Origin of the sequence: Streptomyces sp. NPDC017202, from assembly GCF_044331705.1 — a bacterium.
GTDB lineage: Bacteria > Actinomycetota > Actinomycetes > Streptomycetales > Streptomycetaceae > Streptomyces.
Window position 1 is genome coordinate 242462 of sequence record NZ_JBIRNP010000008.1, and the last position, 56569, is coordinate 299030.

The following is a 56569-nucleotide window of genomic DNA, read 5'->3' on the forward strand; positions in this document are numbered from 1 at the left end:
CGCGCCGTGCGAGGCCGCCCCCACCCCGCCCGCGGGCCGGGGGCCCCCCGGCGGGCCCCCCCCCCCCGCCCCGCCCCCCCCCCCGCGGGCCGGCCCGCCCCCCCCCCGGGGGGGGGGGCGCCGGCCGTCCCTCTCGCCTCAGTCCTCGTCGCCCGACTGGACCACCACGAGGAAGGCGTCCGACTTCAGGTCCATCACCACGGTGGCGGGCTCCCCCTCGGCCCGCCGCCTGGCCGCGGACTCCTCCGCCGGCCACGATCCGCGCGGGGCTCCCGCGGGGAAACGCTCCAACACCTTCGCGCCCATAGCGGCAGACACCTCCCGATTCGATACGAACACGTCCGTCACCTACGCCTGCCCGCTGCCGGCCGAAGCATGTTCAGGACGCATCCACCCGGGCGACATCCGGGCGGTCGAGATCACGGTCGCGGTCTCCGTCGCGGCCGAGCCGTCCCGGCCACCAGGCGCGGGCGCCGAGGTCCCGCACCAGAGCGGGCACCAGCAGCGAACGCACCACGAGCGTGTCGAGCAGCACGCCGAAAGCGACGATGAAGGCGATCTGCACGAGGAAGGCCAGCGGGATCACGCCGAGCGCGGCGAAGGTGGCGGCCAGCACCACCCCGGCGGAGGTGATGACACCGCCGGTGCTGATCACGCCTCGCAGCACGCCCTCGCGGACCCCGTGCCGCAGGGACTCCTCGCGCACCCGGGACATGAGGAAGATGTTGTAGTCGACGCCCAGGGCCACGAGGAAGACGAATCCGTACAGCGGAACGGACGGATCCGTGCCGGTGAAGCCGAACACGTGCTCGAAGACGAGGCTGGAGACCCCCAGGGTGGCGAGGAAGTTCAGCCCCACGGTGGCCACCAGCAGGGCGGGCGTGAGCAGGGAGCGCAGCAGCACGGTCAGGATGACGAAGATGATGGCGAGGACCACCGGCACGATCAGGGTGCGGTCGCGCTCGGCGGTGCGCAGGGTGTCGTACTGCTGGGCCGTGTAGCCGCCCACCAGGGCGTCCGCGCCGGGAACGGCGTGCAGCGCGGTGCGCAGCCGCGCCACCGTGTCCTTGGCCGCATCGCTGTCCGCCGCCGCCTTCAGGGTGACGTCGACGCGGGCCCGTCCGCCGACGACGAGCGCTTCCCCGCCGGGTGCTCCGGACGCGCTCACCGCCGCGGCCGAGGCCACGCCGTCGGTCGTACGGGACGTCTCGACCACCTTCGTCAGCCGGTCGGCGTCGGCGATGACCACCACCGGGTTGCCCGCGCCGCCGGGGAAGTGCCGGGCGAGCGTCTGCTGGGCCGCCACGGACGGGGCGTCGTTGACGAAGGTCTCGTCCAGCGGGACGCCCTTGGAGGTGAGGGTGGGGGCGAACGCGGCGCAGACGAGCAGGCCGGCCAGCGACACCGCCCACACCTTGCGGGGGGCCCGGTCCACCAGGGCCGCGACCCGGTGCCAGATCCGGCCGCCGGCCCCCTGGTCGTCGGCGGTCCGGGGCTTGGCGGGCCAGTAGGCGGCACGGCCGAGCAGCACCAGGACGGCGGGCAGGAACGTCAGCGTGCTCACCACGGCGGCGATGATGCCGATGGCCCCGACGGGCCCCAGGGCCCGGTTGTTGGTGAGGTCGCTGAGCAACAGGGCGAGCAGACCGAGGGCGACGGTCGCGGCACTGGCCACCACCGTGCTCCAGGACCGGCCCAGCGCGGCCCGCATGGCCGCGAACCGGTCCGCGCGGGAGGCGAGTTCCTCGCGGTAGCGGGCGGTCAGGAGCAGGGCGTAGTCGGTGGCCGCGCCGATGACGAGGATCGACAGGATGCCCTGGACCTGCCCGTCCACGCGTACCACGTCGTGGTCGGCGAGCACGTAGACGACGGCGCAGGCGAGGCCGAGCGCGAGGACGGCGCCGACGATGATCACCAGGGGGAGCAGCACACTGCGGTAGACGAGCAGCAGGATCACCAGGACGGTCACCAGCGCGACGGCGAGGAGCAGGCCGTCGATGCCGGCGAACGCGTCGGAGAGGTCGGCCTGGGTCGCGGCCGGTCCGGCCAGCTGGACGGTGGTGCCGGGGACCCGCTCGGCCGCGGCACGGATCCGCTCCAGGGCCGGGGCCAGCTCCTCCCCCAGGTCGGGGCGCAGCGGTACCACGCCCTCCAGGGCCTTGCCGTCCTCGGAGAGCAGCGCGGGCGAGACCCGGCCCGCCACTCCCGGGGCGTCGGCGAGGGAGGCGAGGGCCTGGGCCGCGGCCTCGCGCCGGTCCGCCACCGGGGTGTCCCGGTCCGAGGTCCACACGACGATGGCCGGGAGGGTCTCGTCCTGGCGGAAGGCCCGCTGGGCGCTGATGACCTCGGTCGATTCGGCGCTGCGCGGCAGGAAGGCGGCCTGGTCGTTCGTGGCGACCTCGCCCAGGCGCCCGGCGAACGGTCCGAGGACGCCGCCGAGGACGAGCCATACGGCGACGAGCAGGACCGGGACGAGCCGTCGGGCGCGTCGAAGGGTGGTGGACATCGTTCTCCTGCTGCGAAGGGACAGATATCTCGACGACTGACAATCTCAATGATTGAGTAATCGGGGACGGGGGGATCTTAGACTGCGTCCGTTCTTCTGCCCCTGCGGGGTCGGCGGATGCGCCGGATCGTGCCCGTTCTCAGCGACCGAGGGTGGCTATCCCCGAGAGTTCCTCGTTCATCGCCGCCAGGAAGCGCAGCACCACCGACAGCTCCTCCTCGGTGAAACGGGACCGGGCGGCCTGCGTGGCCTCGGCCAGGGGCCGGAAATGGGCCCGCGCCGCGGACCGGGCGTCCGACACGTAGTGCAGGTGCACCACTCTGCGGTCGGCGCTCTCACGGACCCGCCGGACGTGGCCGGCGCGCTCCAGCCGGTCGACGCACGCGGTGACGGCGCCGGAGGTCAGCCCGAGGTGCTCGCGCAACCGCTTGGGGGTCATGGGCTCCTCGGCGTCGAGGATCGCCGCCAGCGCCTGGACGTCCGTGGCGTGCAGCCCCTGGTCGCCCGCGAACCCGTGCACCAGCCGGTTGATCTCGCCGTTCATCCGCCGCAGCCGGACCGCGAAGGCGTACAGGTCGGTCGGTGGCGCGGGCGCGTCCGCGTCCCGTCCCTGTTCGTGCTGCTCCCGATCGTTCCCTGTGGCCACGTGATCAGCGTAGCCGTTGCCCGCGATCACCCGATCGTGCCCTCGGACCGCGTCGCGCATCCGCCGCCAGCCCCCGCGGGGAAGGCATACCGGGTGGGGACGTCGACGCGAAGGACCGAGGACTCATGACCGCACAGGGCCAAGGCCACGGCCGGGAACCTCTCCGCTGCCTGGTCACCGGCGCCACGGGCTACATCGGCGGCCGGCTCGTCCCGGAACTGCTGGCGGCCGGTCACCGGGTGCGCTGCCTGGCCCGCTCCCCCGAACGGCTGCGCGACCACCCGTGGGCCGGGGAGGCGGAGGTGGTGCGCGGGGACGTCACGGACGCCTCGTCGGTCGCGGAGGCGATGCGGGACGTCGACGTGGCCTACTACCTGGTGCACGCCCTGGGCTCGGGCCGGGACTTCGAGGAGACCGACCGGCGGGCGGCGCGGATCTTCGGCGAGCGGGCCCGCGCCGCCGGGGTGCGCCGCATCGTCTACCTCGGGGGCCTCACCCCGCCCGGCGTCCCCGAGCGGGAGCTGTCGCCGCACCTGCGTTCGCGCGCCGAGGTGGGCCGCATCCTGCTGGACTCGGGGGTGCCGACGACCGTGCTGCGGGCGGCCGTGGTCATCGGCTCGGGCTCGGTCTCCTTCGAGATGCTCCGCTACCTCACCGAACGCCTGCCCATCATGGTCACGCCGAGCTGGGTGCGCACCAGGATCCAGCCCGTCGCCGTCCGGGACGTGCTGCGCGCCCTGGTCGGCAGCGCCCGGATGCCCGAGGACGTCAACCGGGCCTTCGACATCGGCGGGCCGGAGGTGCTGACGTACCGGGAGATGATGATCCGCTACGCCGCGGTGGCGGGTCTGCCGCGCCGGATCATCGTCCCGGTGCCCGTGCTCACCCCCCGGCTCTCCAGCCACTGGGTGGGGCTCGTGACGCCCGTGCCCGCCTCCATCGCGCGGCCGCTCACCGAGTCGCTGCGTCACGAGGTGGTGTGCCAGGAGCACGACATCGCCCGGTACGTGCCGGACCCGCCCGGACATCCGGTGGGCTTCGACGAGGCGGTACGCCTGGCGCTGCGGCGGGTCCGCGACGCGGAGGTCGTCACCCGCTGGTCGTCCGCCTCCCTGCCCGGCGCTCCCAGCGACCCGCTGCCGACCGACCCGGACTGGGCGGGCGGCAGTCTGTACACCGACTTCCGGGAGGTGCCCGTGCACGCTTCCCGGGAGTCGCTGTGGCGGGTGATCGAGGGGGTGGGCGGCGACAACGGCTGGTACTCCTTCCCGCTGGCCTGGGCGGTGCGCGGATGGCTGGACCGGCTGGTCGGCGGGGTGGGACTGCGCCGGGGCCGGCGCGACGCGGCGCGTCTGCGGGTCGGCGACTCGCTGGACTTCTGGCGGGTCGAGGAGATCGAGCCCGGCCGCCTGCTCCGGCTGCGGGCCGAGATGCGGCTGCCGGGCCTGGCCTGGCTGGAGATGTCCGCGGAGACGGACGGGACGGGCGGCACCCGCTACCGCCAGCGCGCCCTGTTCCATCCGCACGGGCTGCTCGGCCAGGCCTACTGGTGGAGCGTCTCCCCCTTCCACGCGGTGGTGTTCGGCGGCATGGCCCGCAACATCGCCCGGGCCGCGGCGGCCGAGGCTCCCGGCCGGACGTCCGCCGCGTGAGCGCGCATCCGCCGGGTGCCTCGCCGCGGAAGCACCCGGTGGCCCCTCACCCCAGTCGGAAGTCAACGTCATGAACGTCTCCGTCGTCCTGTTCACCTCCGACCTGCGGCTGCACGACCATCCGCCGCTGCGGGCGGCTCTGGAAGGGGCCCGGGAGGTGGTCCCGCTGTTCGTGCGCGACCGGGCCGTCGACGCCGCCGGGTTCGCCGTGCCCAACCGGCTGGCCTTCCTATCCGACTGTCTGCGGGACCTGGACGCGGGGCTGCGCGAACGGGGCGGACGGCTCGTGCTCCGCTCGGGGGACGTCGTCGAGGAGGTGTGCCGGGTCGCCGGCGAGGCGGGCGCCGACGAGGTCCATCTGGCGGCCGACGTCAGCCGGTACGCGCAGCACCGCGAGGAGCGGCTGCGGCACGCCCTGGAGGCGAAGGGCGTACGGCTGCACGTGCACGACGCCGTGACGGCCGCCGTCGCGCCGGGGGCGGTGACCCCGGCCGGGTCGGACCGCTTCGCCGTGTTCACGCCGTACTTCCGGCGCTGGTCGCAGGAGGGACTGCGGGAGGTGCTCGACGCGCCCCGCGCCGTCACCGTCCCGGACGGGGTCGGCTCGGAGGAACTCCCCGCGCACACGGGCGTGTCCGAGGGACTGGCGGCGGGCGGCGAGCGCGAGGGACGGGCACGGCTGGCGGCCTGGCTGCGCCACGGGATCGCCGCGTACGAGGACCGGCACGACGACCTGGCCGGCGACGCCACCTCCCGGCTGTCGCCCCATCTGCACTTCGGCACCCTCTCCCCCGTCGAACTCGTGCGCCGGTCCCGTGCGGCGGGCGGCGCGGGCGCCGAGGCGTTCGTACGGCAGGTCGCCTGGCGCGACTTCCACCGTCAGGTGCTGGCGGCCCGTCCGGCCGCCGCCGTCGCCGACTACCGGCCCCGGCACGACGACTGGCGCACCGAGCGGACCGCCCGCGACGACATCGAGGCGTGGCGGGAGGGCCGCACCGGCTACCCGATCGTGGACGCGGCGATGCGGCAGCTGCGCCACGAGGGGTGGATGCACAACCGGGGCCGGCTGCTGACGGCGAGTTTCCTCACCAAGACGCTGTACGTCGACTGGCGGATCGGCGCGCGCCACTTCCTGGAACTGCTCGTTGACGGGGACATGGCGAACAATCAGCTCAACTGGCAGTGGGTCGCGGGCACCGGCACCGACAGCCGCCCCAACCGGGTCCTCAACCCGGTCACCCAGGCCAAGCGGTACGACCCGGACGGGGCGTACGTGCGGCGGTGGGTACCGGAACTGGCGGGGATCGAGGGCGCGGCGGTGCACGAGCCGTGGCGGCTGCGCGGCCCGGACCGGGCGGCGGCCGGCTACCCCGACCCGGTGGTCGAGCTGTCCGAGGGGCTGGCCCGCTTCCGGCGGGCGCGCGGACTCGACTGAGGCGCGGGCGGTGCCGGTGGACGGACGGCGGCGCGGGGCGTCGCGCCGCGGGGCCGTCGCCGTGCGGGCGGCCCCGCGGTCACGGCGGCGTCGGCTTGCGCGGTCACCGGTCTCCCGCCCGTGCGCGCGGATCCGCTCACCACGTGCGGCCCGCGTCCAGCAGCAGCTCGCGCACGCGTGTGACGTCCGGGTTCTCCACCGCTCCGGGCCGCTGGACGAGGAAGGCCGTGTTGATCGGCGGGTCCTCCGGCTCGTGCAGGGCGACGAGGGCACCCGAGGCCAGCTCGTCGAGGCAGAGGTAGCGCGGCAGGACGGTGAAACCCGCGCCCGCGACGACCGCGGCGAGCACACCGCGCAGGTCGGGCACGGTCACGGCGGCGGAACCGGACAGCCGCCGGCCGAAGACGTGCCGCCAGTAGCGGCGGGCGATCGGCAGGTCCTGCGCGTAGGTGACCAGCGGGACCGGGTGCAGGGCCGCCGGAAGTTCGGCGGCCGGCCGGTCGCCGAGCCGCTCGGCCCAGGCGGGCGCGGCGACCAGGACGAACTCCTCGTCCATGAAGGGGGTCGAGGCCAGGGTGCGGCCGCGCGGGCGGGTCGTGGCGATGACCAGGTCGTGGCGTCCGGCCCGCAGCTCGTCGAGCAGCGGCTCGGTCAGGCCCGGCGCCACGCGCAGCCGGACGCCTTCGGCCGCCAGCGGCGCGAGTGCGGGCAGTACGCGCAGGCACAGCAGTTCCGCGGGCCCGGCGAGGTGTACGGGATCGGGGCGCCCGGCCGTGGCCGGGCCGGGCCCGGCCACCGTGGCCAGTTCGTCGAGCGGCGCCGCGATCCGCGCGGCCAGCGCGTCGGCGACGGCGGTCGGGGCGACGCCGCGCGGAAGCCGCTCGAACAGCTCCCGTCCGGCCTGCCGCTCCAGGGTCCGCATCTGCGTCGTCACGGTCGGCTGCGAGAGTCCGAGCAGTTGGGCGGCACCGGTGAACGACCCCGAGCGGTAGACGGCGAGGAAGGTCCGCAGCAGGTTCAGGTCCAGGTGATGGCTTGGGTCCACCGTGCGCAGTATTCCGTGTGGGCCATCGGGATTCCCATACCTGGCATTGGAATTCTCATTGGTTGCTTATGGCTTGACGGCTTAGGTTCGGGGCATCGACACAGCGACGCTCCGCACCCGGAACGTCGAGGACGCACCCCCCGGAGAGAGCACCATGGCAAAGATCCTTTTCGTGATGACCGGCGCGGACCACTGGACGCTCGCCGACGGCAGCCTGCACCCCACCGGCTTCTGGGCCGAGGAGGCCGTCGCCCCGTACGAGGCGTTCCGCGCGGCGGGCCACGAGGTGGTCGTCGCCACGCCGGGCGGTGTGGTCCCGCCGGTGGACAAGGGCAGCCTCTCGGCCGAGTCGAACGGCGGCCAGGAGGGGGCCGACCGCGTCGCGGCCGGACTCGAGAAGATGACCGAGCTGCGGCGTCCGGTGCGTCTGGAGGACGTGGACCTCGCCGACTACGCGGCCGTCTTCTACCCCGGCGGGCACGGCCCGATGGAGGACCTGGCCGTCGACGCCACCTCCGGCCGCATCCTCGCGACGGCCCTGGAGTCCGGTACGGCGCTCGGCGTCGTCTGCCACGGCCCGGCCGCCCTGCTGGCCGCCGTGAAGGAGGACGGCACCAACGCCTTCGCCGGCCGCCGCATCACCGCCTTCACCAACGACGAGGAGACGCAGGCCGGCCTCGCGGACAGGGCCAAGTGGCTCCTCCAGGACCGGCTGACCGCGGCGGGCGTCGACGTGCAGATCGGCGAGCCGTGGGCGCCGCACGTGATCGTGGACGGCAACCTCGTCACCGGCCAGAACCCGGCCTCCTCGGGCCCGCTCGCCGCCGAGCTGCTGAAGAAGCTGGCCTGACCCCGTCGGCCGGCCGGCTCCGTGAGGCCCCGGACATCGCCTCCGGGCGCCCCGCACCAGCCGGACCCGGCCTGGCCGGCGGCTCACGGGCGACTCCGCGCGCCCCGTGAGCCGCTGGACGGCAAGGGCCGCCGGGACGGGAAGGCCATTGAGGCGGACGGGGCCGCCTCTTCCGGCACGGCCGCCGGCCCGGAGGACGCGCCGGACACCCGCCGTCCGCCCGGACCCGGCGGAGACCCGCCGGTCCGCAGCGGTCCTCACCCGCCCGACAGCAGGGTCAGGGCCTCCTTCAGTCCCGCCGGTCGCGGCAGCCCCCGCGCGGAGCGCCCCGCCCACCCGGGCCCGCCGAGGACCACCGTCGGCCCGCGCCGCGCGCCGCTGACGCCCCACCGCATGTCCGCGACCTGCCGGGCGAGCGCCGGGCTCGCCGTGGAGCGGGCCTGCGCCCAGAGGACCACGGCGACCGGACCCAGACGACCGACCGCCGCGGCGAGCGCCTCGGCCGGGACGGCCGCCCCGAACATGCGGGTGGCCGTGCCGCGTTCGAGCAGGGCCGCGTTGAGCGCCTCCAGCGGCAGGGTGTGCTGCTCCCCCGGCACGCACGCCAGCATCACGGGCCCGGCACCCTCCGTGCGCCGGTCCGCCGCGGGCGGACCGGTGACGCGGCGCAGGGTGGTCGACACGTGCCAGGACAGCAGGTGCTCGACCTCCACGTACCGGTCGCCGGAGGACTCCCACTTGCGTCCCACCGCGTGCAGGGCCGGCACCATCACCTCCTCCCAGGCGACGGGCAGCCCGTGCCGTTCCACGGCTTCGGCCAGCAGATCCTCCACGGCGGGCGCGTCCAGCCGTACCGCGGCACGGGCCAGGCCCCGGCACTCCTGGCGGACGTCGGCGCCCAGGGGCAGCGCGCCGGCCGCGCGGGAGCGCTCCGGCGGTGCCTCGGCCGTCCGGGGCGGCGTGTCGGCGCCCGCCCTCGCCGCCCTGGCCGCCTCCGCGGGCGGCACACCGGCCGACGTCAGCCGGCACATGGCCTCGACCACGGCCACGTCGTCCGGGCGCCAGCGGCGGTGCCGTCCGCCGTCGCGCTCCACCGGTCCGAGGCCGTAGCGGCGGTCCCAGGAACGCAACGTGGTGGGCGCCACGCCCAGCCGACGGGCCAGCGTGCCGGTCGTCAGGCCGACGTCGTCGGGGTTCGGGGACTCTCGCATGAGCCGACGATACGACGCCGGGTACGGCGCACCCGCGGACGGGGGCGGGCGGTGCGGAAGGAGCCGCGGAGGGAGCCGCGGCCGTGCGCACGGGACGGCGGGCACGACGCTCTACACATAAAGGAAAAATAAGAGCACAATGGGATGAAGCGGCCCACACCGCACACCGCATCGAAGCGGTCAGGCCTGCAAGTCGAAGGAGATGGGTCATGGCCAACGTCTCGCACTCCAGAGGCGACATGTCGACTCACCCGGATGTTCCCGAGATGCGGACCAGGTACGACCGCATGCTCGGTGGTCGCGATGTGGCGCTCGTGGACGGGCCGGTGTTCCTGCTCGGTCTGTACTGCGCCGTGTCCCCGTGGATACTCCACTACACCGTCAGCCAGCCCGCGCTCGTGACGCACAACCTGATCGCCGGCATCGCGATCGGTCTGCTCGCGCTCGGGTTCACCGCGGCTCCGGCCCGTATGTACGGACTGAGCTGGGCCATGTGCGCGCTCGGCATATGGATGATCGTCGCCCCGTGGATCGTCGGCGACAGCCCGGACGCCGGGGTCGTCGTCAACAACATCGTCATCGGGGCCCTGGCGCTGGTCCTCGGGCTGGTGTGCGCCGGTACGGCGGCGAAGAGCGTCCCCCGCGCGTAACCCCCGCGGCACGAACGGGAGACAGGGAGGCGGTCCGGCCGGGCCGCCTCCCGTCGTCCGCGCGGCCCGCGGCCGGGCGCCGGCCGCGGGTCAGCGGCGGCCGGCCGCCGCGGCGGCGTGCGGCGGCGGCAGCAGTCCCGAGACGACCTCCGGCGGCCAGACACCGTACGCCGGCAGCAGCGGCTCCGGCGGGTCGGCCGGCGGCCCGGTCCTCGTCGGCGTACCGGCCGAGACGGACGGCGCCGTGGGCTCCGGGACCCGCTCGACGAACGGCGGGAGGTCCTGGGCACAGCGCGCGCCCACCGGCGGCAGCGCACCGGTCAGGAAGTAGCGCACCGCATACCGCCCCACGCAGGCGCTGGGATTGTCCAGCGCGGTGTGCCCGTACCCGTCGAGCGTCAGCAGGCGCGCACGGCCCAGTTCCGCGGCCGTCGCGCGGCCCGACCGGTACGGGGTCGAGGGGTCGTGGGTGGTGTTGACCACCAGTACCGGGTGGACGGTCGGGCGGTCCCACGGACCGGTGTACGGCCGCGCCGCCCGGGCCGGCCACCCGGCACACGGCTCGTTGGCCCAGGCCCACCAGCTGCCGAGCGCGCCGGCCTCCGCCACCGCCCGTCGTTCCAGGGCGGGATAGCGGTCCGGCGAACGCGGGTTGGGACTCTCCGCGCACAGCACCGCGACCGACTGCTCGAAGCCCGGGTACCGCGCGGGTTCCGCCGTCGCGGTGCCGGGGTCGACGGACGCCCGGCCGTCCCACAGCCCCTGGAGCGTGTCCGCGATCCCGGCCCAGCCGGGGTGCACGGTGTAGAGCCCGCCCCGCACCTCGCTCACCGTCCGCGCGTACGTCCATCCCCCGACCGGCCGCTTCGCCAGGCGTCGCAGCAGGGAGTGGTACTTGGCCCGGGTGGCCGCCGGGCCGCCCGCCGAGAACACGCACTCCGTCACGGGCGCCCGGCCGCAGTGGTCGAGGAACTGCCCCAGCGTGTCGGCCGAGCCCACGTGGGAGCCGAGCCGCAGGAAGGTGCTCAGCCCGGGCTCGCCGGCCGCGCCCCGGTTCACCCACGCCTGCGGGTCCACGTTCCCGTCGAGCACCAGGCGGCCGACCCGCTCGGGGAACAGGTTCGCGTAGGTCGCGCCGAGCAGCGTGCCGTAGGAGATGCCCCAGTAGTCCAGCCGTTCCTGCCCCGTCGCGCGGCGCAGCAGCTCCAGGTCGCGGGCGGTGTCGGCGGTGGAGATGTGGCGCAGCAGCTCCGGGTCGCGCCGCTCGCAGCGCCGCGCGAGGTCGGCGTACGCGGCGGTGAACGCGCGCTGTTCCCGCTCTCCCACCGGGAACGGCGGCACCTTCGCCTGCCAGGCGGCGGCCTCCCCGGCGGTGGCGAAGCAGCGCACGGCCGTGCTCTCGCCGACGCCTCGCGGGTCCCAGCTGACGATGTCGTAGCGGTCGCGCAGTTCGCGGGGGAACTTCTCGTACAGTTCCGGCAGTGCGAGGGTGCCCGGGCCGCCCGGACCGCCGGGGTTGAAGAACAGCGTGCCGGCCCGCCCGGCCGGTTCGGCGGCGCGGTGACGGATGACGGCCAGTTCGATGGTGCGGTGCTCGGGGCGGGTGTGGTCGAGCGGTACGTTCGCCACCGCGCACTCGAACCCGGTCTGTGTCTCCCCCTCGCAGGGCTTCCACCGCAGGACGACGCCGGTGTCACCGCCCGGGCCGTCGGCGGACGCCGGGCCGACCCCTGCGAGCAGCATCACCAACGCCCCGGCCGCCGCACCGGCGGTCCCTCTGAGCGGCATCCGTACGACGGTCCGTGGCATGGGCGGGCCCTTCCCTGGCGACTGACGGGAGCCGGGCCCTGCGGCAGCGGCCCCGCAGCCATACCACCGGCGGCCCGGCCCCTGGGCAACCGACACGCGTCCGAACGGGCGGTACGGCGGCCACGGGGGCGCCGACGCCGGACGGGCGCGGGCCGGGCGCGCTGCCGGCGTGGTCCGGGGCGCACGGCGAAGGGCCGCCGGACGGACGGTCCTACGGCGTGTACACGTACGGCGTCGTCGTGGTCAGGGGCGCGAAGCCGAGGCGCTGGAGGATCGGCCGGCTCTGGTCGGAGGCGTCGACCTGGAGGTAGCGGTAGCCGCGGTCGGCGGCGATGCGGGCGCGGTGGGCGACCAGGGCCCGGTAGATGCCGCGGCCGCGCCAGGCCTCGGAGGTGCCGCCGCCCCACAGACCGGCGAACCGTGTGCCGGGGAGGAGTTCCATGCGGGCCGAGCTGACCGGTTCGTCGCCGGCGAGGACGACGAGGGCGACGACGTTGTCCGGGTCCGTGGCGAGGCGGTCCCGCATCAGGTCCCGCAGCCGGCCGGCGTCCCTGCCGAACGCCCTCTCGTTCGCCTCGGCCATGAGGTCGACGCCCGCCCGGTCGGTGACGGGCACGACGCGGAGTCCCTCGGGCAGTTCGGCGCCGACGAGCTGTGCGGCGGTCTCACCGATCATCAGGGTCTCCTCCGGCTCGGGCACGAACCCGGCCGCCACGAGGCGGCGCCCCAGGTCGGCGGGCCGGTCGTGCCCGTAGAGCTTCCACTCGAAGTCCCGGCCGAGTCCGCCGAAGTACGCGACCTGCTCGGCGATCGCCGCGTCCGCGTCCGCGGAGTCCAGGCCGGACCACACGACGCCGTTCCAGCCGCCCTCGGAGCCGACGTGGCGGACCACCCGCCCGACGCGTTCGACGCGTGCGCCGGGGTTCTCGGGGAGCGCGCCTTCGCGCATGTCCCGGTCGTACAGGGCGAGTACCGCGGCGTTGTCCATGGGGCCACTCCAGCAGGGCGCCCCGGTGCGATCAACGGATTTACCGGGGCCGGTGGTCCTACCCTGGACGCCGGAGACCCGCACCAGGACGAGGAGAGCCGCACGTCATGCCGAAGGACGACGAACTCCCGCATCTGCGCCGCTGCGTCGCGCTCGCCGAGGAGGCGCTCCGCGCCGGGGACGAGCCGTTCGGCTCGGTGCTGGTGGGGGCCGAAGGGACGGTGCTCGCCGAGGACCACAACCGGGTGGCGTCCGGCGACCGCACCCGCCACCCCGAGTTCGAACTGGCCCGCTGGTCCGCGGCGCGCCTGTCGCCCGGCGAGCGGGCGGCGGCCACGGTGTACACGTCCGGCGAGCACTGCCCGATGTGCGCGGCCGCCCACGCCTGGGTCGGCCTGGGCCGCATCGTGTACGTCGCCTCGTCCGCCCAGCTGACGGCCTGGCTCTCCGAGTGGGGCGTGCCCGCGGCGCCCGTACGGGCCCTGCCGGTCCGGGAGATCGCTCCCGGCGTGCCGGTGGAGGGGCCGGTGCCCGAGCTGGTGGAGGAGGTGCGGGCGCTGCACCGGCGGTTCCACGGCGTGCGGGCGGAGCGGGAGCGGCCGTAGGCCCCCGCGGGGCCCGCGGCCGCGCGGGGGCGGCCGGTCAGCGCTCCGCGCCGGGGCGGAACCGGCGGTGGAGGACCGCTCCGCCGAGGATCAGCGCCGCGGCGCCGGCGAGAGCGGGGGCGGTGGCGTCGGTGCCCGTGCGGGCGAGGGCGGACATGGTGTGCGGCGCCGGGGCGGGCGGCACCGCCCTCGGGTCCGCGGGGGACGCGGCCGGCGGGGTGTGCCGCGTCGGCGGCTCCGGCCTGGACCCGGCGGGGGGGTGCAGGCTCCTCGTCCGGGACGTTGACGGACGTGTTGCCGAACGCCGGGTCGGCGACGCCGACGACGTCGACGCTGTTGCCGCTGTTGCCGCTCACGTTCGCCGGGAGCTGGGCCGGCAGCTGGACGCCGTTGCCGGGGACGACGCCGGGCGAGTCCTGCGCACCGCCGTGGGCGCTCACGCCGCCGCCGTTCCTCGCGGGTGCGGCGGCCGGGTCCTGGTCGGCGCACGCGTTGCCGGCGGCGGGGTTGAGGACTCCCACCACGTTCACGGTGTTCCCGCACAGGTTCAGCGGGACGTGCACCGGCAGCTGGACGCCATTCCCGGAGATCAGCCCGGGCGAGTTCGCCGCGGTCGCGTCCGCCGCGGAGTCGGCGAACGCGGGTGCGGCCACGGCCGGCGCGCCCGAGGCGGCGGCGACGGCGATCACACCGTTTCGGGTGACCCGTCTCATGGGGTCCCTGCCTTCCGGACATGGTCGCGGGCGCTCGCCCGCCACCCCGTGGAACGCGGCGGAACCACGCGAGTTATGGCCGAACGGTCTTTCCCGCCTGAGTGTCGCTCTTCTCGAACCGGTGACAACGCACGTCGTGCCGTCGCCGTCCGCGCGGGACACCGGCGGCACGGCGTCCTCTCGGTGCCCGCCCGACGGGCCTCGCGCGGGGCCGCCCGGCGTCCGAAAGGCGGGTCCCGGGGAGCCCGCCTATCGTGGGCCGGGGCACCGGTCCCCGGTCCGCTGCAAGGCGTCTGGGAGGCATTGATGCTGGCCAAGCTGTCGACGCGACCCGCACTGCGACGCGGCGCGCTCGCCGCCGTCGCCGCCCTGACGCTGCTCGGCGCAGGGCTGTCCACGGCGACCACGGACACGGGCGGCGGCCGCCCCGCGGACCTGTCCCGGTTCCACGACCAGAGGATCAGGTGGGGGAAGTGCACGGGCGAGGGCATGCCCGACGACCTCCAGTGCGCCAAGGCGACCGTCCCCGTCGACTACGCGCGCCCCGACGGCGCCACCCTCGACCTGGCGCTCGCCCGTTACCGCGCCACCGGCGACAAGCGCGGGTCCCTCCTGCTGAACTTCGGCGGGCCCGGCGGCCCGGGTGTCCCCGAACTCGCCTACGGCGGCAAGGACTTCATGGACCTCACCGACGGCTACGACGTGGTGACCTTCGACCCGCGGGGCGTCGGCCGGTCCTCCCCGGTCAGCTGCGGGGACGCCGAGAACGACGCGTACGCGGCCGTCGACGACGATCCGGACGAGCTCGGCGATCCGCGGGCGCTGCTGGCACGGCTGAAGAAGGCCGCCGCCGCGTGCGCCGAGCACTCCGGGCCGGTCCTGCCGCACATCGGCACGGTGGACGCGGCGCGGGACATGGACGTGATCCGCGCGGCCCTCGGCGACCGGAAGCTCAACTACCTGGGCTTCTCCTACGGCACCCGGCTCGGCGCGGTGTACGCCGCCCAGTTCCCCGACCGGGTGGGACGGCTCGTCCTGGACGGCGTGGACACGCTCACCGAGCCGCTCGCCGAGCAGGGCATCGCGGGCGCCCGGGGGCAGCAGGTGGCGCTGGACGACTTCGTGGACTGGTGTGTGAAGGACATCGCCTGTCCGTTCGGGCAGGACGCGCGCACCGCCCGCGAGGAGGTGCGGCGGCTCGTCCGGTCGATGGACGAGGACCCGGTGCCGACCGACTTCGGCGAGCCGTTCACGGGGCAGGACCTGGTGGGCGCCATCGGACAGGGGCTGTACAGCAAGCAGTTGTGGCCGTCCCTGGAGCGGGCACTGGCCCAGCTCGTCGAGAACGGGGACACCAGCGGCGTCATGGCGTTCGCGACCGGCGGGCTGTCCCTGCCGGTGCGCGATCCGGGGGGCGGTGATCCGAGCGGGGGGCTGGCCGACGAGGAGGAGATCCCCCTGGACAACCTGCCGGCGGCGCTGATGGCGATCAACTGCGCCGACGACCCCGACCGCCCGGCCGCCGAGCGGATCACCGCCGACCTCGAGCGGCTGCGCGCCGACTACGAGGAGGCGTCGCCGGTCTTCGGGCAGTACCGGCTCACCCAGGTCCTGATGTGCTACGGCCGTCCCCGGGGCACGGACTACATACGCGACGAGGTGAAGAACCTCGACACCCCGAAGATGCTGCTCGTCGGCACCCGCGGGGACCCGGCGACGCCGTACCGCTGGACCGTGGAGACGGCGGAGCGGCTCGGGTCGTCGGCCGTGGTGCTGGACAACCGCGGCGAGGGGCACACCGGGTACGGCTCGTCGAAGTGCGTGCACCGCAAGGTCGACGACTTCCTCCTGTACGGTTCCCTCCCGCCGAGCGGCAGCTCCTGCGGGGCCGACGAGGACGCCTGAGTGGGCCGCCACCTGCCGGTGCTGCTGGCCGCCGTCGGCGCGGTGGGGGCAGTGCTCGCCGCGTGCGCCGGTTCGGCGTGGTGGTGGCCGGCGGCCGGGCCGCTGCTGGCGCTCACCTGCGTCGGCGTCCGCGATCTGGTGCAGCGCCGGGACTCGCTGCTGCGGGCGTATCCCCTGACCGGGCGTCTGCCGTGGGTGCCCCGGCGCGGTGCCGCCGAGCCGGCCGGTGCCGTGCGCGAGTTCCTCGTGCCGTCCCTCGGCCCGGTCGAGCCGCCCGAGGAGACGCCGGTGGTGCGGGTGGGCGGCCCCGACTGCCGGCTGCCGTACGACATGGCGCTGCTGAACGTGTCCGCGATGAGCTTCGGGGCGCTCTCGCCCCGCGCGGTGCACGCCCTCAACCGGGGCGCCGCGCTGGGCGGGTTCGCGCAGGACACCGGCGAGGGCGGGCTGACCGAGCACCATCTGCGCGGCGGCGGTGACCTCGTCTGGGAGATCGGGACGGGCTACTTCGGCTGCCGGACCGACGACGGGGCCTTCGACGCACGGGAGTTCGCGGACAAGGCGGCGCTGCCCGAGGTGCGGTGCGTGTCGCTGAAGCTGTCGCAGGGGGCCGCTCCGGGCGGCGGCGCGCTGCTGCCGGGCGGGAAGGTGAGTGCCTCGGTCGCGCGGGAGCGCGGGGTGCCGGTGGGCGAACCGGTGGTGTCGCCGCCGGGACACCGGGAGTTCGCCACGCCGCGGGAACTGGTGCTGTTCCTGGCGCGGCTGCGGGAGCTGGCGGGCGGCAAGCCGACCGGGTTCAAGCTGTGCGTGGGCTCGCGCCGGGAGTTCCTCGCGGTGTGCCGGGCGATGGTCGCGGAGGGCGTCGCGCCGGACTTCGTGGTGGTGGACGGGTCGGAGGGCGGCTCCGGCGCGGCGCCGCCGTACGCCGGTGAGGTCGGGCTGCCGCTCACCGAGGGGCTGATCACCGTGCACAACGCGCTGGTCGGCGTCGGGCTGCGGGACCGGGTCCGGATCGGGGCGAGCGGCCGGGTGGCCACGGGCACGGACGTGGTCCGGCGGCTCGCCCAGGGCGCCGACTTCACCAACGCGGCGCGCGCGATGATGCGGGCCGTCGGCTGCGTGGAGGCCGGCCGGTGCGCCGCCGGCAGCTGCCCGGTCGGCGTCGCGACGCAGGACCCGCTGCGGATGCGCGCCCTGGACGTGGCCGACAAGGCCCGGCGGGTGCACCGCTACCAGCGCGAGACGGTCCGCGACGCCGTGCGGGTCATGGCCGCGATGGGCGTCCGGGAGCCGGCCGGTCTCACGCCCGCCCACCTGGTGCGGCGGACGGACCGGGGGACGCTGCGGTCGTACTCGGAGCTGTACGAGTGGCTGGAGCCGGGAGCGCTGCTGTCCGGGCCGCCGCAGTCCTGGGCGGCGGACTGGAAGGCGGCGGACCCGGACGGTTTCAGCTAGCCGCGGCCGCCGCCGACGGGACGGTCACGAAGGCGTCGACGGCCGCCGTCAGTTCGGCCGGCTTCTCCACGGGCAGTTCGTGGCCCGCGTCGAGGATGCGCACGGTGGCGTCCGGATACGCCTTCGCCATCCGCAGCATCTGCCGCACCGGGAGCTGGATGTCGTGGTAGCCGTGGATCATCAGGGTCGGCGTGCGGATCTCCCCGGCCCGGTCCAGGACGTCGAAGGCGCGCATGGCCCCGTACAGCGTCATGACCACCTCGCGCGGGGTGTCCGCGGAGGACCTGACACAGGCGCGGATCTCCTCGCGCGGGTGGCCGGGGGCGAAGGCGCGCTGGATGTTCGTGGCGACGAACAGCTTGTACGGCACGAGGGTGGAGGCGGCCATCAGCAGGCCCCGGCCGCGGTTGTACGCCATCCGGCCGATGGAGTTCACCAGCACCATGCGCTCGACGCGTTCGGGGTGGGCCAGGGCGATGGTCTGCGCGATCATCCCGCCCATGGAGTGGCCGATCAGCACGAACCGCTCGACCTCCAGGTGGTCGAGGAGCGCGAGGACGTCGTCCGCCAGGTGCCGGATCGTCGGCACGCCCGCCCCGGTGCTGTCGCCGTGCCCGCGCAGGTCGAGCCGGATCACCCTGCGCGAGGTCGAGAAGTGCGCCGTCTGGTGGTCCCAGCGGTGCCGGTTCGCCGTCCAGCCGTGGACGAACACCAGAGGCACCCCGCCGCCGTCGCGGGGTCCCTCGTCGTCGTACGTCAGTGCTGCGCCGTCGACTTCGAGCTGCGGCATGGGTGTCTCCCGCGGGTATGTCCGGTCTTCCGGTTACTGACGCGTACCGTAACCGGCCGACGGGGGCGGCGTCACCGGCGTTCGCCGAGGAAGCCGGGAAAGCCGAGAAAGCCGGGGACGGGCCCGGACGCGGCGAGGGCGGCACCCCGGCCGAGGGGCGTGCCCGGCGGGCCGCGGCCCGACAGCCCGGTCCACTCGTACCGTTCGTCCGGCTTCGCTGCCCCAAATGCCGTACACCCGATTCGGCCCTATCGTGCTCGTATGGAGCACGAACTCAGCCCCGCGACCCTCTCCGAACTGCGCCGCCCGCGGCCCTATCCCGCGGTGTCCGTGCTGACGCCGACGCATCGCCGCGAACCCGACAACAGCCAGGACCGGGTACGGCTGCGCAATGTCGTCGCCGAGGCCAAGAAGCAGCTCGAGGCCGATCCGGCGGTCACCCGGGAGCGGCGCGCGGACGTGGCGGAACACCTCGACCGGGCCCTCGCGGAGGTCGACCTGACGTACACCGAGGACGGCCTGGTGATCTTCGCCGCACCGGGCGAGCACCAGGTGTGGTCGCTGGCCCGCCCGGTCCCGGAGCGCGTCGTCCTCTCGGACACCTTCCTCACCCGCAACCTCGTCTCGGCGCAGGCCGCCGAGCGGCCGTTCTGGGTGCTGTCGGTCTCCGCCGACCGCGTCACCCTGTGGAGCGGCGGCGTCGACCGGGTCACCGAGGAGCACTCCCACGGCTTCCCGCTGGTCAGGAACCGGGAGAACTTCGACGCCGAGCGGATGGAACGCACCGGCGACCTGCCGAGCACCTTCCGCGACGAGGGCACCCGCCACTTCCTGCGCGAGGCCGACACCGCCATGGGCCGGCTGCTGCGCGAGGCCCCGCGCCGGCTCTACGTCACCGGCGAGACGGCGGCGCTGTCCCTCCTGGACGAGATCGGCGGAGGCACCCGCGACGCCGTGCACGTGCCGCACGGGGGCCTCACCCACGCCACCCCGGAGGCGGTGTGGGAGGCGGTCCGCCCGGTGCACGACGCCGAGGCCCGCCGGGACACCGCCGCCGTGGCCCGGGAACTGGACACCGCCCGCGGCCGGCGCACCTTCGCCGCCGGGGTCGACGAGCTGTGGCAGAACGCCCGGGAGGGCCGTGTCCGCCTCCTCGCCGTGGAGGAGAACTACAGCGTCACGGTCCGCGACGACGGCGACCACCTGATCCCGGCCGAGAGCACCGACCTCGACTCCCGTGACGACATCGTGGACGAGATCGTCGAGCAGTGCCTGGAGACGGGGGCCGAGGTCCGCTTCGTCCCGGACGGCACCCTGACCGACGCCGACGGCATCGCGGGCGTGCTGCGCTACTGAAACCCCCACCCGGTCGGCGTACGCTGCACATGATCGTCGGCCGGGAGGGAGCGCGTACGTGGGTGAACTGCTGGGCGTGGCGGTGCTGGGTGCCGGGCACATGGGCGCCGACCACATACGCCGGCTCGACCGGGTGGTGAGCGGTGCCAGGGTCGTCGCCGTGGCCGATCCGGACGCCGCCCGTGCGGAGGAAGCCGTCGCCGGTGTCGAGGGGGTCTCGGTGCACACCACGGCCGAGGCCGCGCTGGACGCGCCCGGCGTGGACGCCGTCCTGATCGCCTCGCCGGGTCCCGCGCACGAGGAGGCGCTGCTGGCGGCGTTCGCCCGCGGCCTTCCGGTGCTGTGCGAGAAGCCCATGGTGCCGGACCCGGCCGGGGCCCTGCGGGTGCTGGAGGCGGAGGCCCGGCTCGGCCGGCGGCTCGCCCAGATCGGTTTCATGCGGCGCTACGACGCCGAGTACCGCAGGCTCAGGGCGCTGCTGGAGGACGGGCGGCTCGGCCGGCCCCTGATGCTGCACTGCACCCACCGCAACGTCTCCTCGCCGCCCGGCTTCACCAGCGCCATGCTGATCGACAGCTCGGTGTCGCACGAGATCGACGCGGCGCGCTGGCTGCTCGGCCAGGAGCTGACCGCGGTCACGGTACTGCGGCCCCGCCCGTCGTCCGGCGCCCCGCAGGGCCTGCTGGACCCCCAGTTCGTGGTCTTCGAGACCGACGGCGGCGCCCTGGTCGACGTGGAGGTCTTCGTCAACTGCGGCTTCGGCTACCAGGTGCGCTGCGAGGCCGTGTGCGAGGCGGGCAGCGCGCGCATCGGCGACGACCGCGGCCCGCTGGTCACCGCGCACGGCTCGGCCGGCACGGACGTGCCGCAGGACTATCTCGTCCGGTTCGCCGACGCCTACGACCGCGAGGTGCAGGCCTGGGCCGACGCCGCCCGGCGGGGCCGGGTCACCGGCCCGACCGCCTGGGACGGCTACGCGGCCTCCGTCGTCGCCGAGGCCGGGGTGCGGGCGCTCGGCAACGGCACGGACGGCACGCGCGTGACCGTCGACCTCGCCCCGCGCCCGGCCCTGTACGGCTGACGCCGGGCGGTCTCACACGTTGCCGAGCAGGGCGTGCAGACTCTCGTCGACCGCCGCGCCGACGTCCTCCCGGCCCGCGGCGACCACGGCGTAGCTGCGCAGCAGGAAGCGGCGCAGCGCGGCCGTGTCGAACTGCAGCAGGGCGAGCCCGAACGGTGAGTGGAACTCCACGACCGTCCGGGACCGGCCGCACGGCCAGATGTGCACGTCACCGCCGCCGGCGGGTCCGTCCAGCCCCTCCTCCAGCAGCGCGCGGCCGAACGTCCAGGTGACCGCCTCGCCCTGGAGGGAGACCTCCGGCGGGAAGTCGAGGTGCACGGCGAGCGGGTCGGCGGAGGTGTAGCGGAGCGTCACCGGGACGGGCAGATCCCGCTCCTCGCCGGTGACGAGCCGGGCGCGGGCGGGCTGTTCGACGGTGACGTGGGTGGGCTCCATGGGCGGTCTCCGCAGCGGTGAGTGGTCGGCCGTTTCCGGCGTGGTGCTTGTAGGACCTCGCAGGGGCCGATCGCATTACGGGAAAGCCGCGTGAATTATTGTGACCTGCGTCACGGCTACCCGGCCGGCCGCCGTCTGCCTGCCTCCCACACGGAACACCCGACCGTCGAACGCCCGAGTGATCACCTCCGGGCACCCCCCGGAAGTCACTCAAGTCACGTACACCGCCTACGACTCGCACCGGCTACGGTCTACGTCATCGGCGCCCCCCGAGCTGCTCGTGAAGACTGTGGCATATGCCGGACGCATCACCGGATCGTGTGTTGCCAAATCCCTTACACAGCGTCGCGGGCTGTGCCACAGTCGTAACGGCCCCTTCGTCAGTCCGGCCGTCCCGTCCCCCATCGGAGTGCGTCATGCCGTCCCCTCTCTCCGCGGACCGCCCAGCCGCCCGGACGCCCGGGCGCGGCCGGGTCGACGCGCTGATCACGCAGACGCGACGGCTCATGGGCGACGTGGACGCCGTGCGGCAGGACACGCAGGACGACACCTTCGACCCGCGGGGGCGCTGGCAGCGCGCACTGTGCGACCTGGCACTGCACCAACTCCAGGACCTCGACGCGCACCTGGCGCAACTGCGGGACGGCCCACCGCCCCCTCCCCCGCGTGAGTCGCCGCTCGGCCGGGTCGGCAGCGCGGAGTGGAACCTGCTGACCGACGAGGCCGTCTGGTCCCCGGAACTGCACGGCATCGTCGGCCGTGACCCGGCCGCCCCGCCGCTCACCCTCGACGAACTCCCCTCCCTCGTCCTCGAGGAGGACCGCCCGCGCCTGACCGCCATGGTCACCGGCTGCCTCGTCGACGCGAAGCCCATCGACGGCGAGTTCCGGGTCGTCCGGCCGGACGGCGAGGTCAGGACCGTGCACATGATGGGCGAGCCCGTGCTCGACGCCCGCGGCAGCACCACCTCGATGTGGGCCGTGCTGCGGGACGTGAGCGCACTGCGCCGCGGCCGGCGCGCGGTGGGCACGACCCGTGACTCGCTCCACCTGCGTCGGCACCCGGCACCGGCCGGGCACCGGCCCGCGGCCGGGCCGCGGGAGGCCACCCCGTCTTCCCGGCACGCCTCCCCGCGGCTCCCGCGCACCACCGGCGCGCTCGACCTCGCCGCCCGGCACCTGCCCGCCGCGCCGACTTCACCGGCCGACGGCACCTGGTACGACGTCCTGGAACTGCCGGACGGCGACACGCTGTGGGGCACCGGCGCGCTCACCGGGCACGGCCCGGACGCCACCGCCACCCCGGCGACGACGCTCGGCGCCCTGCGCGGCATGGCGATGTCCGGCGCCGGTCCGGCCCAACTGCTGTCCTGGCTCGACCAGTTACTGGGCGCCGCCGACCCGTCGGCCCGTTGCTCCACCCTGTACTGCCGCTACCGCCCCGCCACCCGCACCCTGGTGTGGGCACGGGCCGGACACCCCGCCCCGCTGCTGTTCCGCGCCGGGAGGGGGCGCCGGCTGGACGGACCGGACGGCGACCTCCTCGGCACCGGCCCGGGTTCCGCCCCCGGGCAGGCCGAGGCGACCCTGGAGGAGGGTGACGTGCTCGTGCTGCACACCGGCGGGCCGACCCCCGCCGACGGACCGGACCCCCTCCTGGACCTGGCCCCGCGCCTCGCCGGCCTGCGCACGGCACAGGACTGCGCACGACTGATCGCGCGGGAGTGCGACGACGGCGGCCGTGCGGACGACGCCTGCCTGCTCGTCGCCCGGGTCACCCGGTGACCGACAGACCGACAGACCGATAACCGTCAACTCATCTATGCCTGACCGGTGTTGTTCTTGCCTCCCCTCGGCTTCGGCAGTGCCTGCCGGATCTCCTCGCGCAGTTCGCTGATCCGCGGGTAGTTCGCGTACTCGGCGGTGAGCCGGTACATCTCGCGCAGCCTGTCCCAGGTACGCCGGGAGGAGTTCGACCCCATCGACATCAGGGCCAGCCGCGCGTACCGGTCGGCCTGTTCGGGGTCGTCCGCGATGAAACAGGCCGAGGCCATGGACAGATGGTCGAAGATCTTCGACCGCTCCCGCCCGTCGACCCGCAGGGCGAGGGCCTTCTCCGCGTAGTACTGGGCGTGCACGGCCGCCCCCGGCTCGAACTCGGCGAGCGTGCGATAGGCCAGGGCCTGCATCCCGTACAGATCCTCGTCCTTGAAGGTCTGCATCCAGGACGGCGTCTCCGCGTCGATCCGGCCGGAGACGAACAGATCCTCCGCCTGCCCGAGCGTGCGGCGCATGGCCTGCCCCTTGCCCATCGAGGCCTGGGCCCAGGCCTCGATGGTGTGGAACATGGCCCGCGTCCGTGGCAGCACCGTGTCACCGGAGCCGGACTGGGCGAGCTTCATGAGGTCCAGGGCCTCGTCGGGCCGGCCGATGTGCACCATCTGACGGGCCGCCCTGGAGAGGGCCTCCCCCGCCCGGGGCCGGTCGCCGCCCTCCCGCGCGGCATGGGCGGCGATCACGAAGTACTTCTGGGCCGTGGGTTCCAGGCCGACGTCGTGCGACATCCAGCCCGCGAGCACGGCGAGGTTGGCGGCGACGCCCCACAGGCGCCGCTGGAGATGGGGTGGGTGGCGGTAGGCGAGCATGCCGCCCACCTCGTTGAGCTGGCCCACCACGGCCTTGCGCTGGAGTCCGCCGCCGCGGGCGGCGTCCCAGGCCCGGAACACCTCCACCGAGCGTTCCAGTTCGTCGACCTCCTCCGCCCCCACGGGGGCGGCCTCATAACGGTCGAACCCGGCGGAGTCGGCGTGCAGGAGGGGGTGATCGACGACGGAAGCGTCGACGGAGAGGGTGGGGTCGGTGTGCAGCCAGTCGTACATGGCACTGCTGAGTGCTGATCCCGCGGCGAGCGCGGCACCCGCGCCCACCAAGCCGCGTCGGTTGAGCATGAGGTCCATTCCCGTGAATTCGGTGAGGACCTCGGCAGTCCGTTCGGGCGCCCACGGCACGCCGTCGGGATGCTGCGCACTCCCGTCGCGTGGCCGTTTCCCCGCACGCCCGTGCCGGACCAGACCGAGGTCCTCGATGGTCACGACACGGCCGAGACGCTCGGTGAACAGAGCCGCCAGCACCCGCGGCACGGGATCGCGCGGGATCTCTCCCATGTCGATCCACCGCCGCACCCGGGAGGTGTCGGTCGACAGCTGGGGGTGGCCCATGGCCGCCGCCTGCCGGTTGACCAGCCTCGCGAGTTCCCCTTTGGACCAGCCGGCCAGGCCGAACAGGTCCGCCAGGCGGGTGTTGGGTTGTCCGCTCACGTAAGCCCCCAGGTTCTCGGCTGAGTTGACAGTAGCCCCGTGCAAGTTGCCGGGCGACTATTCGCCAGGGTTCGCCAGGGTGCGCCAGATGGTGTGCCACTGGGCGACAGGTGTCAGGTAGGAGTGCGCCACCCCGACCCGGTCGCCGAGGGACATTCCCCAGGGTGCACCCGGGAGGCCGGGCCGGGCCGCGCATCGTTGTCGCAGGCACACGAAGGGATCTGTTTCGCCCATGTACACAGCATCGTCCTCCGTGTCCGCCCCGCCCCGGTCGCTGCACTCCCGCCCGGGCGGCGGCGGCCCCTACCTCGACCCCGCCCGGCCGGCACCTCCCGTGCTCGGCGCGGGCCGCGGCGTCCGGCGCCCCGCGGGGCTCGGCACGCAGCCCCTCAGCGGAAGGCTCGACCTGTCCGGCCCGCAGGGCGCCCAACTGCGCACGGCGATCGCGTCGGTGCACCGGATCTGCCCGGAGTTCACCCCCGTGCAGGTACTGCGCCGCAGCGGCCGCTCCGTGCTCCTGGTCGGCACGACCGGACGCAGCACGGCCGTCGCCAAGTGTTTACTGGACCACTCCCCCGCGTGGGCCGAGCGGATCCGGCACGAGATAGCTGCGTACCGCACGTTCGTCCGGCACCGCCCCCCTGTGCGGGCGCCGAGGCTGATCGCGGCGGACCCGGACAACTGCACCCTCGTCGTCGAACGGATGCCGGGACGCGTGGCGGCCCTGCAACGGCATCCCGTGGAGGCCCCGCCCCGCGCGGACATCCGGGCGGCGCTCGGCGCGATCTGCCGGCTCAACGCCTGGCGGCCCGCGGCCGGCACCTTCGACGCCCCGCTGGACTACGCGGCCCGCATCTCCCGGTACCACGAGCTGGGCCTGCTGACCGACCGGGATCTGGGGGACCTCCAGAAGCTGCTGCACGGCATCGCGGCGACCGCGGGCCGGCAGGGCATGGGGCAGTTCTGCCACGGCGACGCCCTGCTGTCCAACATGCTCCTGTCACCGGCCGGTCCCGTGCTGGTGGACTGGGAGCACGCGGGCTGGTACCTGCCGGGCTACGACCTGGCGACCCTGTGGTCGGTCCTCGGTGAGGCGCCGGCGGCGCGCCGCCAGATCAGCCAGATCGCCCAGTCGGCGGGCCCGGCCTCACGCGACGCCTTCCTGGTCAACCTGATGCTGGTGCTGACCCGGGAGATCCGCACCTACGAGATGGCCGTGCAGCGTTCGATGCACGACTCGGCCCCCGCGGCTCCGGGGGCGGCCCACCCGGGTGCCGTGCCGTCCGGCGAGGAGCAGCGGTTGCTGCTGCGGCGGCTGCACGACGACTGCCAGATGGCCCGCCGGGCCGTCCGGGCGGCGGTCGGCACTCGCTGATCGGCGAGGGGGAAAGGTCCGTGGTGCGCCGGAGCGGCGGCGCACCACGGACCTTCGCGTGCCGGCCGCCTTCGCGCCGGAGCCACTGGTGTACGCCGGTGACGGACCGCAGGCGGCGGGGCCGCCCGCCACGAAACTCGCCCGACCCTCACTGACATGGGAAATCGCTGCGCCGTGGGCATGATTGACGGATCGTCGGCAAGCCGGTACCACTGAGCCACGCCCGGCCCCGCACGCCCCGCCCGCTCTTCCCAGGAGGCCGCATTGCGAGGATCCCCCACCCACCCCAGGCCCGCACGCACCCGCAGAGCCGCCGGCGCCGTCGCCTCGGCGGCTCTGCTGTTCCCGCTGCTCGCCGCGTCCCCCTCGCCGGACTCACCGGGCGCCGCGGACCGGTCGGCGACGGGGCTGCAACGGGCGTTCGCCGCCGCGGCCGCCGAGTACGACGTGCCGCAGAGCGTGCTGCTGGGCGTCTCCTACCTCCAGTCCCGCTGGGACGCGCACGGCGGCGCGCCGAGCGTGACCGGCGGCTACGGTCCGATGCACCTCACGGACGCCCGCACCGCCCTGGCCGAAGTCCCGCACCACAGCGAGGGCACGGAGGACCCGCGCGGCGACGACGCCCGCGCCGCCCTGCGCCCGAGGGCGCCGCTCCCGGCCGGCACCGCGATCCCGGCCCGTCTCAGGACGCTCCCCGAGGCCGCGGAGCTGACCGGTCTGAGCCCCGGCGAACTGCGCACCGACCCGGCCGCCAACGTGGCCGGCGGCGCCGCCCTGCTCGCCGCCGCACAGCGGGACCTGGGCGAGCCGCTGACCGACGATCCGGCGGACTGGTACGGCGCCGTGGCCCGCTTCTCCGGCGCCGACGACACCGCGACGGCCGCCACGTACGCGAACGACGTGTACGAGGTGATCCGCACCGGACAGGAACGGACCACGGACGCCGGCCAGCGGGTGGCGCTGGCCGCGCGGCCGGAACTGGCGCCCGACACGGGGCAGCTGCGGCGGGCCGGCCTGCGCGCGGCGTCCGCGGCGGGCACCGAGTGCCCGCGGTCGGTCTCCTGCGAGTGGATCCCGGCGCCGTACGAGCAGTTCGGCGACAACGACTACGGCAACCACGACCTGGGGGACCGCCCGGCGGCGCAGTCGGTCAAGTACATCGTCGTGCACGACACCGAGGGCGGCTGGGAAGGGGTCCTGGACCTGGTCCAGGACCCCACCTACGTGTCCTGGCAGTACTCGCTGCGCTCCACCGACGGCCACATCGCCCAGCACGTGAAGGCGAAGGACGTGGCCTGGCACGCGGGCAACTGGTACGTCAACGCCACGTCGATCGGCCTGGAGCACGAGGGCTTCCTCACCTCCCCGGACTCCTGGTACACGGAGGCGATGTACCGGTCGTCGGCACGCCTGGTGAGGTACCTGGCGAAGAAGTACGGCATTCCGCTGGACCGGCAGCACATCCTGGGGCACGACACCGTGCCCGGCCCGACCGCGGCGACCGTGCCGGGCATGCACACCGACCCGGGGCCGTACTGGGACTGGCGGCACTACTTCGAGCTGCTGGGCCGGCCCTTCGGGGCCACGGCCGGCAAGAACGCCGGGGTGGTGACGATCCTGCCGGACTACTCCGCCAACCGGCCGGTGTACACGGGCTGCACGGCGAAGGGCGAGCCGTGCGCGGCGCACGGGTCGAGCGCGGTGCGGCTGTACTCCGACCACGACGAGAACTCCGCCCTGATCACGGACGCCGGCCTGGGCACGACCCCGACGACGGGCGTGAACGACCTCTCCTCACGGGTCTCCACCGGCCAGCAGTACGCGGTCGCCGACCGTTTCGGCGACTGGACGGCGATCTGGTACCTGGGCCAGAAGGCCTGGTTCCGCAACCCCGCGGCGCAGCCGACCGCCGTGCCCGCGAAGGGGCTGCTGGTGACCGCGAAGGACGGTGTGGAGAGCGTGCCGGTCTACGGGCGCGCCTACCCGGAGGCGTCGGCCTACCCGGCGGGCGTGCCCGTCCAGTCGGTGTCGCCGCTGCCGTACCGGCTGCCGGCGGGACAGAAGTACGTGGTCGGTGACGAGGTGCCCGGCGAGTACTACTACGCGGTCGACTTCACCGCCGACTCGCACCGGGTGGTCGTCGGCGAGGACCTGTACTACGAGATCCAGTACGGGCACCGGGTGGCGTTCGTCCGGGCCGCGGACGTGCGGCTGGCGAAGCCGTAGGTCCGGTCAGCCCTGCTGGAAAAGCTCCGCCGGGAGCGGCTTCAGCAGGGCGTACAGGTCGTCGGTGATGGGGCGGTCCCAGGCCGCGATGGTCACCAGGACGTTGTCGCTGCGGTCGAACTGCACGCAGGAGATGCGGCTCTCGGAGAGCTTGAGGCGGCGCACGATGAGGAGGTTGTCGCCCTGCATCACCGGCATGTCCTCGGTGCCGACGACGGTCACCTCCTCCTCGTTCTCCAGCGCGAGCAGCAGTTGGGCCACCTCGAAGGGGACCTCGCCCCGGTCGACCTCGCGGGCCGGCGAGCCCTCGGGAAGGTTGCCGATGATCATCGCGGGGCCGCGGCCGCCGAAGAGGTCGTAGCGCAGGAAGACGCCCTGGCACGTGCCGTCGGGGGCGGGCAGCAGGCCGGCGCCGAGGTTGCCGGGCCAGTCACCCGGATCCATGGCCAGGACGTCGAAGTCGGGCCCGGCGGGCGTGGCACTGCGGCGGCGGAGGAACGACATGGGGCCATGGTACGGGTACGGGGGCCGTCGGCGTCCTGCGGGCGGTCACCCGTCCGGGGCGGTCGCGCGGCTCTCGTCGGGGGGGGCGGGGCCTTCCGGGCTGCTCGGGCTACGAGGCCTGCTTGTGGCGTTCGTGGTGGCGGGCCACTCGGGCGCGGTTCCCGCAGGACGGCCTGCACCACTCCTGGCGCGGGTGGTCCTTGAGGAAGTAGCGGACGCAGCGCGGGGCGTGGCAGGCGCGCAGGCGCTGCCGGTCCGGGCCGGCCAGGAAGGCGATCACGGCTTGTGCGAGGGCGGCGCCGAGGTCGTGGCCGCCCGGCAGGGGCCGCCGGCCGACGCGCGGGGCGGCGCCGTCGGTCCAGTGCAGGACGGGGACGGTGGGCAGGCGGGCGGCGGCCGTGTTGAGGCGGTCCAGGGCTTCGGCCACGGACAGCAGGCGGGCCGCGTCGGCGGGGCTCGGCGCGCCGGGGCGTACGGCGTGCGCGAAGAGGGCGCGGACGGCGGCGCGCAGGTCGCGGACGGCGGCGAGGTCCCGGGCGTCGGCGGTGTGGTCCGGGGCGACCGGAAGAACGTCGGCGTGGGCGCGGATCCAGGCGGTGAGTCCCGCGGGGTCGGTGAGGTCGTCGGCGACCCCGCCGTGACCGTCGTGCCGGACGGTCAGTGCGAGGTCGAGGGCGAGGCGGCTGTCGGCGGGGAGCGCGTCCTGCATGCGGCCGATGATAGGCCGCGTGCGGCCACCGGCCGGGGCGCCTCATTCCTCCGCGGGCGTCGGTGGCACCACCGCCACCGGGCTCGCCGCGTGCAGCAGGACGGCGTGGGTGACGGAGCCCAGCATGCGGGCGGGCGCCAGCAGGCGCCGGCGGTGGCGGCCCACCACGACCAGCTCGGCGTCCCGGGAGGCGGCGACGAGGTGGCCGGCCGCGTCGCCGGGGGCCGGGTACGGCTCCACGCGGACCTCGGGATGGCGCTGCCGGTGCGCGGCGAGGAAGCCATCGGTGAGGGTGCGGATCTCGCGTTCGACGGCGCCCTGGTCGATGTCGGTCGGGAGGAGTTCGCCGGGGGCGGCCCAGGTCTGGACGGGCCAGGGATAGGCGGCGACCACCTGGAGGCGGGCGTCCCGCAGGGCGGCCTCGGTGAAGGCGAGGGCGAGGGCGGCGTCGTCGGGGCTGTCCACGTTGAGCCCGACGACGACCCGCGGGCCGGGACCGGGCGAAGGGCCGTCCACCTCGCGGCCGGGCCGGGGCACGATCACGACGGGGCACTCGGCGTCGCGGGCGGCGGTCATGCTGTTGGAGCCGAGCAGCAGGCTCCGGAAACCGCCCCGCCCCCGGGACCCGAGCACGAGCAGTTCGGCCTCGGCGCCCAGTTCGGGCAGCAGCGCGCCCGGCGCCCCGTCGAGACCGACGTACTCCACGTCCGTGCCGTCCGCGGTCTTCTCCAGCCGGGCGCGCGCGTCGCCGAGGACGGGGTCCTCGTCCGGGGGCGGGGGCAGGGTCATGGGTACGCCGGGCTGCGTCCACGCGGCGTAGTGGCGGACGTGGCAGACGCGCAGTGCCGTCCGGCGCCGACGTGCGGCGTCCACGGCCCAGTCGAGGGCCCGCCGGCTGTCCTCGGAACCGTCGACCGCCACGGCGACCGGCAGCGTGCTCATGGTCCTCACCTCCGGGAGACGAGCGTCGTCCTGCTGGGGCCAGCCTGGCTCAGGCAACGGCTCCGGCAGGCTCTCCCCGGTCGCGTGTCCGGAAAATGAGGGACGACACCGCCGGTTCGGCCCGCCGCGGTGGTGATCCGGCCGCCAGGCCGGGCGCGGCGGCCCGCGGGACGGCCCGTCCCGTGGGGTGGGCGGGCCGACGGGCTCGGCGGGCCGTCGGACCCGGTGGACCGGAGCGGTCGGCCGACGGGCGCGGTCGGCGGGTCTCAGGTCAGGTCGAACTCCCCCTCGCGTGCCCCCGAGACGAACGCGCCCCACTCGGCGGGCGTGAAGATCAGGGAAGGGCTCTCGGGACGGCCGCTGTTGCGCATCGCGACGAATCCCTCGACGAAGGCGATCTGGACATCACCCCGGCCCCGGCTGCTGGACTGCCACTCGGCGTTGCTGAGGTCCAGCTCCGGCTTGTCCCAGCTCGCGAGCGGCTGCTGCTGGATCGTGCTCTCGGCCACGTCCGTGCTCCTCCCGGTTCGTCGTCCGCGGCCAGCCTAGCGACCGGTCCCCGGTGCCGACAGAGCACGCGAGGGGGACCTTTCGGGACGGCGGCGGCGCCGTCCCGTGAGCCGCGTGGCGAAGAACCGCGGCCCGCCGTGGATGTGCCCGGGGACCCCGCGGGCCCCGTCCCACCCGGTGCTCCCCCGGTCGGTCGCCGCCGCAACGGCCCCGCGACAGCGGCCGGGACCTTCCTCGGGATGCCGCACGGGGACCCGCGCGGGTCGGCCCGCCGCCCCCGGGCTACCCCGCCGCGGCCGGAGGTGACCCGCCGCCGGCCAGGAAGGCCTCGACGCGGGCGGTGAACCAGGCCGGGTCGTCCAGCCACGGGTAGTGGGCGGCGCCGGGCTGCACGGCGAAGTCGGCGTTCGGGAAGGCGTCGGCGACGAGCCGGGCCACTTCCGGACGGGGGCCGCCGTCCAGTTCGCCCGCGAGCACCAGCACCGGGGCGTCGACACACCCCAGGGCGGCCCGCAGGGCGGGTGGGTCGTAGGCGGCCGGGTCGTGGAAACGGGCCTCCGCCTCCTCGTTGGTCTGCCCGTCCGCGGCGGCCGCGTGGGCGCGGGCGGTGTCGTCCCAGCGGCCGTAGAAGAAGGCGTCGACAGCCGTGAGGTCGACGGCCGTGAAGCCGGTGTCCTCCCCGCCGGCCGTCCAGGCCTCGAACGCGGGGAAGGCCGTCGTGAACCACGGCTCGTCCTGACGCAGCCGCGCCGCCGCCAGCCGCTCCTCGGGACCGGCCGGCCGGCCCAGGGCCCAGGGGGCGGCGGTGACGAGGACGAGCCGGGCCACGCGCCGGGGGTGGCGGGCCGCGTAGAGCATGGCGAGGCTGCCGCCCGCCGAGTGCGCCAGGAGGTCCATCCGTTCGAGGCCCAGATGGATCCGGAGCGCCTCCACGTCCTCGACCTGGCGGTCGCAGCGGTACGTCGCCGGGTCCGCCGGAACCGAGGAGTCGCCGGTGCCGCGCAGGTCGAGCAGGACCAGGCGGCGGTGGGCGGTGAGGCCACCGAGGTCGCCGAGGTACTCCGAGGCCCGCATGGGCCCGCCGGGCAGGACGACGAGGGGCTCGCCCTCGCCCCGGACGTGGTGGGCGAGCGGGGTTCCGTCGGGTGCGGTGAAGATCGGCATGCCGCGATCCTCGGGGCCGGTCGGGTCCGGGCGCAACGGCGTTCTCCGGGCTCCCGAAAGTACGGCCCGGCCTCTTGCCTCACCGGCGTGCGTCTGGATCAATGGCCCGTGAGGCGTCGACCGAATGATCGGTCGTCCGGATCGGCACGGTTGGCGAGGAGGCGTCCGTGGTGGCTGCGAGGGATCCGCTGGACGAGGGCGAACGGCTCGGCCTGGACGCGCTGCGCGCGCTGCAACTGGACCGGATGCGCGCCTCGTTGCGGTACGCGTACGCCCATGTGCCGTTCTACCGGGACGCGTTCGACAAGGCGGGCGTCCACCCCGACGACTGCCGCGAACTCGCCGACCTGTCCCGGTTCCCCTTCACCACCAAGGCGGACCTGCGCGAGAACTACCCGTACGGGATGTTCGCGGTGCCGCGCGAGCGGATCCGCCGCATCCACGCCTCCAGCGGCACCACCGGCCGTCCCACCGTCGTCGGGTACACGGAGAACGACCTGTCCCTGTGGGCGGACATGGTGGCCCGCTCGATCCGGGCGGCGGGCGGGCGCCCCGGCGACACGGTCCACGTGGCCTACGGCTACGGCCTGTTCACCGGCGGCCTGGGCGCCCACTACGGCGCCGAACGGCTCGGCTGCACGGTCGTCCCCGCGTCCGGCGGCATGACGGCACGTCAGGTCCAGCTGATCCAGGACCTGAAGCCGGGGATCATCATGGTGACCCCGTCCTACATGCTCACCCTCCTGGACGAGTTCGAGCGGCAGGGCGTCGATCCCCGCGGCACCTCCCTGCGGGTGGGGATCTTCGGCGCCGAGCCGTGGACGGAGGAGATGCGCCGGGAGATCGAGGAGCGGTTCGCGATCGACGCGGTCGACATATACGGGCTGTCGGAGGTGATCGGCCCCGGCGTCGCCCAGGAGTGCGTGGAGACCAAGGACGGGCTGCACATCTGGGAGGACCACTTCTACCCGGAGATCGTCGACCCGTTCACCGGCGAGGTGCTGCCGGAGGGCGAGGAGGGCGAGCTGGTGTTCACCTCGCTCACCAAGGAGGCGATGCCCGTGATCCGGTACCGGACGCGGGACCTGACCCGGCTGCTGCCGGGCACGGCACGGCGGTTCCGGCGGATGCGGAAGGTGACCGGCCGCAGTGACGACATGGTGATCCTGCGCGGGGTGAACCTCTTCCCCACCCAGATCGAGGAGATCGTGCTGCGCACCCCCGGAGTCGCCCCGCACTTCCAGCTGCGGCTGACCCGCGAGGGGCGCCTCGACGCCCTCACGGTCCGCGCGGAGGCCCGCCCCGACGCCTCGCCCCGGGACCGCGACACGGCCGCCCGTTCGATCGCCGCGGCCGTGAAGGACGGTGTCGGGGTCTCGGTCGCCGTCGAGGTCGTGGACCCGGAGTCGCTGGAGCGGTCGGTGGGCAAGATCCGCCGGATCGTCGACCTGCGCCCGCGCGGGTAGCGGCGGCCGGGGGCGCTCGGGGCGACGCGCTACGCGCCGGAGAAGCGGTCGCGCAGCTCCCGCTTGAGGATCTTCCCGCTGGCGTTGCGCGGCAGTCCGTCCACGAACAGCACCCGCTTGGGCGCCTTGAACGCGGCGAGCTTCTCGCGGGCGTGGGCGACGAGTTCGCCCTCCGTGACCTCGCCGCGGGGGACGACGACCGCGGTGACGGCCTCGATCCACCTCTCGTCGGGCAGGCCGATCACGGCGGCCTCGGCGACGGCCGCGTGCGTGTAGAGGGCGTCCTCGACCTGCCGCGAGGCGACCAGCACACCGCCGGAGTTGATGACGTCCTTCACCCGGTCGACGATCGTGAAGTAGCCGTGGGCGTCCCGGACGGCGAGGTCACCGGAGTGGAACCAGCCGTCGCGGAAGGCCTCGGCGGTCTCCTCGGGCTTGTCCCAGTAGCCCTCACACAACTGCGGGGAACGGTAGACGATCTCGCCCGGCGTGCCGTCGGGCACGTCCTCGCCGTTCGCGTCGACCACGCGCGCGTCCACGAACAGGACGGTGCGCCCGCAGGAGTCCATGCGGCCCTTGTGCTCGTCGGGGGCCAGGACGGTGGCGAGGGGGCCGATCTCGCTCTGCCCGAAGCAGTTGTAGAAGGCGAGCTTCGGCAGGCGCTCGCGCAGCCGTTCCAGGACCGGCACCGGCATGACCGACGCCCCGTAGTACGCCTTGCGCAGCCCGCCGAGGTCGCGGGTGGCGAAGTCCGGCCGGTTGGCCAGGCCGATCCACACGGTGGGCGGGGCGAAGACGCTGTCGACGCGGCCCGCCTCGATCAGGTCGAACAGGTGGTCGCCGTCGGGTGCGTCGAGGATGAGGTTGGTGGCGCCCACCGCGAGGTACGGGAGCAGGAACACGTGCATCTGCGCCGAGTGGTAGAGGGGCAGCGCGTGCGCGGGGCGGTCGCCGGCGCTCAGGTCGAGGGCGGTGATCGCGCTGAGGTACTCGTGGACCAGGGCGCGGTGCGTCATCATCGCGCCCTTGGGAAGGGCCGTCGTACCGGAGGTGTAGAGGAGCTGGACCAGGTCCTCGGCGCGCGGTTCGGGGCCGTCGTGGGCGGGGGCGGCCGCCAGCAGGGCGAGGAGCGAGTCGTCGGCGTCGCGCAGCGGCAGGGTCGGCACGCCGTCGGGGAGCCGGCCGGCGAGACCGGGGTCGGCGAGGACCAGGGCGCTGCCCGACTGGCCGACGATGTAGGCGAGGTCGTCGCCGGTGAGGTTCTGGTTGACGGGGACGTGGACCAGGCCGGCGCGGGCGCAGGCCAGGAACGCGATGAGGTAGGCGTCGGAGTTGTGGCCGTAGGCGCCCACCCGGTCGCCGGGGGCGAGGCCCCGGCCGAGCAGGGCGCTCGCCGCGCGGGAGACCGCCTCGTCGAGTTCTCCGTAGGTCCAGGTGCGGTCGCGGTACTCCACCGCGACGCGTGCGGGAGTGCGTCGGGCGCTGCGGCGCAGCACCCCGTCGACGGTGCTGCCGTGTCCGGGCGTCATGGCACATGATCCTCGGCGGGCCGCCGGGACAGGTCAAGCCGGCGGAGCGGGGGCGTCCCCGCGCCCGGAGGGCGGCGTCCCGTCCGCCGGGCGGCGGGCGGTGTCCGTCCGCCGGGCGCCGATCACGGACAGCGGCCGCGGCGCCTCCTCCGAGGGGAGCCGGGGGCGGCCGCGCGGATGACGACCCGCCGGCCGCGGTCGGTGCCGTCGAGTGGGCGACCGCGCGTCCCGCGTCACCGGGGCGGTGCTGCGGGTGGACGGGGGCCTGCGGGCCTGAAGGGCGGCTCCGGGAGCGGGTCCCGCCGTACGGAGGGTTCCGCTCGGCGGGGCCTCATCCGGCGAGGTCCTCCAGGACGGCCATCGCCGCGTTGTGCCCCGGCACCCCGCTGACCCCTCCCCCGCGCACCGCGCCGGCGCCGCACAGCAGCACGTTGGCGTGCGCGGTCTCGACGCCCCAGCGGCCGACGCCGTCCCGGGCGTGCGGCCAGGCCAGGTCGCGGTGGAAGATGTGGCCGCCGGGCAGCCCGAGGTCGCGCTCCAGGTCCAGCGGGGTCCTCGCCTCGATGCAGGGGCGCCCGTCGGCGTCGGTGGCCAGGCAGTCGGCGAGCGGCTCGGCGAGGTGCGCGTCCAGTTGGGCGATGGTGGCTTCGAGCAGTTCCTCGCGTACGGCGTCGTTGTCCCGTTCGAACAGCCGGGCGGGGGTGTGCAGGCCGAACAGGGTGAGCGTCTGGCAGCCCCGCCGGGCCAGGTCCGGGCCGAGGATCGTCGGGTCGGTCAGGGAGTGGCAGTAGATCTCCGACGGCGGGGCGGTGGGCAGGCCGCCGGCCGCGGCCTGGGCGTGGGCGGCGGCCAGTTGGGCGTAGCCCTCGGCGACGTGGAAGGTGCCGGCGAAGGCCTCGCGCGGGTCGACGGAGGTGTCGCGGAGCCGGGGCAGCCGTCTCAGCAGCATGTTCACCTTGAGCTGGGCGCCCTCGGCGGGGGCCGGCGGAGTGTCCGCGGTGAGGGCGGCGAGCGCCTGCGGGGAGGCGTTGACGAGGACGTGGCGGGCTGCGGTGACGCTCTCGCCGTCGGCGGTGCGGTGGACGACCTCGGCGGTGCGGCCGTCGGTGTCGATCCGGACGGCCTCGTGGCCGGTGGCGAGGACGGCGCCCGCGCTCCGGGCGGCGTCGGCCAGGGCGTCGGTGAGCGCCCCCATCCCTCCGACGGGCACGTCCCAGGCGCCGGTGCCGCCGCCGATCACGTGGTAGAGGAAACAGCGGTTCTGCTTGAGGGAGGTGTCGTGGGCGTCGGCGAAGGTGCCGATCAGCGCGTCCGTCAGGACCACGCCCCGCACCAGGTCGTCCGCGAAGTGCTCCTCGACGGCGACGCCGACGGGCTCCTCGAAGAGCATCCGCCAGGCCTCCTCGTCGTCGACGCGACGGCGCAGTTCCTCGCGGGTGGGCAGCGGTTCGGTGAGCGTCGGGAAGACGCGTTCGGCGAGGCGCCCGGTCATGCCGTAGAAGCGCCGCCAGGCCGCGTACTCCCGTTCACCGCCGGTCAGCCGCGCGAACGCCTCGCGGGTGCGTGCCTCGCCGCCGCCCACGAGCAGCCCGGTCGGCCGCCCGTCACGCTCCACGGGCGTGTACGAGGAGACGGTGCGCCCCCGGACCCGGAAGTCCAGCCCGAGATCCCGCACGATCTTCGGCGGCAGCAGGCTGACCAGGTACGAGTAGCGCGACAGCCGGGCGTCCACGCCGGCGAACGGCCGGGTGGAGACGGCGGCGCCCCCGGTGTGGTCCAGCCGCTCCAGCACCAGCACGGAGCGCCCGGCCCGCGCCAGATAGGCGGCGGCGACCAGTCCGTTGTGACCGCCGCCGACGATGACGACGTCGTAGGAGCGACGTCCGGGGTCTCCCTCGTGTGCAGGCATGGTTCTTCGTAACACGGGGCGATCGGGACCGGCCAGAGGCGGACCGTCACCGGCGCGGCACCGCTTCCCGGCCGGTCACCGCGAGCGGGGGCCGGCGGTGGTCCGCCTCTCCGACGGCCCCTCGAAGCCACTGAGGGCTTCCGGAGACCCTGCCTACCGTGCGGCTCCGTACGGCGCCGGGCGCGCCTCGGGGCCGAGCCGTGCCACGGCCCGCAGGATGTGCCGGGGCGGCAGCCGCCACCGCAGACGTGCAGGAACGGCGCGCAGGACGGCGCCCGTGGCCCGCAACCGCCGGGTGACGGTCGCGGGCGGCGGGGCCGCGCGGCCGTACAGCTCGTGCGCGTACGGCGGCAGGGAGCCGTACGCCAGGTCCGCCACGTGCCGCCACAGCACGGCGCGGGCCGGGACGAGCAGGGGGTGCACGGGCGGGCGGCGCAGGAAGTCGTCCACCGCGTGCGCGTCGTCCCCGGCGGCGAGTTCGGGCCGCACCTTCTCGAAGTAGGCGTCCATCGACGCCCTGTCGGCGGGTACGGCGTCGGGGTCGAGGCCCACCAGGCGGGCCGCGACCCGGTGTTCGGCGAGGTAGCGGTCGGCGTCCGCGTCGGTGAGGGGGTAGCCGGAGCGGCGCAGGACGTGCAGGTAGGAGTCGATCTCGGCGCAGTGCACCCACAGCAGCAGTGCGGGGTCGTCGATGCCGTACCGCTCCCCGGTGTCCGGGTCGTTCGCGGACAGCAGGCGGTGGATCCGGCGGACCCGGGCCCCGGCCTTCTCGGCCTCCTCGGCGGTGCCGTAGGTGGTGGTGCCGACGAAGTCCGCGGTGCGCATGAGGCGTCCCCAGGCGTCGCGGCGGAAGTCGGAGTTCTGCAGGACGCCGCGTACGGCGCGCGGGTGCAGCGCCTGGAGGTGGAGCGCGCGGATCCCGGCGACCCACATCATGGGATCGCCGTGCGCCTGCCACGTCACGCTGGCCGGGCCGTACAAGCCGGGGTCGGCGCTCATACCGGCAGTGTGGCCGGGCTCGGCGGCCGACGCCACCGTCCGGACCGGCCGAATCCGGTGCGGGCGCTCCCCTCAGGCGTGCGGGACGACGGCCACCGGGCAGCCGACGTGGTGGATCACGGCGTGCGTGACGGGCCCGGTGCGGGGGCCGACCGGGCGTTCGGCGACGCGGTGGCCGACGACGAGGAGCCCCGCTCCGGTCGCCGCCCTCACGAGCGCGCTCGACGGCCTGTCCTCCACCACCGTCTCCAGGACCTCCACCTCGGGGTACTTGTCGCGCCACACCTGGAGCGCCGCCTTGAGGACGCCCAGCCATTCCTCGCCCTGCCGGGACTCCCGCACCAGGCCGATGTCGCCGGCGCCGAGGCCGACCGGGCCGGCCGTGTGCCAGGCGTGCACGGCGCGCAGGCGCGCGTTGCGGAGCCGGGCCGCCTCGAAGGCGAACTCGACGACCTCGTCGCAGGCTTCGCCGAGGTCGACGGCGAGCACGACGTCCCGGTGTCCGGTGTCCGTGGAGGCGCCTCCGTCGCCGGCCGGCAGGTGTTCGTCCGCCGCCTCCTCGTCCGCCCGCACGAGGACGACGGGGCACGCGGCCCTGGCGACCACGCCGAGCGCGACGGAGCCGACGAGGAACCCGGTGAAACCGCTCAGCCCGCGGGAGCCGAGGACCAACAGGCCGGACCGGTCCGCGGCCTTGAGCAGGGCGGCGGTGGCCGGGCCCTCCAGCTGCTCGTCGGTGAGGCGCACTCCGGGGCGTTCGGCGCGGGCCCGTTCCTCCGCCTGTCGCAGTGCGCGCCGGGCGAGATGGCGCCGGGCGGCGCCCGTGCTGTCGCCGTCCTGGTTCCGGGGGTGCCAGGCCAGGGCGTGCACCAGGTGCAGTGGCCGGTCCCGCCGGGCGGCCTCGCGGGCCGCCCACGCGGTGGCGGCCAGACTCTCGGCGGATCCGTCGACTCCGGCGGTCACGGGCAGAAGCATCTCCGCACCTCCCACATTCGCTCTGTCTTACGGTGCCAGCGTCGCGTGGCGGGCGGTGCGGCGGCAGAGGCTGCCCGGTCCCCGCCGGGGGGCCGTCCGGCCCTTTTCCGTGACACGCCGTCTTCAGTGACGACACGTTTCATGTGACTTCCCGTCAGGCCGGTGTGCAGGGGCCTCGGTTCGTGCCGGGCGAGCGCGGGTGGAGGAGGACGGAGCCGGCCGGCGGCTCACGGGGACCGGGAACCGGAAACGCCGCCGGTCGGGTGGCGGTCGCACGGCGTGCGGGAACGCGGTGGGCCTACCCCCTCGCCCGGCCCGTCGCGTCCGGCCCACCGCGTCCGGGTTCCCGGGCTTCCGGGTTCCCGGAGGGCCGGGGCGTCCCGCGCCGGCGTGGGCGGTCCGCCGGGGCCGCCCGCCGCCGCGGGTCAGTCGTGCGGGACCACCGCCACCGGCGCGGAGGCGTGCTGCAGCACCGCGTGGGTCACCGGACCGATGCGCCCGCCGACCGGTGCCCGGCGCCTCCTGCGTCCGACGACGACCAGGGACGCGTCCCTCGACGCGTGCACGAGGTGACGGCCGGCGCCGCCGATGACGGCCTGCTCCCGCACCTCCACACCCGGGAACTTGTCCTGCCAGGGCCGCAGGACGTCGCCGAGTCCGTGCCGTTCCTCTTCCGTCGGCTCGGCGTCGGGTCCCGGTTCCGGGACGGCGCCGTAGCCCTGGTCGACCGCCGGGTTCCAGCCGTGGACCACCCGCAGGCCTGCCGCGCGACGCCGGGCGGCCTCGAAGGCGAACTCGACGATGGCGTCGGCGGGGTTCCGCGGGTCCAGCCCCAGCACGACCTCGCGGTAGGGGGTGGTGGTCGCGCCGGCGCCCGTGGCGTCCGGCAGGTGCTCGTCCTCGGGGTGGCCGTCGGCCCGTACGAGGACGACGGGGCGTTCCGCACGCGCCACCGTGGCGAGGGCGACGGAGCCGACCAGGAAACCCGACACCGTGCCGAGGCGCCGGGACCCGAGGACCAGCAGTTCGGTGTCCTCCTCGGCCGCCAGCAGGGCGGGGACCACCGGGTCCTCGGTCTGCCGGGTGGTGATCCGCAGGCCGGGGTGGCGCTCCACCAGCCGGGAGGCGGTCTCGCTCAGCAGCCGGGTCGCCCACGCGCGTTGCTCGTCGAGCACGCCCGGGGCCGGAAGACCCGCGAGCGGCGCGTAGAGGGGGCGCGGCGGTTCCCCGGCGTGCAGGAGGCACAGGGGCGTCTCTCGTTGTGCCGCCTCGCGAGCGGCCCAGTCGGCGGCGGCGAGGCTTTCGGGCGAGCCGTCGAGACCGACGGTGATGGCGGGCATGTGCGGACCTCCTTCAGGGGTGCGTCCCCAGTCTGGCGGGCCACGCGCGCGGGCCGGCAGGGCCGGAGGTCCCCGTCGGGAGCCGAACGGCCCCGACGCCTCACCGGGGCTCCCCCCGCGCGGCGGCCGTCCGGCCGCGGCCGGTGCGGTACGGGTGGCCGCGGCCCGTGCGGGCGGCGGCTCGGCAGCCTGGCTCCATCGCCGGGCCCTGACACCGGTGGTCGGCGGGCGGCGCCACCGCCCGGTGTCGGCGGAGAGTGATATCGCCGAGTTTTGGCACCACTTGGGTGCTTGCGGGTGGACTCCGGGACTGCTCTGCGTGGTGAGGGGGCGCCGGTGCCGGCGAGGACCAGGGTCGATCTGTACGCGGCGATCCGCCGTGATGTCCGGGCGGGGACGTCGAACCGGGCCGTGCAGCGGAGGTACGGGGTGGGCTTGCGGACGGTGAGGGCGGCCGTGGAGTCGCCGCACGAGCCGAGGGGGCCGGGCCGGGTCCGGGAGGGCCACCCCTCGGGACCGCCGACCGGTGTCCGGCCGTCCGTCACGGGCTAGTCGGCCGCCGCCGGCCGGGCCGGGAGCCGTACGGTGAAGGTGGTCGCCCCCGGGACGCTGTCGAGGGTGACGCCGCCGCCGTGGGCCTCCGTGACGGCGGCCACGATCGACAGGCCGAGGCCGGTGCCGGTGCCGCCCGGTGCGTCTTCCGTACGGCGGCGCTCCCCGTGGGTGAAGCGCTCGAAGACCCGGGGGCGGACGTCCTCGGGGACGCCGGGGCCGTCGTCGTGGACCTTCAGCTCCGCCGTCGTGCCGTCGGTCTCCACCGAGACGGTGATCGTGGTGCCGACGGGTGTGTGCAGGCGCGCGTTGGCCAGCAGGTTGGCCAGTACCTGGTGGAGGCGGTGGGCGTCGCCCGTCACCGTCACCGGTTCCTCGGACAGTTCCAGCGTCCAGCGGTGTCCGGGACCCGCGGCCTGCGCGTCGGTCACCGCGTCCAGGACCAGCCGGGTCAGGTCGACGGGCAGGCGCTCCAGGGGACGGCCGGCGTCGAGGCGGGCGAGCAGCAGCAGGTCGTCGACCATCTCGCCCATGCGGGCCGCCTCGGCCTCGATGCGCTCCAGGGCCCGCACCACCTTCGGCGGCACCGGACCGGGGTGCAGCAGCGCCAGCTCCGCGTGGCCGCGGACCGTCGCCACGGGCGTGCGCAGTTCGTGGCTGGCGTCGGCGGCGAAACTGCGCAGCCGCTCCTCGCTCGCCTGCCGTTTGGTCAGCGCGTCCTCGACGTGGCCGAGCATGGTGTTGAAGGCGTCGGCGACCCGGCCCACCTCACTGCGCGGGTCGGCCTCGGGCGCGCGCGGCCAGAGCCCCACCTCGCCGCTGGACAGCGGAAGCCGGCTGACCCGGGTGGCGGTCGCGGCCACCCGGCTGAGCGGTCGCAGCGACCAGCGCACCCACAGGGCCCCGGCGAAGCCGGTGACGACCAGTGCCGCGCCGAAGACGACCGCGGCGACCAGTTCCAGCCGGTGGACGGTGGCCTCCACGGGCTCCATGGGGAGCCCGGTGACCAGGACGTCGCCGTCCACGCCCCGGAACGCCATCAGACGGTACTCGCCCAGGGAGGAGAGCTCGGTCGTGTGCCCGTCGCCGTCGGCCGGCAGCCCGGCCAGCCGGTGGCTGTCGCGTGCCCCGAGCGACACGTTCACCGTGCCGGTACGGCCGCCGGACGCCACCACCGCGGCGTTGGTGACCGTGTCCCCGACGAGCCGGGCCCCGAAGGTTCCGACGGTCTGACGGCGGGTGTCGCCGTCGCCGTCCTCGTCGCCGTCGTGGTCCGAGGGCCGTGTCCCGACGTGCTCCAGGCTGGCCGGGAAGCGCGGTCCCGCATCCCGCAGCTGCTGGTCGAGACGGCCGGTGAGGAAGCCGTTCAGCTCCAGCACCGCCGCCACCCCGACGGCCGCGCAGCTGACGGCGAGCAGCACGACGAGTCCGGCGGTGAGCCGCGCCCGCAGCGTGTGCGGCCAGGGCGGACGCGGCAGCCGCCGCGCCGTCCCGCGCGGGCGCGGCCGGCGTGCGGAGTCCCGCCGCGGTCCCGTGCTCACCGGGCCACCGGCTTGAGCACGTATCCGGCGCCCCGCACCGTGTGGATCATGGGCGGGCGGCCCGCGTCCACCTTCTTGCGCAGGTAGGAGATGTACAGCTCGACGACGTGGGCCTGGCCGCCGAAGTCGTAGGACCAGACGCGGTCGAGGATCTGCGCCTTGCTGAGCACGCGCCGCGGATTGCGCATCAGCAGCCGCAGCAGTTCGAACTCCGTCGGGGACAGCTCCACGAGGTCGCCGCCGCGGGTGACCTCGCGGGCCTCCTCGTCCATGACCAGGTCGCCGACGGTCAGCCGCGGCCCGTCCTCGCTCTGCCGGGCCATGCCGGCGCGGCGCAGCAGACCGCGCAGCCTGGCCACGACCTCCTCCAGGCTGAACGGTTTCGTCACGTAGTCGTCGCCGCCCGCCGTGATGCCCGCGATGCGGTCCTCGACGGCGTCCCGCGCGGTCAGGAAGAGCACGCACACGTCGGGGCGAACGCCGTGCAGCGAACGCAGCACGGAGAAGCCGTCGGTGTCCGGGAGCATCACGTCGAGGACGACGGCGTCGGGGAGCAGCTCGCGGGCCTCGGCGACGGCCGAGACGCCGTCGCCGGCCGTGCGCACCTCCCAGCCCTCGTAGCGCAGGGCGCCGGAGAGGACCTCCGCGAGGTCGGGGTCGTCGTCGACGACGAGGACCCGGATGGGGGTGCCGTCGGTCCGGGTGAGGGCGGGGCGGCCGGAGCCGCGGTGGCGGGGAGTGTTCATCTCACGTACCAGGATGCGGTCCCGCAGCGGCCGGGGCTGCCTCCCGGACCTCTGAGTTCGCTCTGAGTCCGCTCTGAGTACGCCCTGCCGCCGCTCCGCCCGATCGCCTCGGCACCCCCTCCCACCTGCGGCGGAACCGTTCCGCGGCGCCGAGCGCTGAGAGCGGGCTCAGAGGTTGCGTCGGCACAGTGTCGTTGCGTACGGCCGCAGCGGACGTACGGAGAAGCCGAAGGAACACACGGATGACGACGATGTACGCGCGACCAGGGGTCGCTCCCGCGCCTCCCGTGCCTCCCGCGCCCAGGCGTTCCGCCGCGGGCCCCGTGCTGGCCGCCCTGTGGGGCGGGGCCGCCGCCGTGGTCGCCCTGTGGTGGTACGACACGGGGTCGGTCGTGGGCACCGCGGGCTGGCTGACGGGAGCGGGGCGGATCGCGGGACTGCTGTCCGGGTACGCCTGCGCCGTGCTCGTCGCCCTGATGGCCCGTGTCCCGCTGCTGGAACGGCGGATCGGGTCGGACCGGGTGACGCGCTGGCACGCGATGGCGGGCCGCTACACGATCTGTCTGCTGGCGGCCCACGTCGTGCTGATCCTGCTCGGGTACGCCGCCCAGGACCGCTCCTCGATCGTGGACGAGACGATCACGGTGGTCCTGGACTATCCGGAGATGCTCAAGGCCACCGCCGGCACCGTCGTCCTGTTCGCGGTCGGGATCGTCTCGGCCCGCGCGGTGCGCCGCCGGGTCGGCCACGAGTTCTGGTACTACGTGCACCTGCTCACCTACGCCGCGGTCTTCCTCTCCTTCGGCCACCAGCTCGCCCTGGGATCCGACTTCACCGGCAACACATGGGCACAGGCGGCCTGGTACGCGCTGTACCTGGGGGCCGCGGCCCTGGTGCTGTGGTTCCGGATCCTCGCCCCGGTCCGGCTCAACCTGCGTCACCGGCTGCGGGTCGACTCCGTGCACCGGGAGGCGCCGGGCGTGTACTCCGTCGTCATCCGCGGCCGGCGGCTGGACGAGATGGACGCCCGGCCGGGCCAGTTCCTGCGGTGGCGCTTCCTCACCGACGGCATGCGCTGGACCTCGACGCCCTACTCCCTGTCGGCGCCGCCGCGTCCGGACCTGCTGCGGATCACGGTCAAGGCGCTCGGCGACCACAGCGCCGCCGTGGCCCTGCTGCGGCCGGGCACCCGGGTGTGGGCGGAGGGCCCCTACGGGGCGCTGACCGCGGACCGGCAGTCCTCGCCCAAGTCCCTGCTGGTCGCGGGCGGTGTCGGCATCACCCCGCTGCGGGCCCTGTTCGAGACGCTGCCCGGCGACGTCACGCTCGTCTACCGGGCCCGCACGGCGGAGGACCTCGCCCTGGGCGGGGAACTGGAGGCCGTCGCGCGGTGGCGCGGGGCCAAGGTGCTCTACGCGCTCAACGGCCCGCACGGCCGGCGTCCGGACCTCACGGCGGGGTCCCTGAACGCGGCCGTCCCCGACCTGGCCGCCCACGACGTGTACCTGTGCGGCCCGCACGGGTTCGCGCGGGACCTGTACGAGGCGCTGCGCGCCGCGGGGGTCCCGGACCGCCGCATCCACCACGAGTCCTTCGAACTGTGAGGCCGTCTTGCACACCTTGAGGAAGAACCACCCGCTGCGCCGCGTCGTGCTGGCGAGCGCCGCGACCGTCTCCGGGATCGTGCTGGTGCTGTCGCTGAAGCCGCACACGGCGCCGACCGTCGCCGGGCTCGCGTCCTCGCCCGTGCCGTCCAGCAGTTCCGGCGCGTCGAGCGGGTCGGGCGGATCGAGCGGATCGACGGTCACGGGAACCCGGACGCTCACCGGGGACTCGGTCCAGACCCGCTACGGCCCCGTCCAGGTCCGCGTCACGGTGAAGGACGGCAGGCTCACCGACGTCACCGCGGTCGCCTACCCCCAGGAGAACCCGAGGGACCAGCAGATCAACGGCTACGCCATCCCCCAGTTGACCCGGGAGGCGCTCAGCGCCCAGAGCGCGGACATCGACACGGTCTCGGGAGCCACCTACACCAGCGACGGCTACCGTCAGTCGCTCCAGTCGGCGCTGGACTCCGCGAGCGGCTGACGCCCGCCTGGCGGGCCGGCCGGGACCATCGGACGCCTCACAGGGCCGGTCGGCCCTGGTGAGGTGGGTGTCCGCCCGGTTCGAATGGTCCGGTCGGCCGCACGCGCGGCTGCGGGAGACAGAGACCTGTGACCGACCCGACGATACGGATGTCTGCGATGGCCGGTGACGACGACCAGCCGAACGTCCCGGAGACACGGACGAGTGTCGAGCTGGACGCTGCCGAGGCGCTGCGGTTGCTGGGCGGCGTGTCCCTGGGACGGATCGTCTTCACCCGGCACGCGCTGCCGACCGTCCGCCCCGTCAACCACGTCCTGGTCGACGGCGACATCGTCATCCGCACCCACGGGGACGCCGCGCTGACCCGGTACACCCGGCAGACCGGGGCCGAGGGGGCCGTCGTCGCCTACGAGGCCGACGACATCGACCCCGACACCCACCTCGGCTGGAGCGTGGTCGTCACGGGCTATGCGCGGCTGGTCACCGACCCGGGCGAACTCGCCCGCTACCGGGCCCTGCTGCGGCCCTGGGCGACGCAGAGGATGGATCACGCCGTCCGCATCGGCCCCGATCTGATCACCGGAGTCCGCCTGACGGCGCACGATCCGTCCCCACTCGGGTGAGGCCCGGGGGCGGGCCGGTTCCGACCGGCCGGGTGCTCCCGTCCCGCGCCCCCCTCGCGGCGCGTCTCCGCCGGGCCGGCCGTGCCTGTCACGGCCGTTCGGGTACGACCGCCACCGCGCAGGCGGCGTGGTGCAGCACCGAGTGGGCGACGCGCCCCAGCTGGAGTCCGAGGTGTCCCGGGTTGCGCCGGGCGCCGACCACCAGCAGGTCGGCCTCGTGCGAGGCCGCCAGGAGCACCCGGCGCGCCGGGCCCTCCACCGTGCGACGGCGCAGTTCCACGTCGGCGGGCAGGTCCTCGAGTGCCTGCTCCAGGATTTCGGCGGCACGCAGTTCGTGCAGCCTGGCGGGTTCCCCGCCGAGCAGGGGGTGGTCGGTGGTCTCGTGCGCGGGGCACCGCCAGGCCCGTACGGCCTCCAGCGTCGCGTCGCGCAGCCTGGCCTCCTGGACGGCGAAGCGCAGCGCGGCGGAGTCCGTGCCCTTGTCGCCGACGCCGACGACGACGCGGCCGTGCCTCCCGGCCCGGACCTGGTTGTCGTGACTGCCGCGCAGCACGATCACCGGGCAGTCGGCGTGGGCGGCGACGCTCAGGCCGACCGAGCCGAGCAGCACCTCGACGAGGCCGCTGCGGCCCCGGTGACCGAGCACCAGGGCGCAGGCGTTGCGTCCCTCGCGGACGAGCGCGGACTCGGGCTCCTCGGGCAGCACGTCGGTGGAGACCTTGACGTCGGGGCGGCGCAGTGCGGCCCGGTTCGCGGCGACTCGCACGATGGCCTCGGCCGTCACCTGCTCGGCCGCCCCCTCCAGGTCGTCGGTGAGGTCCTCGGCGAGGGAGTCGCCCTCGTACCGCTCCCAGAGGGAGGCGTACACCACTCGGAGCGGGACCCCGCGCAGGGCGGCCTCGTCGGCCGCCCAGTCCACGGCCCGCAGGCTCGGCTCGGAGCCGTCCACGCCCACCACGAGGGGGAGGTCCACCGTGCTCACCGCCCCTCGTCCGGAGCGGCGAGGGCGCGGGCCCGGACCTCGGCGACGGGGGGCTCGGCGAACGCCGGAACGACCGCTGCGTTCATGGCTTCTCCTCCTCGGGAGGGTCAGGCGTGGGCGACCACGGCGACGGGGGCCGCCGAGTGGTGGAGGACCGCGTGCGTGGTGTGACCGATGTGGGCGCCGAACGGGCTGTGCCGGATCCGGCGGCCCACCACGGCGAGCGAGGCGTCACGGGCGGCGTCCACGAGGTGGACGGCCGCACTGCCGTGGCGGGACATCTCGACGACCTCGACGTCGGGGAACTTCTGCAGCCACGGCCGCAGCGCCTCGGAGAGGGCCTCGGCCGCGCTCAGGGCCAGGGCCTCGTGGCGCGCGGGATTGGCGGGCATGGCGTACGCGTGGTACGGCGGCGGGTTCCAGCCGTGGACGACCCGCAGGGACGTGTCGCGGAGCCGGGCGGCGTCGAAGGCGAACTCGATCAGTGTCTCGTCCGGGTGGTCGACGTCGAGTCCGAGCACCACGGGCCGGAACGGTGTCGCGGTGGACGGTATCCCCGCCGGGTCCGGCTCGTGCTCGTCGGCGGCCGCTTCCAGCGCGCGGACCAGGACGACGGGGCGGTCCGCGTGCGCGAGGGCGGACAGGCCCACGGAGCCGATCATGAACCCGCCGACCCCGGTGAGACCGCGGGAGCCCAGGACGAGCAGTTCGGCGCTCTTCGCCGCCTCGGCGAGGACGTCACCGGCCTGTCCGGAGAGCTGCTCGCTGATCACCTCGACACCGGGATGGCGCAGGCGGACGCCCGCGGCGGCCTCCCGGGGAATGCGCTCGGTCCAGTGCGTCTGCGTCTCGCCGCCGAGCAGCGGTGCCTGGGCCATCGGCTCCGGGACCGGCTGCCAGACGTGCACGATCTTCAGCGGCAGACCGCGCAGCTTCGCCTCGCGCGCCGCCCATTCCACGGCGGTGCGGCTCTCGCGCGAGCCGTCGAGGCCTACGGTGATGGTGCGGAGCATGATCTCCACCTCCTCGTCGGGGGATCTCGGGCTCAGGATCCGGGACAAGGGATCCGGGAGGGGGATCCGATACCAGCGTCGCCCTCGGGGGCGTCGCCGGGTCAGGGGCCACTGGTCCCGAGGCGGGGCCGACCGACCCCGGCCCGGTGCGGCGGTACGCGGCGCGGCGGCCGTCCGGACGGAGGCGCGGACGGAGGACGCCCTGGCTGGTACGGGTCCGCCCGCGGGCCTGCGTCCATTCTCCCGCCGGACGGGAGTCCGCGCCGTACGCGGGCGTTCCCGGGCCGGTCCGGGAGGTGATCGCCCGCCGGGTCCCGTTGTCGCCGCCGCGGACGGTGAGGATCACGGCTGGGCGGTGGCCGGGCCGGCGGTGTCGAGCGCCGTCAGCGGCAGGGGACGCCGGCCCGACCGGCGTCAGCCCGCGCCGGGAAGGGCGGTCAGCGACTGAGGACGCCCGTCACCGGCCGGTCGGGGGCGGCGGCCGTCCGGGTCCCGACGCGGTCGTCACCCCGGTCGCCGTGCCGGTCGTCATCCCGGCGGTCATCCCGGTCGCCGTGCCGGTCGTCATCCCGGCGGTCATCCCGGTCGCCGTGCCGGTCCGCGCCGGGGGGTCGCCACTTCACTTCAGCGTCTGGAGGAAGTCGGTGCAGGCCTGGGCGCACGCGCGGCACGCCGCCGCGCTGTCCTCGGCGCCCGGGTGCCGGTCGAAGGTGTGCGCGGTCTCCAGGCAGACGGTCCGGCACCACTCCACCTGGACCCGGAGGCCCGCCTCGTCCACCCGGTTGTCCTCGGACAGCACACGGCAGGTCGCGTCGCAGACCTCCGCGCACATGATCCCCTTGCGGCGTACGCGTTCCTGCTCCTCGGTCCCGTCCGGATTCACCAGGCTCGCGCGCAGCGCGCTGGCCCGCGCACACTCGGTGCACGCCTGGGCGCATGCGAAACGGTCCTCCAGAAACCGGAAGAGTTCCTGTTGGGATGTCGTCGAAGTCACACAGCGCGGGTAGCCGCGGTGCGCCGCGCCAAACCCCCGCGGCAGCCGGGCCGCGACGGCCGCGGTACCGGTCCGGCACCGGTCCGGCACCCGCTCGGCATCGTCCCGCACGGAGAGCGAAGGGTGCCGTGAAGCGGTTCGTGACCGATTAGTGGGGTATTCACCCGATATGACTAGCGCAGACATGCAGTTGGCCGCCGCGAGCGGCCTGCTCAGCGTGGCCATGTTCGTGGTCGGTGTGGCCCTGGTGGCCCTGCTCGCCGGCAGCTTCTGGCTGGGCGCGCGCGTCAAGCAGCGCGAGCTGCCCCGGCCGCGCCCCGAGGAGCAGCCGCACCTGCCCCCGGAGGGACCCGTGCGCGAGGTCCAGGAGATCCGGGAACCCGACGAGGTGCCGCGGACCGAGAAGGGGGGCCACGCCCTCACCCCGTACGAACTGACCAACATGGGGACCCGGCCGAGCGCGTCCACGTCGCGGCCGCGCTGGAGCCGCGGCAGCAGCGGTTCGTTCGGCGGGGGCGGCCTGGGCGGGCACTGACCCTCCCGTGACCGAGATCCCGACGTCCCGCCCGGAGCAGCCGGAGCAGCAGGAGGCGGGACGCGGGCCCCGAGGCACGGCGGCGACCCGGTCCGCCGGCCGGGATCACGATGTCCGGCCACGGCCGGGCGGGGCGTCAGGCGCCGACGTACGCCGCCAGGTGCTCGCCGGTGAGGGTGGAGCGGGCGGCGACGAGGTCGGCCGGGGTGCCCTCGAAGACGATCCTGCCGCCGTCGTGACCCGCGCCGGGGCCGAGGTCGATGATCCAGTCGGCGTGCGCCATGACCGCCGGGTGGTGCTCGACGACGACGACCGACGTGCCGGCGTCGACCAGCCGGTCCAGCAGTCCGAGCAGCTGCTCCACGTCGGCGAGGTGCAGGCCGGTGGTCGGCTCGTCGAGGACGTGGACGCCGCCCTTGTCGCCCATGCGGGTGGCGAGCTTGAGCCGTTGCCGTTCGCCGCCCGACAGCGTGGTGAGCGGCTGTCCGAGGGTGAGGTAGCCGAGCCCGACATCGGCGAGGCGGCCGAGGATGCGCCGCGCGGCCGGGGTGTGCGCCTCGCCGGAGCCGAAGAACTCCTCGGCCCTGGCCACCGGCATCGCGAGCACCTCGCTGATGTCCCGGCCGCCGAGGCGATGTTCGAGCACCGCCGCCTGGTACCGCTTGCCCTCGCAGTCCTCGCAGGTGGCGGCCACGCCGGCCATCATCGCCAGGTCGGTGTAGACGACGCCCGCGCCGTTGCAGGTGGGGCAGGCGCCCGCGGAGTTGGCGCTGAACAGGGCCGGCTTCACGCCGTTGGCCTTGGCGAACGCCTTGCGGATGGGGTCGAGCAGTCCGGTGTAGGTCGCCGGGTTGCTGCGCCGTGACCCCCTGATGGGGCTCTGGTCGACCCTCACCACTCCCGCGTCGGCGGGGATCGACCCGTGGACGAGCGAACTCTTGCCGGAGCCGGCGACCCCCGTGACGACGACGAGCACGCCGAGCGGGATGTCCACGTCGACACCCTGGAGGTTGTGCGCCGTCGCGCCGCGGATCTCCAGTGTCCCGGTCGGCGTGCGCACGGAGCCCTTCGGCGCGGCCCGGTCGTCGAGGTGGCGGCCGGTGACGGTGTCGCCGGCCCGCAGCCCCTCGACGGTGCCCTCGTAGCAGACGGTGCCGCCCGCGGCGCCGGCGCCGGGGCCGAGGTCGACGACGTGGTCGGCGATCGCGATCGTCTGCGGCTTGTGCTCCACGACGAGCACGGTGTTGCCCTTGTCCCGCAGGCGCAGCAGCAGGTCGTTCATCCGCTGGATGTCATGGGGGTGCAGGCCGGTGGTGGGCTCGTCGAAGACGTAGGTGACGTCGGTGAGCGAGGAGCCGAGGTGCCGGATCATCTTGACGCGCTGCGCCTCGCCGCCCGACAGGGTGCCCGCCGGCCGGTCGAGCGAGAGGTAGCCGAGGCCGATCTCCGCGAACGAGTCGAGGGTCCCGCGCAACGCCGTGAGCAGCGGCGCCACCGAGGGCACGTCGAGCTTGCGGACCCATTCGGCGAGGTCGGTGATCTGCATCGCGCAGGCGTCGGCGATGCTGACCCCGTCGATCTTCGACGAGCGGGCGCCCTCGCTGAGCCGGGTGCCGTCGCACTCGGGGCAGACGGTGAAGGTCATGGCGCGCTCCACGAAGGCGCGCACATGGGGCTGGAGCGCGTCGACGTCCTTGGCGAGCATCGACTTCTGGATCTTCGGGATCAGCCCCTCGTACGTCAGGTTGATGCCGTCGACCTTGATCTTGGTCGGTTCCCGGTGGAGGAGGTCGTGCAGTTCCTTCTCGGTGAACCGGCGGATCGGCTTGTCCGGGTCGAAGAAGCCGCAGCCGCTGAAGATGCGGCCGTACCAGCCGTCCACGCTGTAGCCGGGGATCGTGAGCGCGCCCTCGTTGAGGGACTTGCTGTCGTCGTAGAGCTGGGTGAGGTCGATGTCGGAGACCGTGCCCCGGCCCTCGCAGCGGGTGCACATGCCGCCGGTGCGCCGGTAGGTCGCCTTCACCGTCTCCTTGGTGCCGCGCTCGACGGTGATGCCGCCGCTGGCCCGCACCGAGGCGGTGTTGAAGGAGTAGGCACTGGGCGGGCCGATGTGCGGTTCGCCGAGCCGGCTGAAGAGGATGCGCAGCATCGCGTTGGCGTCGGTGGCGGTGCCGACCGTGGAGCGGGGGTCGGCGCCCATCCGCTGCTGGTCGACGATGATGGCGGTCGTCAGCCCGTCGAGCACGTCGACGTCGGGCCGTGCGAGCGTCGGCATGAAGCCCTGCACGAAGGCGCTGTACGTCTCGTTGATCAGCCGTTGCGACTCGGCGGCGATCGTGTCGAAGACCAGCGAGCTCTTGCCCGAGCCGGACACCCCCGTGAAGACGGTCAGCCGGCGCTTCGGGATCTCGACGCTGACGTCCTTGAGGTTGTTCACGCGTGCGCTGTGCACACGGATCACGTCGTGGGTGTCGGCGGCGTGCGGCGCGGACGACCGGTCGTCCGTCCTGTGGGCGGGGCTCATCAACGGTCTCCGTCCGTGTTTTCGGGCATCGCTCCCACGCTATGCGCCGCCCGTGGCCCGGCGCCTCCCTATTCCTGATCGAACCGGTCCGTTCCTGTCCGGTCAGGTGGTGCGAAACCGTGCCATACCCCGCGTACCGGAGGTGAAGCGGCGCCCCGACGGCCCGTGTCCCACGCCCGGACCGCGATCGGCCAGCTTCGGGCGTGAACGGTCAGTAAGCGACATCCCGGAGCGGGACGGGTGCGAAGGCGCTGAGATGGCTTGAATCGTCGCGCAAGGTGAGGTGGAACATGGCCGACTTGGTGCAGGCGGAACCGGTGGAACGACGGTACGGCTGCCGCGCCCCTGTGCGCGAGAAGGCTCCGGGCGGGGCGGAGGAACGGTTCCGGGGGCTGCTGGAGGCGGCACCGGACGCGATGGTCATCGTCGACGACCGGGGCACCATCCGGCTCGTCAACGCCCAGACCGAGGCCCTCTTCGGCTATCGCCGCGAGGAACTCCTCGACCAGCCGGTCGAGTTGCTGCTGCCGCACCGCTTCCGCGAGCAGCACACCGGGCACCGCAGCGGGTACACGGCCAACCGCCAGGTCCGGCCCATGGGCGCCGGACTCGAACTGCTCGGGCTGCGCAAGGACGGCACCGAGTTCCCCGTCGAGATCAGTCTGAGCCCCCTGGAGACCACGGACGGGCTGCTGGTGTCGGCGGCGGTCCGCGACGTCTCCGACCGCAAGGCCGCCGAGGCCCGCATCAACGAGCTGGCCGCCCTCGTGGAGTCGTCCCAGGACGCCATCCTCGCCCACACCCTGGACGGATGCGTCACCTACTGGAACGCGGCGGCACAGCGCCTGTACGGCTACACCGCCGACGAGGCCATCGGCCGGCACGTCTCCCTGCTGGCTCCGCCCGAGCTGCACGGCGAGGTCAGGGCGCTGCTGCGGCAGCTCCGGCGGGGCCGGAAGGTGGAGCACTTCGAGACGCTGAAGGTCACCAGCGGGGGTGCGCTGCTGGACGTCGACGTGACCCTGTGGCCGACCCGGGACACCCGTGGCACGGTGGTCGGGGCGTGCGCGATCGTGCGGGACATCAGCGACCGCAAGCGCGCCCAGGCCGAGCTGACCGAACTGTACGAGCAGCAGCGGCACATCGCCCTCACGCTCCAGCGCAGCCTGATGGGCACCCCGCCCGCGCTGCCCGGCCTGGCCACCGCCAGTCGTTACCGGCCCGCCACCCAGGGCGCCGGGGTGGGCGGCGACTGGTTCGACCTCGTGCCGCTGGGCGGCGGCCGGGTGGGAGTGCTGATAGGCGACGTGATGGGGCGGGGTCTGGAGGCCGCCGCCGTGATGGGCCAGCTGCGCTCGGCCGCGCACGCGCTGGCGAAGACCGGCATGCAGCCGCGGCAGCTGATGCGGGCGCTGGACACCTGCGTCGCCGACCTGGACGTGCCCGACCAGCTCGTGACCTGCTGCTACCTGGTCATCGCCCCGAAGACGGGCACGGTGACGATCTGCTCGGCGGGCCATCTGCCGGTCCTGGTCGCCGGGGCCGGCAAGGGGGTGCGGGCGCTCGACTGCCCGGTCAACATGCCCCTCGGGGTCGGCGACGGCCCGTTCGAGCAGGCCCGCGCGCAGATACCGCCGGGAGCCACCCTGGTGCTGTACACGGACGGCCTGATCGAGACGCCGGGCAGCGACATCGAACTGCGCATCGGTGAACTCACCCTCCTGCTGGAGGAGTTGTTCACCGATGTGCCCTGTCTGGAGACGGCCGCCGACCAGGTGCTCGCCGGCCTCCTGCCGGACCCGGAGAGCCACAACGACGACGTGACCCTCCTGCTGGCGCAGTTCCCGGCGGCCTAGCGTCTTTCGCCCGGACCGGACGGGGGCAGGTCCTCACGACGAGGACGCGTCCCCGAACGAGGGCGGACGACCGGGTTCACGCCGGGGCGGTGAAGCCCCGGCCGCCGGTTCCGATCGCCCGGGTGGGGTGCGGCCTCCGTGGCGCGCGCAGGCCGCTCGCCGCGCGCGCGTAGGCGTCCAGGTGCGCCTCGACGTACGGGACGGCCACGGTCTCCAGCTCGCCGTCGACGAAGGCGGGCTGGACGTTGACCTCGAAGACGACGCCGCCGTTCTCCACGGCCAGGTCGACCCCGGCGAAGGGCAGGCCGACCGACGCGGTGGCGGCGACGGCGAGTTCGGTGAGCCGGGGCGGCAGGTCCGGCGGGGCGACGGGGACCGGGGTGGCTCCCCGGCAGGTGTTGCAGGGGGTGTCGGCGGCGGGCTGGAGATGTTCGCGGGCGTGCACGACGCGTCCGCCGAGGACGAAGACGCGGAACTGGTGGCGCAGTCCGTCGGCGGTGAAGTTGCCCGCGTCGCGGGAGAGCATCCAGTCGGTGCCGTGCCCGGCGTAGTAGCCGGTGGCCGCCTCCAGTTGGGCGCGGGTGGTGACGTGGAAGGTGTCGTCGCCGCCGGTGCCGACGACGGGCCGCGCCCACGTGTCGCCGCCGAGCCGCTCGAACGCCTCGCCGGCCTCCCGCGCGGTGGGACGGGACAGGACGGCGGTCTCCATCTGGGCGATGCCGTCCCGGCGGAAGCGTTCCACGGTGAGGTTCTTCTCGGTGGCGGTCCGCCAGGCCTCGGGTCCGGTGCCGAGCGTGACCACGTCGTGGCGGTCCAGGAGTTCCTGGAAGCCGGCCAGGGCACGGCGGCGGTGCGGCGGGATCTCGTACAGCAGGACGACGTCGGGCACGAAGTCCAGGCCCTCCTCGGCGACCTGCAGCCGTAAGCGGCCCCCGTCGCGGATGCCGCGACCGGACGCGCCGGTCGCGAAGTGGCGGGCGTCGACGCGCACGGGCGGCGTGCCGGTGAGCAGTTCCACGGCGTCGGCGAGGTACCCCCGGCACCCTTCGGACGACGTCGGATCGGCGATCAGGGCGATGCACGGTCGGGACACAGCGGCCTCCAGTGGCTCTCGACGCGCGCTCGTACCGCGGGCCCGGTCGCGCGGCCCGAACGCCGTCACGGTGTGGTGCCTGTCGCGCGGGTGGTCCTCGCACCCGTCGCCCTGGGAGCCGCGCCGGTGTGCGGGCCGTCCCCGGCCCGGACGGCTGCCGGGGCCGGGGACGGCCGGTGACCACGCAAGGATGGGGCTCGCCCCGCCGGGAATCCGTGCCGCGGGGCGGACCGACCACTGTAGGCACCGGATCGGGCGCCGTACCAGGGCGCACGCGCGCCCGGCCCCTGCCCCTCCCCCTGCGCCGTCCGCCCCGATCCGTGCGCCCTGCCCGGTGTGCCGGTCAGCCGTCCCAGGCCCAGTCGGCGACCTCCGGCAGATCGGTGCCGTGGACCCGGATCCAGTCGTGGTGGCGCAGCCGGACGTCCTCCATCCGCTGGCGTACGGCCGCGGCGCGCACCGCGAGGCCGGGGACGCGGTCGATGACGTCCATGACCAGTCGGTAGCGGTCGAGGTCGTTGCGGACGACCATGTCGAACGGCGTGGTCGTCGTACCGATCTCCTTGTAGCCGCGCACGTGCAGGTTGCCGTGGCCGGTGCGGCGGTAGGCGAGCCGGTGGATCAGCCACGGGTAGCCGTGGTAGGCGAAGACGACGGGTTTGTCGGGGGTGAACAGGCCGTCGTACTCGAAGTCGCTCATGCCGTGCGGGTGCTCCTCGCTCGGCAGCAGGCGGGCGATGTCGACGACGTTGACCACGCGGACCGCGAGTTCGGGCAGGTGCCGGCGGAGCAACTGGGCGGCCGCGAGCACCTCCTGGGTCGGCACGTCGCCCGCGCAGCCGAGGACCACGTCCGGTTCGCGGGTGCCGTTCTCGGTTCCCGCCCAGTCCCAGACGCCGGCGCCGCGGGCGCAGTGGGCGCGGGCCTGGTCCATCGTCAGCCAGTCGAAGCAGGGCTGTTTGCCGGCCACGACCACGTTGACGTAGTCGCGGCTGCGCAGCACGTGGTCGGCCACCGACAGCAGCGTGTTGGTGTCCGGCGGCAGGTAGACGCGCACGGCTTCGGGGCTCTTGTTGAGGATGTGGTCGACGAAGCCGGGGTCCTGGTGGGAGAAGCCGTTGTGGTCCTGGCGCCAGACGTGCGACGTCAGCAGGTAGTTGAGGGAGGCGATGGGTGCCCGCCAGGGCAGCCGGCGGGTCACGCGCAGCCATTTGATGTGCTGGTTGACCATCGAGTCGACGATGTGCACGAACGCCTCGTAGCAGGAGAACAGCCCGTGCCGGCCGGTGAGCAGGTATCCCTCCAGCCAGCCCTGGCAGGTGTGTTCGGAGAGGATCTCCATCACCCGGCCGTGCCGGTCGAGGTGTTCGTCGACCTGGAGGGTCTGCGCCTGCCAGGCCTTGCCGGTGGCGCCGTACACGGCCTGGAGCCGGTTGGAGGCGGTCTCGTCGGGGCCGACCAGCCGGAAGTCGCGCCGCTCGGCGGTGGAACGCATCACCTCCTCCAGCAACTCGCCCAGCACGCGGGTGGGTTCGTGCAGCGTCGTGCCGGGCTTGTCGACGGGGACGGCGTACGACTCCAGTGCGGGCAGCGGGAGTTCGCGCAGCAGCAGTCCGCCGTTGGCGTGCGGGGTGGCGCCGAGCCGGCGGGGGCCCTCGGGGATCCAGGTCAGGACGTCGTGCCGGGGGGCGCCCCGCTCGTCGAAGAGTTCCTCGGGCCGGTAGGAGCGCAGCCACGCCTCCAGCTGGCGCAGGTGCTCGGGATTGTCCCGGACGGCGGAGAGCGGAACCTGGTGGGCGCGCCAGGTGCCCTCCACGGGCAGCCCGTCGACCTGCGCGGGACCGGTCCAGCCCTTCGGGGTGCGCAGCACGATCACCGGCCAGTGGGCGCGTTCGCCGGAGCCCTCCTCGCGGGCGGCGCGCTGGA

47 protein-coding genes and 1 pseudogene (1 of these 48 only partly in view) are annotated in these 56569 nt (G+C 74.6%); 18 read left to right on the top strand and 30 right to left on the bottom strand.

Annotation, left to right across the window (positions count from 1 at the left end; translation table 11 throughout):
* Nucleotides 1–138: 138 nt before the first annotated feature.
* The 3 genes from ACH4N1_RS18380 to ACH4N1_RS18390 all read right to left on the bottom strand — a co-directional run bounded on the left by ACH4N1_RS18380 (nt 139) and on the right by ACH4N1_RS18390 (nt 3152).
* Nucleotides 139–306 carry a hypothetical protein gene (locus ACH4N1_RS18380; protein ID WP_398098241.1) on the bottom strand — a complete coding sequence of 56 codons (168 nt, stop codon included), beginning with the start codon at nt 304–306 and terminating at the stop codon, nt 139–141.
* Nucleotides 307–379: 73 nt separating this feature from the next.
* A complete protein-coding gene (locus tag ACH4N1_RS18385; RefSeq protein WP_398098243.1) occupies nt 380–2506 on the bottom strand; it encodes an MMPL family transporter in 2127 nt (708 codons plus the stop codon).
* 139 nt (nt 2507–2645) lie between these two features.
* Nucleotides 2646–3152 (bottom strand): MarR family winged helix-turn-helix transcriptional regulator, encoded by a 507-nt coding sequence (locus ACH4N1_RS18390; RefSeq protein ID WP_398098246.1) that lies wholly within the window; start codon nt 3150–3152, stop codon nt 2646–2648.
* A gap of 125 nt (nt 3153–3277) precedes the next feature.
* Between ACH4N1_RS18390 and ACH4N1_RS18395 the strand changes: the two genes are divergently transcribed.
* Nucleotides 3278–4804: an SDR family oxidoreductase gene (locus ACH4N1_RS18395; protein WP_398098247.1), complete on the top strand. Its 1527-nt coding sequence runs from the start codon at nt 3278–3280 to the stop codon at nt 4802–4804.
* 70 nt (nt 4805–4874) lie between these two features.
* Nucleotides 4875–6239: a cryptochrome/photolyase family protein gene (locus tag ACH4N1_RS18400; RefSeq protein WP_398098248.1), complete on the top strand. Its 1365-nt coding sequence runs from the start codon at nt 4875–4877 to the stop codon at nt 6237–6239.
* Nucleotides 6240–6375: 136 nt separating this feature from the next.
* On the opposite strand, the gene ACH4N1_RS18405 is transcribed toward ACH4N1_RS18400, so the two are convergent.
* Nucleotides 6376–7284 (bottom strand): LysR family transcriptional regulator, encoded by a 909-nt coding sequence (locus ACH4N1_RS18405; RefSeq protein WP_398098249.1) that lies wholly within the window; start codon nt 7282–7284, stop codon nt 6376–6378.
* 154 nt (nt 7285–7438) lie between these two features.
* Here ACH4N1_RS18405 and ACH4N1_RS18410 point away from each other — a divergent pair, with 154 nt between their 5' ends.
* Complete coding sequence (locus ACH4N1_RS18410; protein WP_398098250.1) at nt 7439–8134, top strand: type 1 glutamine amidotransferase domain-containing protein; 696 nt, start codon at nt 7439–7441, stop codon at nt 8132–8134.
* 257 nt (nt 8135–8391) lie between these two features.
* Here the strand turns inward: ACH4N1_RS18410 and ACH4N1_RS18415 are convergent, their stop codons facing one another.
* A complete protein-coding gene (locus ACH4N1_RS18415; RefSeq protein ID WP_398098251.1) occupies nt 8392–9345 on the bottom strand; it encodes a MerR family transcriptional regulator in 954 nt (317 codons plus the stop codon).
* 209 nt (nt 9346–9554) lie between these two features.
* Here ACH4N1_RS18415 and ACH4N1_RS18420 point away from each other — a divergent pair, with 209 nt between their 5' ends.
* The gene (locus ACH4N1_RS18420) at nt 9555–9995 is read left to right on the top strand and encodes an SPW repeat protein (RefSeq protein WP_398098253.1); all 441 of its coding nucleotides are present in this window, start codon (nt 9555–9557) and stop codon (nt 9993–9995) included.
* Between the two features lie 90 nt (nt 9996–10085).
* Here ACH4N1_RS18420 and ACH4N1_RS18425 read toward each other — a convergent pair whose 3' ends face one another.
* Entirely contained in the window at nt 10086–11783 is a 1698-nt protein-coding gene (locus tag ACH4N1_RS18425; protein ID WP_398098254.1) for an alpha/beta fold hydrolase, read from the bottom strand.
* Nucleotides 11784–12015: 232 nt separating this feature from the next.
* Complete coding sequence (locus ACH4N1_RS18430) at nt 12016–12792, bottom strand: GNAT family N-acetyltransferase (RefSeq protein WP_398098255.1); 777 nt, start codon at nt 12790–12792, stop codon at nt 12016–12018.
* A 107-nt stretch (nt 12793–12899) separates the two neighbouring features.
* Between ACH4N1_RS18430 and ACH4N1_RS18435 the strand changes: the two genes are divergently transcribed.
* Nucleotides 12900–13397: a nucleoside deaminase gene (locus ACH4N1_RS18435; RefSeq protein WP_398098257.1), complete on the top strand. Its 498-nt coding sequence runs from the start codon at nt 12900–12902 to the stop codon at nt 13395–13397.
* 37 nt (nt 13398–13434) lie between these two features.
* On the opposite strand, the gene ACH4N1_RS18440 is transcribed toward ACH4N1_RS18435, so the two are convergent.
* Nucleotides 13435–13581, bottom strand: coding sequence for an LPXTG cell wall anchor domain-containing protein (locus ACH4N1_RS18440; RefSeq protein WP_398098258.1), 147 nt, complete (start codon nt 13579–13581; stop codon nt 13435–13437).
* 157 nt (nt 13582–13738) lie between these two features.
* A pseudogene (locus ACH4N1_RS18445) lies at nt 13739–14110 on the bottom strand (chaplin family protein); the annotation flags it as partial.
* A 306-nt stretch (nt 14111–14416) separates the two neighbouring features.
* Here ACH4N1_RS18445 and ACH4N1_RS18450 point away from each other — a divergent pair.
* Together ACH4N1_RS18450 and ACH4N1_RS18455 are read left to right on the top strand one after the other, a co-directional pair.
* Complete coding sequence (locus ACH4N1_RS18450; protein ID WP_398098259.1) at nt 14417–16015, top strand: alpha/beta hydrolase; 1599 nt, start codon at nt 14417–14419, stop codon at nt 16013–16015.
* On the top strand, nt 16016–17470 hold the full coding sequence (locus ACH4N1_RS18455) for a glutamate synthase-related protein (protein ID WP_398098262.1): 1455 nt from the start codon (nt 16016–16018) through the stop codon (nt 17468–17470).
* On the opposite strand, the gene ACH4N1_RS18460 is transcribed toward ACH4N1_RS18455, so the two are convergent.
* Complete coding sequence (locus ACH4N1_RS18460; protein ID WP_398098263.1) at nt 17463–18260, bottom strand: alpha/beta fold hydrolase; 798 nt, start codon at nt 18258–18260, stop codon at nt 17463–17465. The genes ACH4N1_RS18455 and ACH4N1_RS18460 overlap by 8 nt on opposite strands.
* Before the next feature lie 261 nt (nt 18261–18521).
* Here ACH4N1_RS18460 and ACH4N1_RS18465 point away from each other — a divergent pair, with 261 nt between their 5' ends.
* The gene (locus tag ACH4N1_RS18465) at nt 18522–19616 is read left to right on the top strand and encodes a chemotaxis protein (RefSeq protein WP_398098265.1); all 1095 of its coding nucleotides are present in this window, start codon (nt 18522–18524) and stop codon (nt 19614–19616) included.
* A gap of 58 nt (nt 19617–19674) precedes the next feature.
* Nucleotides 19675–20697, top strand: a complete 1023-nt coding sequence (locus ACH4N1_RS18470; protein WP_398098266.1) for a Gfo/Idh/MocA family protein — start codon at nt 19675–19677, stop codon at nt 20695–20697.
* Between the two features lie 12 nt (nt 20698–20709).
* Here ACH4N1_RS18470 and ACH4N1_RS18475 read toward each other — a convergent pair whose 3' ends face one another.
* Nucleotides 20710–21132: an SsgA family sporulation/cell division regulator gene (locus ACH4N1_RS18475; RefSeq protein WP_398098268.1), complete on the bottom strand. Its 423-nt coding sequence runs from the start codon at nt 21130–21132 to the stop codon at nt 20710–20712.
* Nucleotides 21133–21548: 416 nt separating this feature from the next.
* Here ACH4N1_RS18475 and ACH4N1_RS18480 point away from each other — a divergent pair, with 416 nt between their 5' ends.
* Complete coding sequence (locus ACH4N1_RS18480; RefSeq protein ID WP_398098270.1) at nt 21549–22916, top strand: SpoIIE family protein phosphatase; 1368 nt, start codon at nt 21549–21551, stop codon at nt 22914–22916.
* 35 nt (nt 22917–22951) lie between these two features.
* Here the strand turns inward: ACH4N1_RS18480 and ACH4N1_RS18485 are convergent, their stop codons facing one another.
* On the bottom strand, nt 22952–24448 hold the full coding sequence (locus ACH4N1_RS18485; protein ID WP_398098271.1) for a hypothetical protein: 1497 nt from the start codon (nt 24446–24448) through the stop codon (nt 22952–22954).
* Nucleotides 24449–24680: 232 nt separating this feature from the next.
* Between ACH4N1_RS18485 and ACH4N1_RS18490 the strand changes: the two genes are divergently transcribed.
* Both ACH4N1_RS18490 and ACH4N1_RS18495 read left to right on the top strand, forming a co-directional pair.
* Nucleotides 24681–25823 carry an aminoglycoside phosphotransferase family protein gene (locus ACH4N1_RS18490; RefSeq protein WP_398098273.1) on the top strand — a complete coding sequence of 381 codons (1143 nt, stop codon included), beginning with the start codon at nt 24681–24683 and terminating at the stop codon, nt 25821–25823.
* 264 nt (nt 25824–26087) lie between these two features.
* Nucleotides 26088–28049, top strand: a complete 1962-nt coding sequence (locus ACH4N1_RS18495; RefSeq protein ID WP_398098274.1) for an N-acetylmuramoyl-L-alanine amidase — start codon at nt 26088–26090, stop codon at nt 28047–28049.
* Between the two features lie 6 nt (nt 28050–28055).
* Here ACH4N1_RS18495 and ACH4N1_RS18500 read toward each other — a convergent pair whose 3' ends face one another.
* The 5 genes from ACH4N1_RS18500 to ACH4N1_RS18520 form a co-directional block, all read right to left on the bottom strand.
* Nucleotides 28056–28553 carry a hypothetical protein gene (locus ACH4N1_RS18500; RefSeq protein ID WP_382793438.1) on the bottom strand — a complete coding sequence of 166 codons (498 nt, stop codon included), beginning with the start codon at nt 28551–28553 and terminating at the stop codon, nt 28056–28058.
* 109 nt (nt 28554–28662) lie between these two features.
* On the bottom strand, nt 28663–29262 hold the full coding sequence (locus tag ACH4N1_RS18505; RefSeq protein ID WP_398098275.1) for a CGNR zinc finger domain-containing protein: 600 nt from the start codon (nt 29260–29262) through the stop codon (nt 28663–28665).
* 42 nt (nt 29263–29304) lie between these two features.
* Nucleotides 29305–30204 carry a universal stress protein gene (locus tag ACH4N1_RS18510; RefSeq protein ID WP_398098277.1) on the bottom strand — a complete coding sequence of 300 codons (900 nt, stop codon included), beginning with the start codon at nt 30202–30204 and terminating at the stop codon, nt 29305–29307.
* A gap of 266 nt (nt 30205–30470) precedes the next feature.
* Entirely contained in the window at nt 30471–30713 is a 243-nt protein-coding gene (locus tag ACH4N1_RS18515) for a DUF397 domain-containing protein (RefSeq protein WP_363089433.1), read from the bottom strand.
* A 283-nt stretch (nt 30714–30996) separates the two neighbouring features.
* Nucleotides 30997–31878: an alpha/beta fold hydrolase gene (locus ACH4N1_RS18520; RefSeq protein ID WP_398098278.1), complete on the bottom strand. Its 882-nt coding sequence runs from the start codon at nt 31876–31878 to the stop codon at nt 30997–30999.
* 167 nt (nt 31879–32045) lie between these two features.
* On the opposite strand from ACH4N1_RS18520, the gene paaK reads away from it, so the two are divergent.
* Entirely contained in the window at nt 32046–33344 is a 1299-nt protein-coding gene (gene paaK / locus ACH4N1_RS18525; RefSeq protein WP_398098279.1) for a phenylacetate--CoA ligase PaaK, read from the top strand.
* Nucleotides 33345–33373: 29 nt separating this feature from the next.
* Here the strand turns inward: paaK and ACH4N1_RS18530 are convergent, their stop codons facing one another.
* The 7 genes from ACH4N1_RS18530 to ACH4N1_RS18560 all read right to left on the bottom strand — a co-directional run bounded on the left by ACH4N1_RS18530 (nt 33374) and on the right by ACH4N1_RS18560 (nt 42935).
* Nucleotides 33374–34873, bottom strand: coding sequence for an acyl-CoA synthetase (locus ACH4N1_RS18530; protein WP_398098281.1), 1500 nt, complete (start codon nt 34871–34873; stop codon nt 33374–33376).
* Nucleotides 34874–35204: 331 nt separating this feature from the next.
* Nucleotides 35205–36782, bottom strand: coding sequence for a phytoene desaturase family protein (locus tag ACH4N1_RS18535; protein ID WP_398098282.1), 1578 nt, complete (start codon nt 36780–36782; stop codon nt 35205–35207).
* Between the two features lie 153 nt (nt 36783–36935).
* Entirely contained in the window at nt 36936–37781 is an 846-nt protein-coding gene (locus tag ACH4N1_RS18540; protein ID WP_398098284.1) for an oxygenase MpaB family protein, read from the bottom strand.
* A 72-nt stretch (nt 37782–37853) separates the two neighbouring features.
* The gene (locus tag ACH4N1_RS18545; protein WP_398098287.1) at nt 37854–38756 is read right to left on the bottom strand and encodes a universal stress protein; all 903 of its coding nucleotides are present in this window, start codon (nt 38754–38756) and stop codon (nt 37854–37856) included.
* A gap of 425 nt (nt 38757–39181) precedes the next feature.
* Nucleotides 39182–40096: a universal stress protein gene (locus tag ACH4N1_RS18550; RefSeq protein WP_398098289.1), complete on the bottom strand. Its 915-nt coding sequence runs from the start codon at nt 40094–40096 to the stop codon at nt 39182–39184.
* 548 nt (nt 40097–40644) lie between these two features.
* Nucleotides 40645–42126 (bottom strand): sensor histidine kinase, encoded by a 1482-nt coding sequence (locus ACH4N1_RS18555; protein ID WP_398098369.1) that lies wholly within the window; start codon nt 42124–42126, stop codon nt 40645–40647.
* Between the two features lie 59 nt (nt 42127–42185).
* Nucleotides 42186–42935: a response regulator transcription factor gene (locus ACH4N1_RS18560; protein WP_398098291.1), complete on the bottom strand. Its 750-nt coding sequence runs from the start codon at nt 42933–42935 to the stop codon at nt 42186–42188.
* A 242-nt stretch (nt 42936–43177) separates the two neighbouring features.
* Between ACH4N1_RS18560 and ACH4N1_RS18565 the strand changes: the two genes are divergently transcribed.
* From ACH4N1_RS18565 to ACH4N1_RS18575, 3 genes are all read left to right on the top strand, one after another.
* Nucleotides 43178–44539 (top strand): ferric reductase-like transmembrane domain-containing protein, encoded by a 1362-nt coding sequence (locus tag ACH4N1_RS18565; RefSeq protein WP_398098293.1) that lies wholly within the window; start codon nt 43178–43180, stop codon nt 44537–44539.
* Between the two features lie 7 nt (nt 44540–44546).
* Nucleotides 44547–45023, top strand: coding sequence for an FMN-binding protein (locus ACH4N1_RS18570; RefSeq protein WP_398098295.1), 477 nt, complete (start codon nt 44547–44549; stop codon nt 45021–45023).
* Nucleotides 45024–45181: 158 nt separating this feature from the next.
* Nucleotides 45182–45646 (top strand): pyridoxamine 5'-phosphate oxidase family protein, encoded by a 465-nt coding sequence (locus tag ACH4N1_RS18575; protein ID WP_398098297.1) that lies wholly within the window; start codon nt 45182–45184, stop codon nt 45644–45646.
* 88 nt (nt 45647–45734) lie between these two features.
* On the opposite strand, the gene ACH4N1_RS18580 is transcribed toward ACH4N1_RS18575, so the two are convergent.
* From ACH4N1_RS18580 to ACH4N1_RS18590, 3 genes are all read right to left on the bottom strand, one after another.
* Nucleotides 45735–46619, bottom strand: coding sequence for a universal stress protein (locus ACH4N1_RS18580; RefSeq protein ID WP_398098371.1), 885 nt, complete (start codon nt 46617–46619; stop codon nt 45735–45737).
* Nucleotides 46620–46735: 116 nt separating this feature from the next.
* The gene (locus ACH4N1_RS18585) at nt 46736–47641 is read right to left on the bottom strand and encodes a universal stress protein (RefSeq protein WP_398098299.1); all 906 of its coding nucleotides are present in this window, start codon (nt 47639–47641) and stop codon (nt 46736–46738) included.
* 619 nt (nt 47642–48260) lie between these two features.
* Entirely contained in the window at nt 48261–48635 is a 375-nt protein-coding gene (locus tag ACH4N1_RS18590; RefSeq protein ID WP_398098301.1) for a ferredoxin, read from the bottom strand.
* Nucleotides 48636–48804: 169 nt separating this feature from the next.
* On the opposite strand from ACH4N1_RS18590, the gene ACH4N1_RS18595 reads away from it, so the two are divergent.
* Entirely contained in the window at nt 48805–49170 is a 366-nt protein-coding gene (locus ACH4N1_RS18595) for a DUF6479 family protein (RefSeq protein WP_382788087.1), read from the top strand.
* A gap of 136 nt (nt 49171–49306) precedes the next feature.
* On the opposite strand, the gene ACH4N1_RS18600 is transcribed toward ACH4N1_RS18595, so the two are convergent.
* On the bottom strand, nt 49307–51694 hold the full coding sequence (locus tag ACH4N1_RS18600; protein ID WP_398098302.1) for an ATP-binding cassette domain-containing protein: 2388 nt from the start codon (nt 51692–51694) through the stop codon (nt 49307–49309).
* A gap of 317 nt (nt 51695–52011) precedes the next feature.
* Between ACH4N1_RS18600 and ACH4N1_RS18605 the strand changes: the two genes are divergently transcribed.
* Nucleotides 52012–53550: a PAS domain S-box protein gene (locus ACH4N1_RS18605; protein ID WP_398098373.1), complete on the top strand. Its 1539-nt coding sequence runs from the start codon at nt 52012–52014 to the stop codon at nt 53548–53550.
* 76 nt (nt 53551–53626) lie between these two features.
* Here ACH4N1_RS18605 and ACH4N1_RS18610 read toward each other — a convergent pair whose 3' ends face one another.
* Entirely contained in the window at nt 53627–54643 is a 1017-nt protein-coding gene (locus tag ACH4N1_RS18610) for a RimK family alpha-L-glutamate ligase (RefSeq protein WP_398098303.1), read from the bottom strand.
* 343 nt (nt 54644–54986) lie between these two features.
* Nucleotides 54987–56569, bottom strand: partial view of a phosphoketolase gene (locus ACH4N1_RS18615; RefSeq protein ID WP_398098304.1) — the 3' portion only. Its footprint extends 802 nt past the window's final position; 1583 of the gene's 2385 nt are visible here — the last part of the coding sequence; its start codon lies beyond the right edge, outside the window — the gene reads right to left on this strand; its stop codon occupies nt 54987–54989.

Excerpts from the sequence above, each read along its gene's own strand:
- ACH4N1_RS18475 (WP_398098268.1), bottom strand. The coding sequence starts at position 21,132 with ATGGAGCCCACCCACGTCACCGTCGAACAGCCCGCCCGCGCCCGGCTC.
- ACH4N1_RS18460 (WP_398098263.1), bottom strand. The coding sequence starts at position 18,260 with ATGCCGCAGCTCGAAGTCGACGGCGCAGCACTGACGTACGACGACGAG.
- ACH4N1_RS18420 (WP_398098253.1), top strand. The coding sequence starts at position 9,555 with ATGGCCAACGTCTCGCACTCCAGAGGCGACATGTCGACTCACCCGGAT.
- ACH4N1_RS18565 (WP_398098293.1), top strand. The coding sequence starts at position 43,178 with ATGACGACGATGTACGCGCGACCAGGGGTCGCTCCCGCGCCTCCCGTG.
- ACH4N1_RS18465 (WP_398098265.1), top strand. The coding sequence starts at position 18,522 with ATGGAGCACGAACTCAGCCCCGCGACCCTCTCCGAACTGCGCCGCCCG.
- ACH4N1_RS18385 (WP_398098243.1), bottom strand. The coding sequence starts at position 2,506 with ATGTCCACCACCCTTCGACGCGCCCGACGGCTCGTCCCGGTCCTGCTC.
- ACH4N1_RS18560 (WP_398098291.1), bottom strand. The coding sequence starts at position 42,935 with ATGAACACTCCCCGCCACCGCGGCTCCGGCCGCCCCGCCCTCACCCGG.
- ACH4N1_RS18575 (WP_398098297.1), top strand. The coding sequence starts at position 45,182 with ATGGCCGGTGACGACGACCAGCCGAACGTCCCGGAGACACGGACGAGT.
- ACH4N1_RS18510 (WP_398098277.1), bottom strand. The coding sequence starts at position 30,204 with ATGAGCACGCTGCCGGTCGCCGTGGCGGTCGACGGTTCCGAGGACAGC.
- ACH4N1_RS18530 (WP_398098281.1), bottom strand. The coding sequence starts at position 34,873 with ATGACGCCCGGACACGGCAGCACCGTCGACGGGGTGCTGCGCCGCAGC.
- ACH4N1_RS18395 (WP_398098247.1), top strand. The coding sequence starts at position 3,278 with ATGACCGCACAGGGCCAAGGCCACGGCCGGGAACCTCTCCGCTGCCTG.
- ACH4N1_RS18410 (WP_398098250.1), top strand. The coding sequence starts at position 7,439 with ATGGCAAAGATCCTTTTCGTGATGACCGGCGCGGACCACTGGACGCTC.
- ACH4N1_RS18490 (WP_398098273.1), top strand. The coding sequence starts at position 24,681 with ATGTACACAGCATCGTCCTCCGTGTCCGCCCCGCCCCGGTCGCTGCAC.
- ACH4N1_RS18425 (WP_398098254.1), bottom strand. The coding sequence starts at position 11,783 with ATGCCGCTCAGAGGGACCGCCGGTGCGGCGGCCGGGGCGTTGGTGATG.
- ACH4N1_RS18550 (WP_398098289.1), bottom strand. The coding sequence starts at position 40,096 with ATGCCCGCCATCACCGTCGGTCTCGACGGCTCGCCCGAAAGCCTCGCC.
- ACH4N1_RS18535 (WP_398098282.1), bottom strand. The coding sequence starts at position 36,782 with ATGCCTGCACACGAGGGAGACCCCGGACGTCGCTCCTACGACGTCGTC.
- ACH4N1_RS18540 (WP_398098284.1), bottom strand. The coding sequence starts at position 37,781 with ATGAGCGCCGACCCCGGCTTGTACGGCCCGGCCAGCGTGACGTGGCAG.
- ACH4N1_RS18415 (WP_398098251.1), bottom strand. The coding sequence starts at position 9,345 with ATGCGAGAGTCCCCGAACCCCGACGACGTCGGCCTGACGACCGGCACG.
- ACH4N1_RS18435 (WP_398098257.1), top strand. The coding sequence starts at position 12,900 with ATGCCGAAGGACGACGAACTCCCGCATCTGCGCCGCTGCGTCGCGCTC.
- ACH4N1_RS18545 (WP_398098287.1), bottom strand. The coding sequence starts at position 38,756 with ATGCTTCTGCCCGTGACCGCCGGAGTCGACGGATCCGCCGAGAGTCTG.
- ACH4N1_RS18520 (WP_398098278.1), bottom strand. The coding sequence starts at position 31,878 with ATGCCGATCTTCACCGCACCCGACGGAACCCCGCTCGCCCACCACGTC.
- ACH4N1_RS18400 (WP_398098248.1), top strand. The coding sequence starts at position 4,875 with ATGAACGTCTCCGTCGTCCTGTTCACCTCCGACCTGCGGCTGCACGAC.
- ACH4N1_RS18595 (WP_382788087.1), top strand. The coding sequence starts at position 48,805 with ATGACTAGCGCAGACATGCAGTTGGCCGCCGCGAGCGGCCTGCTCAGC.
- ACH4N1_RS18430 (WP_398098255.1), bottom strand. The coding sequence starts at position 12,792 with ATGGACAACGCCGCGGTACTCGCCCTGTACGACCGGGACATGCGCGAA.
- ACH4N1_RS18600 (WP_398098302.1), bottom strand. The coding sequence starts at position 51,694 with ATGAGCCCCGCCCACAGGACGGACGACCGGTCGTCCGCGCCGCACGCC.
- ACH4N1_RS18480 (WP_398098270.1), top strand. The coding sequence starts at position 21,549 with ATGCCGTCCCCTCTCTCCGCGGACCGCCCAGCCGCCCGGACGCCCGGG.
- ACH4N1_RS18450 (WP_398098259.1), top strand. The coding sequence starts at position 14,417 with ATGCTGGCCAAGCTGTCGACGCGACCCGCACTGCGACGCGGCGCGCTC.
- ACH4N1_RS18380 (WP_398098241.1), bottom strand. The coding sequence starts at position 306 with ATGGGCGCGAAGGTGTTGGAGCGTTTCCCCGCGGGAGCCCCGCGCGGA.
- ACH4N1_RS18505 (WP_398098275.1), bottom strand. The coding sequence starts at position 29,262 with ATGCAGGACGCGCTCCCCGCCGACAGCCGCCTCGCCCTCGACCTCGCA.
- ACH4N1_RS18500 (WP_382793438.1), bottom strand. The coding sequence starts at position 28,553 with ATGTCGTTCCTCCGCCGCCGCAGTGCCACGCCCGCCGGGCCCGACTTC.
- ACH4N1_RS18585 (WP_398098299.1), bottom strand. The coding sequence starts at position 47,641 with ATGCTCCGCACCATCACCGTAGGCCTCGACGGCTCGCGCGAGAGCCGC.